The 54,359-nt window shown below is 29.3% G+C and carries 86 protein-coding genes and 1 pseudogene (2 of these 87 running past the window's edge); 40 read left to right on the plus strand and 47 right to left on the minus strand.

The genetic code is table 11. The annotated features are described in order from the left end of the window. The 13 genes from ABNX05_RS11150 to ABNX05_RS11210 form a co-directional block, all read right to left on the minus strand. A protein-coding gene (locus ABNX05_RS11150) for a GNAT family N-acetyltransferase (protein WP_349659805.1) crosses the window boundary here: on the minus strand, nt 1–99 show its start. The gene continues 408 nt to the left of window position 1, outside the view; only the first 99 of its 507 coding nucleotides appear in the window; its start codon is at nt 97–99; its stop codon lies beyond the left edge, outside the window. Between the two features lie 14 nt (nt 100–113). Continuing rightward, nucleotides 114–269, minus strand: coding sequence for a hypothetical protein (locus ABNX05_RS11155; protein ID WP_349659806.1), 156 nt, complete (start codon nt 267–269; stop codon nt 114–116). Between the two features lie 80 nt (nt 270–349). Next, a complete protein-coding gene (locus ABNX05_RS11160) occupies nt 350–733 on the minus strand; it encodes a hypothetical protein (protein ID WP_349659807.1) in 384 nt (127 codons plus the stop codon). 21 nt (nt 734–754) lie between these two features. Beyond that, nucleotides 755–2,806, minus strand: a complete 2,052-nt coding sequence (locus tag ABNX05_RS11165; protein WP_349659808.1) for a hypothetical protein — start codon at nt 2,804–2,806, stop codon at nt 755–757. A 146-nt stretch (nt 2,807–2,952) separates the two neighbouring features. Further along, complete coding sequence (locus ABNX05_RS11170; protein ID WP_349659809.1) at nt 2,953–3,690, minus strand: MBL fold metallo-hydrolase; 738 nt, start codon at nt 3,688–3,690, stop codon at nt 2,953–2,955. A 19-nt stretch (nt 3,691–3,709) separates the two neighbouring features. After that, nucleotides 3,710–3,955, minus strand: a complete 246-nt coding sequence (locus ABNX05_RS11175) for a hypothetical protein (protein ID WP_349659810.1) — start codon at nt 3,953–3,955, stop codon at nt 3,710–3,712. Nucleotides 3,956–4,006: 51 nt separating this feature from the next. Further along, a complete protein-coding gene (locus ABNX05_RS11180; RefSeq protein WP_349659811.1) occupies nt 4,007–4,519 on the minus strand; it encodes a hypothetical protein in 513 nt (170 codons plus the stop codon). A gap of 65 nt (nt 4,520–4,584) precedes the next feature. Then, a complete protein-coding gene (locus ABNX05_RS11185; protein WP_349659812.1) occupies nt 4,585–5,073 on the minus strand; it encodes a hypothetical protein in 489 nt (162 codons plus the stop codon). Between the two features lie 146 nt (nt 5,074–5,219). Continuing rightward, a complete protein-coding gene (locus ABNX05_RS11190; RefSeq protein WP_349659813.1) occupies nt 5,220–5,414 on the minus strand; it encodes a hypothetical protein in 195 nt (64 codons plus the stop codon). A 5-nt stretch (nt 5,415–5,419) separates the two neighbouring features. Further along, entirely contained in the window at nt 5,420–5,617 is a 198-nt protein-coding gene (locus tag ABNX05_RS11195) for a hypothetical protein (protein WP_349659814.1), read from the minus strand. A 43-nt stretch (nt 5,618–5,660) separates the two neighbouring features. Further along, complete coding sequence (locus tag ABNX05_RS11200; RefSeq protein WP_349659815.1) at nt 5,661–6,083, minus strand: hypothetical protein; 423 nt, start codon at nt 6,081–6,083, stop codon at nt 5,661–5,663. Between the two features lie 31 nt (nt 6,084–6,114). Beyond that, complete coding sequence (locus ABNX05_RS11205) at nt 6,115–6,309, minus strand: hypothetical protein (protein WP_349659816.1); 195 nt, start codon at nt 6,307–6,309, stop codon at nt 6,115–6,117. Nucleotides 6,310–6,326: 17 nt separating this feature from the next. After that, entirely contained in the window at nt 6,327–6,512 is a 186-nt protein-coding gene (locus ABNX05_RS11210; protein WP_349659817.1) for a hypothetical protein, read from the minus strand. 47 nt (nt 6,513–6,559) lie between these two features. Here ABNX05_RS11210 and ABNX05_RS11215 point away from each other — a divergent pair, with 47 nt between their 5' ends. Further along, nucleotides 6,560–6,889 carry a helix-turn-helix domain-containing protein gene (locus tag ABNX05_RS11215; RefSeq protein WP_349659818.1) on the plus strand — a complete coding sequence of 110 codons (330 nt, stop codon included), beginning with the start codon at nt 6,560–6,562 and terminating at the stop codon, nt 6,887–6,889. A gap of 21 nt (nt 6,890–6,910) precedes the next feature. Here the strand turns inward: ABNX05_RS11215 and ABNX05_RS11220 are convergent, their stop codons facing one another. From ABNX05_RS11220 to ABNX05_RS11375, 32 genes are all read right to left on the minus strand, one after another. After that, a complete protein-coding gene (locus ABNX05_RS11220; RefSeq protein ID WP_349659819.1) occupies nt 6,911–7,339 on the minus strand; it encodes a hypothetical protein in 429 nt (142 codons plus the stop codon). Between the two features lie 13 nt (nt 7,340–7,352). Beyond that, nucleotides 7,353–7,568: a hypothetical protein gene (locus ABNX05_RS11225; RefSeq protein WP_349659820.1), complete on the minus strand. Its 216-nt coding sequence runs from the start codon at nt 7,566–7,568 to the stop codon at nt 7,353–7,355. A gap of 39 nt (nt 7,569–7,607) precedes the next feature. Further along, nucleotides 7,608–8,042 carry a hypothetical protein gene (locus ABNX05_RS11230; RefSeq protein ID WP_349659821.1) on the minus strand — a complete coding sequence of 145 codons (435 nt, stop codon included), beginning with the start codon at nt 8,040–8,042 and terminating at the stop codon, nt 7,608–7,610. Between the two features lie 74 nt (nt 8,043–8,116). Continuing rightward, entirely contained in the window at nt 8,117–8,482 is a 366-nt protein-coding gene (locus ABNX05_RS11235; protein WP_349659822.1) for a hypothetical protein, read from the minus strand. Between the two features lie 13 nt (nt 8,483–8,495). Further along, nucleotides 8,496–8,828 (minus strand): hypothetical protein, encoded by a 333-nt coding sequence (locus ABNX05_RS11240; RefSeq protein WP_349659823.1) that lies wholly within the window; start codon nt 8,826–8,828, stop codon nt 8,496–8,498. Further along, the gene (locus ABNX05_RS11245; protein WP_349659824.1) at nt 8,809–9,141 is read right to left on the minus strand and encodes a hypothetical protein; all 333 of its coding nucleotides are present in this window, start codon (nt 9,139–9,141) and stop codon (nt 8,809–8,811) included. The genes ABNX05_RS11240 and ABNX05_RS11245 overlap by 20 nt, the downstream gene beginning before the upstream one ends. A gap of 36 nt (nt 9,142–9,177) precedes the next feature. Next, nucleotides 9,178–9,402 carry a ClpX C4-type zinc finger protein gene (locus tag ABNX05_RS11250; RefSeq protein ID WP_432760139.1) on the minus strand — a complete coding sequence of 75 codons (225 nt, stop codon included), beginning with the start codon at nt 9,400–9,402 and terminating at the stop codon, nt 9,178–9,180. A gap of 1 nt (nt 9,403) precedes the next feature. Then, nucleotides 9,404–9,613 (minus strand): hypothetical protein, encoded by a 210-nt coding sequence (locus ABNX05_RS11255; protein WP_349659825.1) that lies wholly within the window; start codon nt 9,611–9,613, stop codon nt 9,404–9,406. A 146-nt stretch (nt 9,614–9,759) separates the two neighbouring features. Then, entirely contained in the window at nt 9,760–9,897 is a 138-nt protein-coding gene (locus tag ABNX05_RS11260; protein WP_349659826.1) for a zinc finger domain-containing protein, read from the minus strand. A 44-nt stretch (nt 9,898–9,941) separates the two neighbouring features. After that, nucleotides 9,942–10,445, minus strand: coding sequence for a hypothetical protein (locus ABNX05_RS11265; RefSeq protein ID WP_349659827.1), 504 nt, complete (start codon nt 10,443–10,445; stop codon nt 9,942–9,944). A 41-nt stretch (nt 10,446–10,486) separates the two neighbouring features. Then, a complete protein-coding gene (locus ABNX05_RS11270) occupies nt 10,487–10,675 on the minus strand; it encodes a hypothetical protein (protein ID WP_349659828.1) in 189 nt (62 codons plus the stop codon). A gap of 176 nt (nt 10,676–10,851) precedes the next feature. Then, complete coding sequence (locus ABNX05_RS11275) at nt 10,852–12,087, minus strand: Rossmann-fold NAD(P)-binding domain-containing protein (protein WP_349659829.1); 1,236 nt, start codon at nt 12,085–12,087, stop codon at nt 10,852–10,854. Between the two features lie 109 nt (nt 12,088–12,196). Further along, nucleotides 12,197–12,427 (minus strand): hypothetical protein, encoded by a 231-nt coding sequence (locus tag ABNX05_RS11280; protein WP_349659830.1) that lies wholly within the window; start codon nt 12,425–12,427, stop codon nt 12,197–12,199. 55 nt (nt 12,428–12,482) lie between these two features. After that, nucleotides 12,483–12,779: a hypothetical protein gene (locus ABNX05_RS11285; RefSeq protein ID WP_349659831.1), complete on the minus strand. Its 297-nt coding sequence runs from the start codon at nt 12,777–12,779 to the stop codon at nt 12,483–12,485. Nucleotides 12,780–12,866: 87 nt separating this feature from the next. Continuing rightward, nucleotides 12,867–13,079: a hypothetical protein gene (locus ABNX05_RS11290; protein ID WP_349659832.1), complete on the minus strand. Its 213-nt coding sequence runs from the start codon at nt 13,077–13,079 to the stop codon at nt 12,867–12,869. Between the two features lie 14 nt (nt 13,080–13,093). Next, nucleotides 13,094–13,633 (minus strand): hypothetical protein, encoded by a 540-nt coding sequence (locus tag ABNX05_RS11295; protein ID WP_349659833.1) that lies wholly within the window; start codon nt 13,631–13,633, stop codon nt 13,094–13,096. Between the two features lie 48 nt (nt 13,634–13,681). Next, on the minus strand, nt 13,682–13,936 hold the full coding sequence (locus tag ABNX05_RS11300; protein ID WP_349659834.1) for a hypothetical protein: 255 nt from the start codon (nt 13,934–13,936) through the stop codon (nt 13,682–13,684). A gap of 368 nt (nt 13,937–14,304) precedes the next feature. Further along, the gene (locus ABNX05_RS11305) at nt 14,305–14,925 is read right to left on the minus strand and encodes a hypothetical protein (RefSeq protein ID WP_349659835.1); all 621 of its coding nucleotides are present in this window, start codon (nt 14,923–14,925) and stop codon (nt 14,305–14,307) included. Between the two features lie 276 nt (nt 14,926–15,201). Continuing rightward, nucleotides 15,202–15,417, minus strand: coding sequence for a hypothetical protein (locus ABNX05_RS11310; protein ID WP_349659836.1), 216 nt, complete (start codon nt 15,415–15,417; stop codon nt 15,202–15,204). 36 nt (nt 15,418–15,453) lie between these two features. Then, nucleotides 15,454–15,741: a hypothetical protein gene (locus tag ABNX05_RS11315; RefSeq protein WP_349659837.1), complete on the minus strand. Its 288-nt coding sequence runs from the start codon at nt 15,739–15,741 to the stop codon at nt 15,454–15,456. Nucleotides 15,742–15,846: 105 nt separating this feature from the next. Continuing rightward, nucleotides 15,847–16,038: a hypothetical protein gene (locus ABNX05_RS11320; RefSeq protein ID WP_349659838.1), complete on the minus strand. Its 192-nt coding sequence runs from the start codon at nt 16,036–16,038 to the stop codon at nt 15,847–15,849. A 17-nt stretch (nt 16,039–16,055) separates the two neighbouring features. Continuing rightward, nucleotides 16,056–16,376 (minus strand): helix-turn-helix domain-containing protein, encoded by a 321-nt coding sequence (locus ABNX05_RS11325; protein WP_349659839.1) that lies wholly within the window; start codon nt 16,374–16,376, stop codon nt 16,056–16,058. A gap of 79 nt (nt 16,377–16,455) precedes the next feature. Continuing rightward, complete coding sequence (locus ABNX05_RS11330) at nt 16,456–16,839, minus strand: hypothetical protein (protein ID WP_349659840.1); 384 nt, start codon at nt 16,837–16,839, stop codon at nt 16,456–16,458. Nucleotides 16,840–16,875: 36 nt separating this feature from the next. Beyond that, nucleotides 16,876–17,061, minus strand: a complete 186-nt coding sequence (locus tag ABNX05_RS11335) for a hypothetical protein (RefSeq protein ID WP_349659841.1) — start codon at nt 17,059–17,061, stop codon at nt 16,876–16,878. 73 nt (nt 17,062–17,134) lie between these two features. Next, on the minus strand, nt 17,135–17,401 hold the full coding sequence (locus ABNX05_RS11340) for a hypothetical protein (protein WP_349659842.1): 267 nt from the start codon (nt 17,399–17,401) through the stop codon (nt 17,135–17,137). Between the two features lie 16 nt (nt 17,402–17,417). After that, nucleotides 17,418–17,630, minus strand: coding sequence for a hypothetical protein (locus ABNX05_RS11345; RefSeq protein ID WP_349659843.1), 213 nt, complete (start codon nt 17,628–17,630; stop codon nt 17,418–17,420). 31 nt (nt 17,631–17,661) lie between these two features. Beyond that, a complete protein-coding gene (locus ABNX05_RS11350; RefSeq protein WP_349659844.1) occupies nt 17,662–17,874 on the minus strand; it encodes a hypothetical protein in 213 nt (70 codons plus the stop codon). A 37-nt stretch (nt 17,875–17,911) separates the two neighbouring features. After that, nucleotides 17,912–18,226, minus strand: a complete 315-nt coding sequence (locus ABNX05_RS11355; RefSeq protein ID WP_349659845.1) for a hypothetical protein — start codon at nt 18,224–18,226, stop codon at nt 17,912–17,914. Between the two features lie 53 nt (nt 18,227–18,279). Further along, nucleotides 18,280–18,831, minus strand: a complete 552-nt coding sequence (locus tag ABNX05_RS11360) for a hypothetical protein (RefSeq protein ID WP_349659846.1) — start codon at nt 18,829–18,831, stop codon at nt 18,280–18,282. A 22-nt stretch (nt 18,832–18,853) separates the two neighbouring features. After that, nucleotides 18,854–19,150, minus strand: a complete 297-nt coding sequence (locus ABNX05_RS11365) for a hypothetical protein (protein WP_349659847.1) — start codon at nt 19,148–19,150, stop codon at nt 18,854–18,856. Nucleotides 19,151–19,331: 181 nt separating this feature from the next. Beyond that, entirely contained in the window at nt 19,332–20,381 is a 1,050-nt protein-coding gene (locus ABNX05_RS11370; protein ID WP_349659848.1) for a GmrSD restriction endonuclease domain-containing protein, read from the minus strand. Nucleotides 20,382–20,905: 524 nt separating this feature from the next. Continuing rightward, nucleotides 20,906–21,235 carry a hypothetical protein gene (locus ABNX05_RS11375; protein WP_349659849.1) on the minus strand — a complete coding sequence of 110 codons (330 nt, stop codon included), beginning with the start codon at nt 21,233–21,235 and terminating at the stop codon, nt 20,906–20,908. A 936-nt stretch (nt 21,236–22,171) separates the two neighbouring features. Here ABNX05_RS11375 and ABNX05_RS11380 point away from each other — a divergent pair. The 13 genes from ABNX05_RS11380 to ABNX05_RS11440 all read left to right on the plus strand — a co-directional run bounded on the left by ABNX05_RS11380 (nt 22,172) and on the right by ABNX05_RS11440 (nt 29,326). Then, a complete protein-coding gene (locus ABNX05_RS11380; protein WP_349659850.1) occupies nt 22,172–22,609 on the plus strand; it encodes a hypothetical protein in 438 nt (145 codons plus the stop codon). A 78-nt stretch (nt 22,610–22,687) separates the two neighbouring features. Further along, nucleotides 22,688–23,056 (plus strand): hypothetical protein, encoded by a 369-nt coding sequence (locus ABNX05_RS11385; RefSeq protein ID WP_349659851.1) that lies wholly within the window; start codon nt 22,688–22,690, stop codon nt 23,054–23,056. Continuing rightward, nucleotides 23,053–23,226 (plus strand): hypothetical protein, encoded by a 174-nt coding sequence (locus tag ABNX05_RS11390; RefSeq protein ID WP_349659852.1) that lies wholly within the window; start codon nt 23,053–23,055, stop codon nt 23,224–23,226. Before ABNX05_RS11385 ends, ABNX05_RS11390 begins: the two co-directional genes overlap by 4 nt. An 87-nt stretch (nt 23,227–23,313) precedes the next feature. Then, nucleotides 23,314–23,529, plus strand: a complete 216-nt coding sequence (locus ABNX05_RS11395; RefSeq protein ID WP_349659853.1) for a hypothetical protein — start codon at nt 23,314–23,316, stop codon at nt 23,527–23,529. 40 nt (nt 23,530–23,569) lie between these two features. Then, complete coding sequence (locus ABNX05_RS11400; RefSeq protein ID WP_349659854.1) at nt 23,570–23,713, plus strand: hypothetical protein; 144 nt, start codon at nt 23,570–23,572, stop codon at nt 23,711–23,713. A gap of 85 nt (nt 23,714–23,798) precedes the next feature. After that, nucleotides 23,799–24,200 carry a molecular chaperone DnaJ gene (locus ABNX05_RS11405; RefSeq protein ID WP_349659855.1) on the plus strand — a complete coding sequence of 134 codons (402 nt, stop codon included), beginning with the start codon at nt 23,799–23,801 and terminating at the stop codon, nt 24,198–24,200. 226 nt (nt 24,201–24,426) lie between these two features. Then, nucleotides 24,427–25,908, plus strand: a complete 1,482-nt coding sequence (locus ABNX05_RS11410; protein ID WP_349659856.1) for a hypothetical protein — start codon at nt 24,427–24,429, stop codon at nt 25,906–25,908. Between the two features lie 41 nt (nt 25,909–25,949). Next, on the plus strand, nt 25,950–26,324 hold the full coding sequence (locus ABNX05_RS11415) for a hypothetical protein (RefSeq protein ID WP_349659857.1): 375 nt from the start codon (nt 25,950–25,952) through the stop codon (nt 26,322–26,324). Between the two features lie 6 nt (nt 26,325–26,330). Continuing rightward, nucleotides 26,331–26,654: a hypothetical protein gene (locus tag ABNX05_RS11420; protein ID WP_349659858.1), complete on the plus strand. Its 324-nt coding sequence runs from the start codon at nt 26,331–26,333 to the stop codon at nt 26,652–26,654. 92 nt (nt 26,655–26,746) lie between these two features. Further along, nucleotides 26,747–26,902 carry a hypothetical protein gene (locus tag ABNX05_RS11425; protein ID WP_349659859.1) on the plus strand — a complete coding sequence of 52 codons (156 nt, stop codon included), beginning with the start codon at nt 26,747–26,749 and terminating at the stop codon, nt 26,900–26,902. A gap of 442 nt (nt 26,903–27,344) precedes the next feature. Next, nucleotides 27,345–27,614, plus strand: coding sequence for a hypothetical protein (locus tag ABNX05_RS11430; RefSeq protein WP_349659860.1), 270 nt, complete (start codon nt 27,345–27,347; stop codon nt 27,612–27,614). Between the two features lie 185 nt (nt 27,615–27,799). Next, nucleotides 27,800–28,201, plus strand: a complete 402-nt coding sequence (locus ABNX05_RS11435; RefSeq protein ID WP_349659861.1) for a hypothetical protein — start codon at nt 27,800–27,802, stop codon at nt 28,199–28,201. Between the two features lie 180 nt (nt 28,202–28,381). Continuing rightward, complete coding sequence (locus ABNX05_RS11440) at nt 28,382–29,326, plus strand: hypothetical protein (protein ID WP_349659862.1); 945 nt, start codon at nt 28,382–28,384, stop codon at nt 29,324–29,326. A 1,300-nt stretch (nt 29,327–30,626) separates the two neighbouring features. Here the strand turns inward: ABNX05_RS11440 and ABNX05_RS11445 are convergent. Continuing rightward, on the minus strand, nt 30,627–30,827 hold the full coding sequence (locus ABNX05_RS11445; protein WP_349659863.1) for a hypothetical protein: 201 nt from the start codon (nt 30,825–30,827) through the stop codon (nt 30,627–30,629). A 396-nt stretch (nt 30,828–31,223) separates the two neighbouring features. Between ABNX05_RS11445 and ABNX05_RS11450 the strand changes: the two genes are divergently transcribed. The 26 genes and pseudogenes from ABNX05_RS11450 (at nt 31,224) to ABNX05_RS11575 (ending at nt 54,254) form a co-directional block, all read left to right on the plus strand. Then, the gene (locus tag ABNX05_RS11450) at nt 31,224–31,457 is read left to right on the plus strand and encodes a hypothetical protein (RefSeq protein WP_349659864.1); all 234 of its coding nucleotides are present in this window, start codon (nt 31,224–31,226) and stop codon (nt 31,455–31,457) included. 202 nt (nt 31,458–31,659) lie between these two features. Continuing rightward, nucleotides 31,660–32,922: a competence protein CoiA family protein gene (locus ABNX05_RS11455; RefSeq protein ID WP_349659865.1), complete on the plus strand. Its 1,263-nt coding sequence runs from the start codon at nt 31,660–31,662 to the stop codon at nt 32,920–32,922. 17 nt (nt 32,923–32,939) lie between these two features. Then, nucleotides 32,940–35,723, plus strand: coding sequence for an RNA dependent RNA polymerase (locus ABNX05_RS11460; protein WP_349659866.1), 2,784 nt, complete (start codon nt 32,940–32,942; stop codon nt 35,721–35,723). Next, a complete protein-coding gene (locus ABNX05_RS11465) occupies nt 35,723–36,544 on the plus strand; it encodes a hypothetical protein (RefSeq protein ID WP_349659867.1) in 822 nt (273 codons plus the stop codon). Before ABNX05_RS11460 ends, ABNX05_RS11465 begins: the two co-directional genes overlap by 1 nt. A gap of 133 nt (nt 36,545–36,677) precedes the next feature. Continuing rightward, on the plus strand, nt 36,678–36,977 hold the full coding sequence (locus tag ABNX05_RS11470) for an HU family DNA-binding protein (RefSeq protein ID WP_349659868.1): 300 nt from the start codon (nt 36,678–36,680) through the stop codon (nt 36,975–36,977). A 199-nt stretch (nt 36,978–37,176) separates the two neighbouring features. Continuing rightward, entirely contained in the window at nt 37,177–37,368 is a 192-nt protein-coding gene (locus ABNX05_RS11475) for a YonK family protein (RefSeq protein WP_349659869.1), read from the plus strand. An 11-nt stretch (nt 37,369–37,379) separates the two neighbouring features. Next, nucleotides 37,380–38,597 (plus strand): hypothetical protein, encoded by a 1,218-nt coding sequence (locus ABNX05_RS11480; protein ID WP_349659870.1) that lies wholly within the window; start codon nt 37,380–37,382, stop codon nt 38,595–38,597. 342 nt (nt 38,598–38,939) lie between these two features. After that, a complete protein-coding gene (locus tag ABNX05_RS11485; protein ID WP_349659871.1) occupies nt 38,940–39,926 on the plus strand; it encodes a hypothetical protein in 987 nt (328 codons plus the stop codon). Between the two features lie 49 nt (nt 39,927–39,975). Then, nucleotides 39,976–40,866 carry a hypothetical protein gene (locus ABNX05_RS11490; protein ID WP_349659872.1) on the plus strand — a complete coding sequence of 297 codons (891 nt, stop codon included), beginning with the start codon at nt 39,976–39,978 and terminating at the stop codon, nt 40,864–40,866. A gap of 2 nt (nt 40,867–40,868) precedes the next feature. Next, nucleotides 40,869–42,698, plus strand: coding sequence for a terminase large subunit domain-containing protein (locus tag ABNX05_RS11495; RefSeq protein WP_349659873.1), 1,830 nt, complete (start codon nt 40,869–40,871; stop codon nt 42,696–42,698). Nucleotides 42,699–42,730: 32 nt separating this feature from the next. Then, the gene (locus ABNX05_RS11500) at nt 42,731–44,239 is read left to right on the plus strand and encodes a hypothetical protein (protein ID WP_349659874.1); all 1,509 of its coding nucleotides are present in this window, start codon (nt 42,731–42,733) and stop codon (nt 44,237–44,239) included. Between the two features lie 190 nt (nt 44,240–44,429). Then, nucleotides 44,430–45,878, plus strand: coding sequence for a DUF8531 domain-containing protein (locus tag ABNX05_RS11505; RefSeq protein WP_349659875.1), 1,449 nt, complete (start codon nt 44,430–44,432; stop codon nt 45,876–45,878). Between the two features lie 53 nt (nt 45,879–45,931). Next, a complete protein-coding gene (locus ABNX05_RS11510) occupies nt 45,932–46,366 on the plus strand; it encodes a hypothetical protein (RefSeq protein WP_349659876.1) in 435 nt (144 codons plus the stop codon). A 39-nt stretch (nt 46,367–46,405) separates the two neighbouring features. Further along, entirely contained in the window at nt 46,406–47,386 is a 981-nt protein-coding gene (locus ABNX05_RS11515) for a hypothetical protein (RefSeq protein WP_349659877.1), read from the plus strand. A gap of 83 nt (nt 47,387–47,469) precedes the next feature. After that, nucleotides 47,470–47,901 (plus strand): hypothetical protein, encoded by a 432-nt coding sequence (locus tag ABNX05_RS11520; RefSeq protein ID WP_349659878.1) that lies wholly within the window; start codon nt 47,470–47,472, stop codon nt 47,899–47,901. Nucleotides 47,902–47,916: 15 nt separating this feature from the next. Further along, entirely contained in the window at nt 47,917–48,342 is a 426-nt protein-coding gene (locus ABNX05_RS11525) for a hypothetical protein (RefSeq protein WP_349659879.1), read from the plus strand. A gap of 1 nt (nt 48,343) precedes the next feature. Next, the gene (locus ABNX05_RS11530) at nt 48,344–48,640 is read left to right on the plus strand and encodes a hypothetical protein (RefSeq protein WP_349659880.1); all 297 of its coding nucleotides are present in this window, start codon (nt 48,344–48,346) and stop codon (nt 48,638–48,640) included. Between the two features lie 26 nt (nt 48,641–48,666). Continuing rightward, nucleotides 48,667–49,329 carry a hypothetical protein gene (locus ABNX05_RS11535; RefSeq protein ID WP_349659881.1) on the plus strand — a complete coding sequence of 221 codons (663 nt, stop codon included), beginning with the start codon at nt 48,667–48,669 and terminating at the stop codon, nt 49,327–49,329. After that, on the plus strand, nt 49,326–49,871 hold the full coding sequence (locus tag ABNX05_RS11540) for a hypothetical protein (protein WP_349659882.1): 546 nt from the start codon (nt 49,326–49,328) through the stop codon (nt 49,869–49,871). Before ABNX05_RS11535 ends, ABNX05_RS11540 begins: the two co-directional genes overlap by 4 nt. Then, nucleotides 49,868–50,626, plus strand: coding sequence for a hypothetical protein (locus ABNX05_RS11545; RefSeq protein ID WP_349659883.1), 759 nt, complete (start codon nt 49,868–49,870; stop codon nt 50,624–50,626). The genes ABNX05_RS11540 and ABNX05_RS11545 overlap by 4 nt, the downstream gene beginning before the upstream one ends. A 36-nt stretch (nt 50,627–50,662) precedes the next feature. Further along, the gene (locus ABNX05_RS11550) at nt 50,663–51,634 is read left to right on the plus strand and encodes a YomU family phage tail tube protein (RefSeq protein WP_349659884.1); all 972 of its coding nucleotides are present in this window, start codon (nt 50,663–50,665) and stop codon (nt 51,632–51,634) included. 80 nt (nt 51,635–51,714) lie between these two features. Next, entirely contained in the window at nt 51,715–51,879 is a 165-nt protein-coding gene (locus ABNX05_RS11555; RefSeq protein WP_349659885.1) for a hypothetical protein, read from the plus strand. A 44-nt stretch (nt 51,880–51,923) separates the two neighbouring features. Continuing rightward, nucleotides 51,924–52,181, plus strand: a pseudogene (locus tag ABNX05_RS26550) (hypothetical protein); the annotation flags it as partial. Nucleotides 52,182–52,183: 2 nt separating this feature from the next. Beyond that, nucleotides 52,184–52,690 carry a hypothetical protein gene (locus tag ABNX05_RS11565; protein ID WP_349659887.1) on the plus strand — a complete coding sequence of 169 codons (507 nt, stop codon included), beginning with the start codon at nt 52,184–52,186 and terminating at the stop codon, nt 52,688–52,690. A 46-nt stretch (nt 52,691–52,736) separates the two neighbouring features. After that, a complete protein-coding gene (locus tag ABNX05_RS11570; RefSeq protein ID WP_349659888.1) occupies nt 52,737–53,765 on the plus strand; it encodes a tyrosine-type recombinase/integrase in 1,029 nt (342 codons plus the stop codon). Nucleotides 53,766–53,954: 189 nt separating this feature from the next. Then, nucleotides 53,955–54,254: a Rha family transcriptional regulator gene (locus tag ABNX05_RS11575; protein ID WP_349659889.1), complete on the plus strand. Its 300-nt coding sequence runs from the start codon at nt 53,955–53,957 to the stop codon at nt 54,252–54,254. A 98-nt stretch (nt 54,255–54,352) separates the two neighbouring features. Here the strand turns inward: ABNX05_RS11575 and ABNX05_RS11580 are convergent, their stop codons facing one another. After that, nucleotides 54,353–54,359, minus strand: the final stretch of a protein-coding gene (locus tag ABNX05_RS11580) for a hypothetical protein (RefSeq protein ID WP_349659890.1). 434 nt of this gene lie beyond the right edge of the window; the window shows 7 of its 441 coding nt (coding positions 435–441); its start codon lies off the right edge, out of view — the gene reads right to left on this strand; the stop codon is at nt 54,353–54,355.

Raw genomic sequence — 54,359 nt, forward strand, 5'->3', positions numbered from 1 at the left:
CGATGAAAAGAAGTAGTATTTATACTTGTCATCCATCATTGCTTTTCTCATCAATACTGATAATTTATGTTCATATACCACTGCAAATTCTAGTGACATGTATTCACCTCCCTTTACTCCTTTTCACAAACTATATCTTCATATGCTTCTGGATTTGTCACTATTGAATATCCTGTAAAGAACACTCCACCTATAAATGATAAAATTGAGACTAACATAAACATACTCATTAACCCTATTCCAATCCATATCTTCATCGATTTACTCATTATGTATTTTCATCCTTTTATTGTTTTTATGAATAAGACTTACTACAACTTAGTGATGCAGTAAGCCTTTAGTTTTTACACTATTGATTATCTAACATTGCTTGCAACTCTTCGATAGTTTTGTCTTGTAAATCTTGATTTTGTTTTGCTTCAATGATTTCAAGTATTTTTTCACGTTGTTCTCGTTGAGCTTTTTCTTGTGTTTTTTTGTTTGCCTCTCGAACTTTTACTTCTACAATATATTTGATAATAGCAATCTTATTTTCTAGTTCTTCATCAGCAGATGATTTTGTTTGTAATAAACTTTCCTCCGATACTTGTTTTAATTCTGTATTTAATGATTTAAAAATCGAGTCTAAGTTTTGTACAGATAAATCCCAAAGGTCTTCTACTGTAATAATTCCTTTAAATTGGAATCGGTATTTTCCTTTTACTGCTTTCTCGAATAAGTTTACGTTTGTCATAAATAATTTCCCCTTTTCTAATTAGAATTTAATTTTTAATACTCGTTCAGTTTGTCCTGTTACTTTTACTAATACTTCATTTCGTTTAGTTGAAGAGAATCCTAAACCTGATAACTGATCTTCTACTTCTTTAACTGCTAACTTACTGCCTAATGCTTCAAATACACGTTTATGCTTCATTAAATCCTCTTGTAAGAATTCATTATAGAAACCGTTCGGTAATTCTGGGTTAACACAATCCTTTAACATGAAGAAGTAATGTTTGTGACCAATCCCTTCTTGGTCATCCCAGTAGTTAGGTGAATACATTGAAACCGCAACAGGTATAAATTGATTTGTTTGAACTCCCCATACTTCTTTGGATGAAACATTTGAAGGTAACTTCTCAACAATTGTAAATCCATTTTTACTATCATATTTGACTTCTGCAACTGTAACTTCTTCTCCTTCTCGTAGTTCTTTTGGGTAATCAAATGAGAATATTTGCCCATCGTACTCAATTTCTGCTCTAAATCCACTTCGTCCTCCATTATGAGAAAAGTTATGAACGTAGAATTTATAAACCCCTTCCTCCATTCGGTTAATATCTGACCAAGTAATATTTTCAACCGCATCTTGATTTTCTTTAGGGAATCGAATATCTACATCCAATGCCCCTGTTGTTGAATAATTATTAGAGTTACCGTAATAAATGTGACTTCCTCGTGGTTCGATACAGTGAGCATCCAAATCATTCTTATCTTTTTCTACATCATTCCATTGAATTGAAAATCGTAGTACACCATCAACTTTACCACCTGCTGATTTAACATTTTCTTTCATTGTACTATCTGTAATGTTTCCTGTATAAGCCCATCCAAATGGATTATTCCACTTAAACATCGTTTCAGCATTTTTATTTTCAGGAGCAATTAATGATACAAAATTTTTCGAATGTTTATTCTCTACAAATGCCTCTAACGAAGTGGTTGTTGGTAATACATTCTTCACAAAATCCTCAATAGAGATTTCTTCTACTTTAGAGAACTTTTTAGGATTCTCTGGAATTGATGCTGATAATTGAGCAAATACATCATTAGCATCAACAATTCGATTTGCTGCGTCTTTATTTGAGAACAGAATATTATTCACTGTAATATCATCTAGTGTTGCAAATCTACGTTGTAATGAATTTTGATAACCAAGATCACTAACAGTCTTTTGAGCTTCTTCTAACATCTTCTTAGTGAAAATTGCTTTTGGACGTTTGTAATTTGATGGAGCAACAATCTTCTCATATTTAGTAACTGCTGAATCTAAGTCTTCGTTGTTTGAAATATCAACTAGCAATGTACCGATTGAGTGATTTCGAATTCTAGTTAAAGCTCCACCATTCTTAACTGATTCTTCCCATGTATACAAATCTTTTTCTTGCTCAGTAGATAACTTCATGTATGCTTTCTTATGATTTAAGAAACTGTTCAATACACTTTCCCACTCTTCACCTTTATAAAGTGACTTCTGTCGAATCAATTCGAGCACAGTTAACAAACTTTCTTCTGTGATTTCATCTAAAGATCGTTTAAATACATCTTTCGATGATTTGTAATCACCACGAATTTCTGCATCTGAACTACTTGTTGTATTGATAAACTTTTTAGGGAGTTCTAAATATAAATGCTCCCATGTAATTATTGTTCCATCCTCTTCTTGCGCTCGATTCTTATCTAATCCCATGTGTTTTTCTTTAGTTGAAAATACTCCAGATATTGCTTTTTCTTTTACAAAACTACTTAGAGTATTGACTACTTGTTGAAACTTGTCATCCCCTGTTGTTACATCCCAAATTGTTTGAACCTCACCATTTTTGATTGAAACTACGTTACCGATACGTTTAATAAATTGACGACAAGCATTGCAGTCATATTCTCTACGCTCTTTGTAGAATTCATTTGTTCCTACTGGAAAACTATCTAAGTAAAGCTCCCAAAGTTCGTCTTTATTCAAATTAACCTCAAATAAATGATCCACACCACTTACCATACTTTTGAATTTTTCATTTAATAACGCCTTTAGTTGTTTCACTTCCATCATTCATTCTCCTCTGTTTTATGTATTTTATTAACTTACAAGTTAATCATAAACCATATTATTCTAAATTTCAATACTTATTTTATGTATTTTGTTATTTTATTTTTATGTCCACAAACACCTTTAGATAATATTCTCATTTTATACAACTACAACTCATTAGATACCACATTGAAACCTAACGCTTCAGCTTCTTCACGAATAAAACCTTCATCTAAATGCATACACCAAACTTTATGACGATACTCAGGTTTAATTAATTCACTTAATTTACGTAAGGATAGATGCACATTACCTTTATAATCAGCTATACAAGTATCAATATATGCTATATCTGTACTAATGTAGCTACTACTTTCAATATAGGTAATTACGTCTTCTTTTAACTCACTAATGTCTCCTGAGTAGAATACTGATGTTTTATTATTAAAAACTAAGTCAATGGAATAAGATATTAATTCTTTGACATGGTTGCTTTTATTAAAAGTAACATCGACAGACATAGATTCAATTTCAGTATAATTATTCTTTAAATCATGAGCTGTAAAATGAAACCCTTCAACACATCCATTATGTTTCAATATTTTACAAACTTTAGTGTCTTTAGGTGAATAAACTGTTATCTTATTTTTAGCAAAATCTCCATGAGAGTAATATGTATATAGAATTAAATCAGCAAGACTTCCTACATGGTCTGCATGAGTATGAGTTATTAAAACATGAATATGTTCAATATCTTGTAACAGGTTATTTTCTTTAATTCGTTGAAAAATATTACTGCCACAATCAATAAGCAGCATTTGATTACCTTCTTTGTAGTATGCTGAATTGTTGCCTAATTTTGTATTAAACGCACTTCCTGAACCGATAAATTTTAACATCATCATCTCTCCATTTCATAAAATTTTATAGTATCTGATGCAACAGTTTAAACTCATTAATAGAAAAGTTAATTCCTGTTCTAATATATTTAAATCTGACTCCTTCCAAATGAATATTGCATGGTTTTTCAATTACGCCATAAAATATTTTATCTTCCCATTCCAATAACATTCCATTAAAACTAATGATCATACCATTTACTAATTCTACCGCACGATGTTCTTTTGTTTCATTCTTAAACTCGTAAGTTGAATTATGTAGTATTTCCATGATTATCGCACTCCTTAAATTTCATAATAGGCTCGTTTTATACAATGTATATTATCCGAAAAGCTTATCCCACAGTGTTCTTTTCTCTTCTTTAATTTCATCCTTCTTGCTATTCAGTTCGATGTCTGTAACTATGACTTTGGAATTTTCATTATATTTAATCTCGCACAGTGCATATAGATCATCATAATTTTCACACTTAATATATTTATTTTCAATTTTATATGTAATTTTTCCATTAACATTTTTATTTACATTTAATACTTGAAATGATTCGTTATTGATTGTTATATTTTCCCCAATTTTTAATTCATTTAAGAATAATTTTCCTTCCCAATGAATTATTTTATCGGTGTTTTTAGAGTTATGAGTAATACAATTTACGAAATACCATTCACGTACACCACTGTATCTGTCAGTTTCAATCATATCCTCATACTTACTCTCGACCCCAAAATCATTACTGTAAAGCTCTAATGCTTGTGGGAATTTAGCGCTAACCATCTCTTCGTATTTTGGACACACTTCATAAATTTCTCTTTCAAAAATCGCATAATGCGTCAATCCAATACCTCCTTCATTTTATAATACTTTGTTTTTATTTAATTTACTAATTAGGAGAGATGGTATTACCTCTCCTTTTTATAACCTTCTATAAATCTTTCGACTTCTTTATCTACCTTCATACCCATATCTATTAGTTTATTAACTCTATCAAGAGTTGTAGCTTGTTTTGTTATCTCATGTGATAAATTCAAGTAGAAGCCTTGTAATCTACCTAAGAACTCTATCTCTTTAATCATTTCAATAACGTCACTGTGTTTATCCCACTTATCTTTTTTTAATATATTTGTAAAATTATTAGCTTTAAAGTCTATATACTCAACTTCGGTTGCTTTCATTAGTTTTTCAATGTTAAATAATTCAACTAAGTTAAATGTAATCTCCTTCTCAACTGAATTTAAAGCAATTAACTCACTTTTTCTTTCTTGCAAAATCACTCTATTTCGTTCTTCTTTAAATTGTCTATTTAACGTATATCTTGTTGTTAACCATGTTATAAACCCACCAATAAGTGTACCTACTAAACCTGTTAATAATGATAAATAATCATCCATAATATTACCTCCAATGTGTTATCTTATCATTATAAGGTAGTTAGATTAAAATAGAAACTGTATACAAAATAACTATTAATTTCTATTTAATTTATCACTACTTGCAGTAGTAGCATCAGTTGATCGCCTTTAATAAAATGACTGTATTAATCAAATTTTAAATTATGTAGTTTATGTAAATCTTCATTCTCACCAATCTCTTTACATTCAATAAAGTCGGATGGTGTTAAATCTTCAATGTTACCAGTTTCTAAAACATGTATTTTCCCATTGATAATTTCACTTTTTACATATACAGATTTATCATTCCCTGACCCAAAGTCAACTCCTATTACTTTCATTAATATTAACCTCTTTCTAAAAGCATTCTTAGCCCTTTTTCTTCATTTTCTATAAATTCTAAGGCATATTGAATATTTCTTTTCAATACATCTAACTCATCAAGACGCTTTTCGACCTGTACAGTTGAAACAAAATCATCAGTATTTGCACCCATCGTACCAACTTTAATTTCTACAACAGCTTTTGAATAGAAATTACTCATCGTTTACAATCCTGTCTAATTTTAATAAAAATCCAATATTTTTTTAATTTACCGTCTTATCAAATTCGATATATTCTACTTTAGTTTCTAATATCAGACGTTCTTCTTGTTTCCATACATCCCAATCTAAGTCTGAGGTAATGTAAGTATAATTTAATTTCAACTTACTAAGTAAATCAAAATACTTGTTCATGTCGTATACACTACTATCTTGCTTAATACCGTTAAAATAAACAGTGTCAGTCAAGTTGTCATCCTCATCTAATTCCACAGATGAATGAATAATAATTTCTTTATCATTTTTATTTAATTCATTAATTAGAAAGTCAAATGATTCTTCTTCATTGAAAAATGAAAATGTGCCAATTTCAATATCGTTTACAGTAATAGTTGTTAACTGATCAGAGCAACACTTATCACCACATTCCCACCATCTTGTATCATAACTTATTTTATATTTATCCATTTAATTCTCCTTTTTTTATAAAAAGTCTCTTTTATAAAACACTAACAATCTCTTTATTAATTGGTAACAACATACCTTCCATGTCTAATGGTTGAGTCACTATCCAACATGGAGCATCATACCTATTTTTCCCTTCTTTCACATTGAATGTGATACCTTTATGGTGAATAATTGATCCGTTAAAACCTTTTAAATCTTGTAATAGAACTGCTTTAAATTCACACATTATTGCTCTCCTTTCATTTAAAATGGATTGAAATTTCCCATCTTAGCGATTTCTTTATATTCGTCTTCAGATACATCTTTTACTGTGTATCCATCTTCTACGAATCGTTGAATCATCTTGCTTTCATTGTCTGCAACATTATTATTAATTGTAACTACTGCTTTACCTTTTGAATTAAAAATAATTGTATATGGTTTATTCATCACCAATTCTCCTTTAAATGATATAATTTGCTTTGAGGTGAACTAAAATGTCTTTTCATTCAAGATTAAAAAAGTGTAGGGAATCACAAGGATTTTCCCAAATAGAATTTGCACAAAAATTAGATGTATCTAATACTGTTTTGTCTAGATATGAATCTGGTGACAGAGAACCGAATATCGACATGTTAATTAGAATTTCAGATTCTTTAAATGTAAGTGTTGACTACCTTCTTTTCGGAAATGCAAACAAAAATAACTCTTTATTTCAAAGTGAATCATTTGAAGTTAAATTAAAGAATTTTCAAAAGGAATTGATCCATTCTGACGAAGAGTCTCTAGATAAAATCATTACTATTTGGAATGTTATTAAAAAGTAACATTCCTTTTATGTATGTAGTTCATATTCCTAAGTTATACTCATCTACTCTGAAGATTTTGTTCATTAGAGTTCTTGAGTGCTGCATAATTAACATTTTCTTCGTGTCCATTAATAAATCATTCATCTTATTAAATTCAGATTCATCAATTTTTCTTATTATGTAATAATCGTAACTCTCATAATCAAATCCAAGTGTATTATCTATAAATTTATTATCATTGGATAAATTTATAAAATGTACTATTGGATAATCTTCATCATTTGTACAAATACATAGATAAACACTCTTCATCAAACCTTCTTTAACCATTTGAACGGTATTTAACTGACATCTATGATTAAATAAGCCATTGCCCATTCTCATTTTTGACTTGGATACTTTATCATAATTAACTTGGCAGTAGGTTTTTATCTTTTTTGCAACCTTACTCTTATATTTCTTTCTCATTTATATTCTCCTTCTATAGTTTTACTTTGAAATACCTCACCATTTCTCCCTTGTTAATTGTAATTTTGTCATTATCTAATGGAAATGTATTTGTAACAAAAACAAATAGCTCTGTTTCTAGTTCTGTATAATGTTTGATATTTCTAATCATGTTGTCATCTTTAATGCAGATTGAATTGTTTCTTAAGTTCTCTGCTGCAATGCAATTTGCTTGAAAATTCATATCCATTATTCATCATCCTTTCATAAAAGTTTAGTATTATTCAATTTACTTTAATCTAGAGTATGAGTTTATTATCTTCTTTTTATCTTCATACATGCCCAATAGTTTAGACATTATTTTCAATACATGAGCGTTTGGTACATACTTTCCACTCAATATATCATTCTCTAACTCTAAATCATTACTGTACCATGCATAAGATAATGCAATAGCTGGACTCCTACTTATACCTGCGTGACAATGTATTACTAATTCATCAGAATCTTGTATCGATTCAAACACATTCAGTATCGTTAATCCATCAGACTTAGTAAAATAATTCCAGTTAGAAGGTAATCCTACCCTTGGTTCAATATCGTAGAATGATATCGTTAGCACATTTTTATACGGATATTTAAGATCATCTAATTTATATCCACCATCTACAATGCGAATTATACTTGCAATACCTTTCGGAATGTAATTAGCTGCCTCAGACATACTTAGTACTGTAACTTTCATTAAATACCACCTCTTTGTTTTATGTATTTAGTTTCATAAAAGCATGATATTACTTAAATATTTAATCTTTCTCTCAATTCTTTAATTTTATCACTCATTTCAAATTCGCTAATTACTCCTTTTATATGTGCATTTATTAGTGAATCTAGCTCAGTTTTATATTCTTGAAATTTAGGATCATCCGCATCACGTTCTGTTAATTTGATTGAGTTGAAGTCTGGGAGTGTGTATCCTAAAATTTCTTCTTTTTCTGTGTCAAATAATTGATATTCATCATATTTAATAATATATTCTCCCTCCCTATTTAATTTTATAAAATGATCATCAGCTTCTTCTTTACTGTCAAAAGTACCTATTAAATCATTCATCCCTCCACGTGGATAGTAGTGATCAAATCCAAATAACATATATTTTTTCATATTACATTCCCTCCTAAATTTGAAACTCATCAGATTCATAAAGATTCATCATGTTATGTCCATATCTTAAAATACGCTTTGTTGTATCTTGTAGGAGTTTAAACTTACCATCGCTATAAATATACGTGTCTTCAATCTTGAAGTAACTATTTTCTCTTACATATCTCATGAATCTACTGTCAGCAGTAACAATAATCACATCATTTTCTTCATCGTTAAGTGCATCTACAATTTCCTTTGTTGCTAAACCATCGTATTCAAATGCAGCAAGAACTCCATTTAATTGTTTTGCAATTTCCAATTTGTTTCTTGTGTTACACCAGTGATCAGTCATAACTAACTTCATTAATATCACTCCTCATTTTCTTAACTAATGAATTAATTTCACAAGATAACATGTTTAACGATTTTAACAATTCAATGTGAATAAATGAGTCCTTTTCCACATGCGCACTAATTAATAAATATTTTAATTTATCCTCTACTTCCACTAAACCATCAATATCTTTTCTTGTACAATAGAATGTATTATCTACTTTTTGAATATCTATATTTAACGATGATAAAGAAATAAAATCTTTGCCTTTGTTTGCTTCTCTTTTCTCTTTAGTATTTTCTCTAAGTTCATTATGTCTTTCTAATGAAGTCCTGCTGCTCAATTTCTTCCCCTCCTTTATTTAAATAATATATTGGTTTTATTTATCTTTCTCATTAAGTTCTTCTTCAAGTATTTCATTACATAAACCAACACATTCATCACAAATAAGTGCTTTTGGACTTGCTATCAGCTTCATTACATCCTCTTGTCGCTTGCCACAAAACGAACAATGTAATATTTTATCTTTATTAATAAAAGATAATTCATCATACTTCTTAGCCTTTTCGAAAATTTCCATAAGATCATTATTGTATTTCTCCAAGTTAGTTCACTCCATTCGTAACTACTTTATAAGCTTCAGCGTAAGCACTCATTTGACCTTCTGTAAGTACTGGATCAAATTCAGTTGCAAATTGCTGCAAGCGACTAGCGATATCGATCAAAAAGTTTATATCTTGATAATTAATTTCATGCATTAACCCATTCTCTGATAATTCTTTTATGTATTGAATTCTTTCTTGTTCGTTCATCATTTCAATCACTCCTTTTATTGTTTAACTAAATATTACCACATAACCCTACCTAATACAACACATTTTATGTATTTTATTATATAAAAAAAGACGTAAGAAATTTTACTCCTACGTCTAATTAAAGTACATACTTTATAAATCAAATTTTAGTTAGAAATAACATAACCTTTACCTTTACATTTATCACATGTTTTATTCATAGGGATACTTAGAACAACGAACATCTGCAAATCAGAAACTTTACCTTTACCATTACATTTATTACAAGTAACTTTTTTATCCATAAACTAAATTCTCCTTGTATTATGTATTATATAAAACAAATATTTTAATTAATATCCATTTCTTTGATAAGTTTAAATAGCTGTTCTTTTGGCATTACTTTTAAGATACCCTTAACTTTTTCCAACTCTATATTCGTTTTATCTTTTTGAGCTGCATACCATTGTCCGACCGTATTACCAATTTCTTGAGTGAGTTTAATTGTAATATCCTCTTCATAGCCTTCTTTTTCTAATTCTAACCATTTGAATGGTACAATGAATTCAGACCTATCTGTATCATACATACTGTAAGTGACTCCACTTACTTTTACTCCCTCTTCTTCTAGTACATATTCATCATCTTCAAACATTACAGGTACAATCTCTTCTTCAAATGGATCTTTACCAAAGTTTTTCACATGTAAATGACTATATAGTGCTTTATTTTCATCTTCATAACATTTAATCTGATTCTTGTATTCGGCAGTATAAAACTTAATAATTTCCTCACACTTATTTTTAAGTTTGTTCATTGAGTTTTTTAAAATGATAATTTCTTCCTTGTTCATAATAACTCCCTCCTTCTTTTAGTTTTCATAAAACGTGACTTTTAACTAACTTTGATTACTTCTTGATTTTCTACAGCATATCTATTTCCACGATCTTTTAACTGCCCTATTATAATGTCTTTACCTTTAAACATTTTCTTTCCCTCCACTATAGCGTCTATTTTGCTATAAAACGGTTCATGTACCCATTCAATATCGTCTGCTTCTGTGAAAGTCCATTGATTATGCACTTTTAAAACCTCCTAAATTTTAGTATTGCTTTCTTCTTAAATCCATATTAACATCACCGTTTATTTAATTCAACACTTATTTTGTGTATTTTATCAAATAAAAAGAGTAGAATTTAATCTACTCCATAATACTATCCTATTATTTAAGCGAGTAACCACTTGAGCTACTCAACTGTTTAACTTGGTATATGATATAACATTATTGCAACTTTAATTTCTTTATTCTTATCTCCGTTTAAGTGGAAAATGTAATTAAACCAACTTTCATCTTTTTGATCAACAAATTTAATAAAGTTGTCATGAGTCTGAATTGACTCTTTAGCTGTTTCGATAACATTTGTGAAATCCTTATTCCTAACAAACATTATTACAGAAGTTTTAGAGTCTCTCCAAGTCAGGTAGCCTAGTAATTGGTCAATAGTTCCTAAAAATCCTTTTGCACCAGTCCAGAACTTACACTCGCCAACAAACACATTACCACCGTCATGTCTAAGTAAAATGTCTGTTTTACCACTTTTATTGAATGTTTCTCCAGTAGCACTTCCATCAAAATGAGGCTCTAATAGCATTAAGAAATGGTCACGCAAGTCTTCTTCGCCTTTATCACTATATACTGATGGGATTCTTTCGAATTGTTTCCCCATATCATTAATCATGGTTAGTATGTCACTGTAAGTTTCATCGTCTAATTTTGGATCAGGTACAAAGCTCCCTGTTTTTAGTGTAGGTTGGACTGTAATCTTCTTTTTAACTTTGATACTAGGTATCGTGAATGTTTGTGGTACATTTTCTTTTTTTCGTATTGGCACAGTTAGACCTGCTAATGATTGTTTTCTTTTTAATAATTCTTCTTTTCTTTTAATAAATAGATATTCTACAGAAGATCTTATAGAACTGTTGTGTGAGTTTATTTCATTGTTAACATTTTCAATATTTCTAATTAAATCAGATTTAAATCTATCAAATTCAATTTGTGCATTTTGATAATCGTCATCAAAAATGACAAATCTTTTTATGATTTCATTGTTTGTTATTTTGCCTCTTGGTGGGTTCAATGAATATGATGAAGGTGTTAATGAGAACAATTCTTTATCACCTGTATAAGGTATATGAAAATATAATACTGGTTTTAAATAACTCTTTCCTTCATATGCGCTATAACTTAAAGGGAATTCTTTTGAAGGTATTTGTTCTTCTTTAGGATCTGCAAAAATATCATCTTCAAATATCGTTATTCCATCAACAGATAAGCTATCTACTAGATGATCTATGTATTGCTCTTGACCAACATTCAGTATATAGTTTTCATCTTGCGATTCGATTATTTGTTTAATGTTCTTGATTTTTGATTTCAAATAATCAAAAAGTGTATCTCTACTCTTATAAAAAAGTAACTCTTCGCTATAATACAATATTACCAACTCCTATCTATAATTACAGTCAATTATACCAATTTAATATATTTTTTACCATAAATCGTACATAGCTTATTCGCTTCTATTTATTAATAATACGAATCTATTATTTAACATTAAAATATTTACTCATATCATCCTTATATCCATTAAAGTATTTATTTGGTAAGTACTGAATTGAATCTTTTTTACATTTAGGACAAAGTGTCTTTTCCTTAGTGTTAAAACCACCATCAATCAATAACTTTCTATCAGCTTCCTGTTCTGTTGGTGATGTCAAATTAGTAGTATACCCACAATCTTTACTATTACATACATTATTTCCATATAGACTCACCGTTTCACTACTCCTTACTTCCATCCCATTCAAATCCCTTCATAAAATAAGCATTTTAATCAATACTTCCCCACTTAATTATTATTTCAATACTATCTTTATAATAACTAAACGAAACATTTCTTCCAAAAGCAGGTTCTTCAATTTTAACTACGGTGTACCCTAATGATTCTAATTGAAATTTTATATGTTGATAGTCCTCATATGATAAATCTTCATGGAACTTAAAATTACAGTAATAATCACCTAACATACAAGCTCCAGTAATTCTATTCAATACGTTTTGCAATGTCTTGTTTCTTGTATTTTTAAAATTCTCGTCAGTTAATAATTTCGCTTCAATTGCATCCAATATATTTTCCCCTTCCACAAAATGAACATATTAAATTAACCTTTATCATAAGTATAATAATTTTATAATTATAGTTTTATGTATTATTTAAATTAATTTATGTAATGACTCTTTATATCTCCATTGATATCCACCTGCACTACGCAACTTTCCTCTACATGCAAGAGAAATATTTGTTGTACTAACTCCAACTCCCTTACTTGCTGAAGATATAGAATCCCAAGTTTTTATTACTCGATTATTGTAATATGAAATCTGCACTACTTGTTTTGCATTTTTGCTCAATAATTTTTCCTCCATATAATAAATCACTTTTATTTAATGTTTTTGTACAGTATCTCCAATGTTTTAAAGTCTCTTTCATCCAATGCCTTATCAATCAGAGTTTGAATATCAGAAATATTATTCTCATTATATTGCTCAACCATTAAATTATTTTTAATTAAGTTCACATAAGGTAATTCGCTACCTCTAACCCATAATTCTGATTTACCATTAGTAATAACAATACCGTTATCTTCTATTATTTTTGTAACCTTATATCTTTCGGAACAGTTGAAACCATTTTTTTCTGCATTACTTATTCTACTAACATCCATTATGGTAACGTAATTATTAACTTTATAATCGTATCTTTTTGTAACCTTCACATGATCAAGGTGCTCCATATCTGTATCAAATAGAATAATATCTTTCCCATACACTCGTATATAAAAAGTCCCTTTGCTTAATCCTAAATCCGTTACGAAATACGGTATTCCATTTTCTAAAACTGATCTATTATCAGATGCTGAAATATTATCTTTATTATTAATAATTACAATATCACCTTTATAAACTATCTCGTTAGTCATTAAGTTTCTTTCCTCCTCATAATAATATTCAGTTTTTATTTAGCAGTTTCAAAGATTTATTTCTCTGATTTCAAATTCTTTATCTACGATATCTAAAAATCTTTTGTACGCTTCTGTTTCATAATTATCTACTTGAGGTTTAATGTCCATGTTATGATACATCTTACTTACAATTTTACTCACATCCCTCTTAACAACGCCCTCTGCAATCCCTTTACTTGTAAAAGCCTTTACTGATTTAGGTTTACTTTTAATACCGTGATACAACTCTCCATTCCTTAAAATAATATAGATATTCGTCATATATTAACACCTCTTTCTAGTCTTATGTATTTGTTTCGATAATATCTATCTTTTATTTAACTTTTAATATTATTTCCAATTGATTTTAGACGTCTTAATGTGTTTCAGCACACTTTGTATGACAATTTAACTTAAGCTCTCTATGAATTAATATCAACTTAATTCATTAGTAAAGAAATATGCAACTATTGGTTAGTTCAATTACCAGTATTGCTAAAGCTAATTACCATTAAAGGTTGCATAAATCTTTGTATATAAAGAATAAGATATTAAGATACATAATATACAGTATTTACGATTAATAATTTCACCTTTTTAGGTAAAATTCTAATCGTAAAATTTTTCTTCTTTTATCTTTTATTTATTATTCATAGCTTATGTAAATTTACACTATAATGATTATTAAACTTCTCTAATCCACTATCACCAAATGGATCATATTCTGCTTTGTGTTTAGTAATAGTAAGCAGTTTTTCTTTTGCTAATAATTTATTGTACTTTGTTACAGAAAAATTACTTATACCTAAGTCAACTTGAATAGTCTCATAACTTGGGAAACAAAACTGCTTTGATATATTACTTCTGTTAATATAAGACTCGTAGTAATACAATAATCTAAATCCAATTAAACCTATGCTGTTCAATGATTTTAATAGTTCTAAAGGTAATTGTGTAAAGTAATCGCTTTTATAAGGTTCTAACATTGTAATTTGCAATGACTTATTGATAGGTAATTTATCAATTTCATCCTTAATTAAACCTTGATTATGTAAATTTAAAAAACACTTTTTTATTGTTCTATTATCTGTAATTTCAGTTACAGCTTTTATATCTCTAATTAAAACATCTATTTGGTTATTATTGAACGCCTTAAATTTCTTATAAAGTAAAAAAGCATACACAGCAAAAGACTTCTCATCTATAATAAATCCAATGTTTCTGACTATCTCGGTTGGCACTTGAAGCCACATTCTATTCTTCTGAACCATATAATTAATTCCTTTATGTATTTTCTTCTTTAAAGTTACATAACACGCAATCTGACACCTCTTTATTTTTCAGAGCATTTACCATACTATGGTGAAATCCTGATTCTTCTGCACACCTCCAACAAACACTATTCATTCCTTCTTTTAATTTACCTTGCAGTTGATTAGACTTTTCTTTACACGAAAGCACTACATCTCACCTCTCTTTTTAATAGATGTGTTTTATATTAATTACATTCCTACAATTTTCAATCGGTCTTCATCAAAATTGAATAGTTAAACTTTACGATCGACTTCAATCACCATATTGCCTCTAGACTTCATATACTCGTAATCTTCATTAGTTAATTTAGATTCATTTTCGTGCTTCATCGCTAATTTATATTCCATTGACTCATGATTATCATTATACCATCTCCACTTGATTAGTACTCCATCTTGAACATATGAGTCTGCTTGTTCTAAAAGCTTCTTATTTTGTACTGTTTTCATAATAAATTCCTCCAATTGTTTAATAATAGTTCTATTTTAACTAAAAATTTCTACCATCCACTCTAAATCTTCTTTCGCTAAATTAATCTCATTCACCTTATTCGGAAAACTTTCATCACATCGTAAAACAACAATATGTTCTCCACATTTTAAATATGCGCTTGAATACCATTCCCCAAATGGAGCGTCTACCTTAATTAATTTCATACCAGATTGCAATTTCTCAATTAATTTCATTTTGATACTTACTACTCGTAACTTTTCGATTTCATCTTTACTATTTCTAACGTTAAGATTGTACTTATAGCAATCAATTTCGCTCATATTAAGACTCCTTTTATTATTTAAATTTCACTTGTTATCTGACTGTCTGATACAGTCCATCTATTTCAATAATAACTTCATTTTATTCATTTCCTTGCTACCAAATTAATGTTTTACTCTTTTATTCTTTACTCCAACTCTTACCATCCAAAATCCTACCAAATAACAGAATACAAAATATAATATAAAATTAGATAATCTAAATGGCTCAAAAGCTACATTTTGTAAAAAATAAAATCCACCTAAAATAGAAACAACAATAGTTCCGCCAATAAAGTCAACTAAGAATTCTTTCATATTCTCATCCTTTTGTTTTATTTCAACAGCCTTTCAATCTTTAAAAGTATTGAATCGATTTCATTTTTCCTATTATTTAAGCTATCTTTAATGATTTCTAGTTCATTTTTAGTGAAATTAGAATCGATTAGATCAAACTCTCTTTCTTCGTTACCCAGTAAATAATCTACACTCACATCAAGCTTTGCTGATAAAAGTAATAGCATCTCAATTGAAGGGGAACTGTATCCATTCTCATAATTACTAATGGTTGCTTTAGTTGTCACAACCAGTTCTGCTAACTCTTCTTGAGTATACTTTTTATTTTTACGAGCAATCTTTAGTCTTTGTTGGAACATAATTCACCTCTCTCTATGCACTATAGTTTATCGTCTGTTATATAAAAAAGGAACGTTTACGGTTGCCTTTTGATAAAGCTTACTTAAAATGCTTTGCAAATTGACTCAATGGAGTACCTTTCGTATAAAAATCATCTAAAGCATCGTAAGCTAAGTCAACTACAGTCATTATGTCATTTCCATAGTTTGAGAAAATATAAATGAAAGTTTCATTATCGTCTAGATAATCCTCATTGTTTAACGGGTCTTGAAAATACATAACCTGATATGAAATATCTATTCCTCCATCAAAACCCTCTACTCCATACCCAATTACATCGAAAATTATATTAATAACACCTATTACTTCTTCCTCATCAAAAAAGTCTATCTCTAAAGTATACGAAGTAACATACCCTTCTGTTGAGTGCTTTTGAAACTGACTTAGATAATCATCACTAACTCCAAATCCGATATTTGTCATAAAATATCTCCCTATAATCTTGATAAAAGACTTCTATTAGTTAGATTTTTTCTGCAATTCTTCATATTCCGTTATCTCGTAATCTTCTTTAGGTAAATTCAAACTTGCGTAATGTTCAGCGGATTCCTTTGTTTCAAATAAAGTAGGTTTTCTACTATCATTTATTGATGAACCTGTTGTTAATTTAGTTACCCACTGATTTCCTATTTTAATGATATACATATAAATCACCCATTCTCTTAATTTTTTTTAAATAGACATATTAATTACATTGTATTTTCATAAAATGCTGATATTACAAAATCTCATTCTCTTCTTTTATGAATGCCTGATACTCTATAAAATTTTCTAAATCGAAATCAAAGGCATCTAAATCAACATATTGTCTTTTTATTTCTAATATTTCCATCCACACCAATGCTGCAAGCTTAGATATTGCTAAGTGTTTAAACTTGATATTAAATATTTCTTTTACTCTATTCAAGGAATCACTGTTCTTACTTAAGTGGTATTCAACTTCTCTAAGAACAGTGTCCCTACCAGTATTGATTCTAATTTTCATTTCAAATACCCACTAGTTAATCTCTTATTAATTCTAACTCTTCTAAGTGTTCAATATCCTTTAACAGCTCTTCTGATACCTCATATATTTCTTTGGAAACATGTTTGATATTTTCTAAGTCATTTTCGGATATCACTTCTGTCATTTCAACTTTTAACAATTCTAATTTCAAATTTAATTCACTGATACTCTCTTTTACTAAGATTATCGTTTCTTCAATTGATCTCATTTTATTCCTCCTAATTTTTTAATAATAATATCTAAATTTCATTATCAGAAACATCAATATAAATTCGCAGCACGTCCGTTCCATTTACTACAGTCATACTTTGAACTTCAGTATCAACAATTTTATCTTTCTTACTGAGCCATTCATCTACAGTTCCACTCCAATGTACTGTTTCATAAATTACATCTTCAATACTGATTTTGGTATTACCGCCTATCATTGAAATAAATTTTGTAATATCCATCTATAAACTCTCCATTCTAAATTTTATTTCTGAGTCTCTATCGTAATTCAATTTGATTAGGTAGCTTCTCCAACAATTCTTTAAACTCATCAAGGTCTTCAAATAGATGATGCTCTTCAATTCCATTTAAGAAAACATATTGAGCACTCTCAAAATTACTCATAATTTCAATTGTTATCGAAACGTTAGTCAAATCGTAGTCATGTAAATTACAGTTTTCTTCAGCAAACCATTTAACTAATACAGGCTCGGTAATCTCTTTTGTATAGAAATGTAATTTTTGACTTTCATAAAATCTAAAATTAAATCCTTTTTGTAATAGCAAGTGTAAGATTTGTTCTTTTATCTCCATTCTCAGTCCTCCTATTTTTAGATAAAATTATACTTTTACAAAATCATATAAATTTATTCCTCAAAATTATCCCAGTAAACACCATTAATATAAGTTCCCACGTTATAACCTAAATATTCTTCCGCAGTTCTTCCAAAAGAAAGATTAACATTGAATAAGTCCATAATTGCTTTTTGTTTCTCATTCAATTTAAGATTTATTGACATAGTAACACCTAATTCTCCTATCGTTGCATCTTCTTCTTTCATTTCTGCTAACACTTCTTCCTCACTTTTAAAATCATCAATGATATAGTAAATATCTATACTGTCAATTTTTAAGAAAGAGTTTTCAACTTCATTTCCGATTGTATCACCTACAATTTGTTCCAATAAATCGTATTGTTTTGTATTCTTTATTTGTACTTGTAAATGAGTTAATAAATATTTTAAAACGTAATTCATGATCGAATTGAAATCTTTTCCTACATGTCCTTCTTCTATCATAAACACGATTTCTTGCGTTAAATCACTGTGGAATTCGTTTAGTATGTATTTGTGCATTGGATGTGTAATACCTTCTAATACATTTTCCCAAATAACCATGTTTTCTTCATAAGTTTTCATTATATATTCCTTCTTTCTTTTTTTATATTCCATAATCTCCAGAATCTATTAGAGTTTGTTCACGTTGCCATTCTTTTAAAAATTCTTGATAATCTATAAAGTCTTTGATATCAAACTCAAAGTTTTCGATATCTGGATACAACTTTCGAATTTCTATTATTTCATTCCAAATTAAATCTGTTAATTTAGATACTATTCTATGCTTAATCTTAATAGCAAATATATCTTTTAATAATTTCAAGGATATCCTATCTAGATAAAGAAAAAAATCTAGTGATCGTTCGATATAATACTTGTTAGTTGAAGCTGTTACATCCATCTTAATCACCTTTTATCTATTATTTTAATCTTACTTTATGCTAAAATGGTATACAACTTCCAACTACAAATTTGAATTAGTATTTATAGTTAGTTGAAGACACCATTTTTCTTAACATAAGATTACCACAATTTAGTGATATTAGTCAATTAAGTTTGTGTATTTTATTATTTAATTTTCTTTAGACTTCTACTTTCACCTTTTGACTATAGAATTCATCTAAGTGTTTTGTGATTGACTCTAAACGTCCTTCCACATTTACCTTCTTAATTCCCCATGAACCTGCAAACTCTTTATAATTAGTTGGAATTTCATTTGATTCCCCCTGTACAGTTGCAGAAAACAAGATTAACCAGTCAATAAGATATTGCTTGTCATAAGCTTTATCTTCGAAATACTTCATTGTATATATCAATGTTGGTAAATTGATTTTTCTTAGTAAAAACTTATCTGTACTGTCTCCATAAACATCGTTTAAAAGTGACATTGCTTTTTCTACAGCTTTAAAAATCCCTTCATTCATTTCTTCACGCAGTTTCCCTGCATACTTCGAAAGTTCATCACTTGCAAATGACTTCAGTTCATATTCCTCATCAAATAACATTATAGTTTGAAGCAATACAGCTTGATCTTCCCCTTTTCGCTTTTGCGTAGGAGTAAAATATGCATTCTTAACCATGAATGGATGTTCAGATAATTTGTTTAATTCAATAGATGCGTTCACACCCATAACAGCTTTATTCTTTTGATGAACACTTAAGTAAACCCCGTTATTTAATCGATAGTATAATTCCACTTTCTCTTCTTCTGTAATGTCACTTAGATAATACATATTTAAAGTTTTAGTTTGAAACTCTATTCTCACTGGTTCTGGTAAGTCTTCGTATTTCATTTTACCAATGCTAAAATAAGTATTTTCTATATTCACAGGAGGTGTATCTGGATGTAAAGCATACTCTCCTTTAAAGTAAGACACTAAGTTTGTTATACGTTGTTTACCATCAAGAACACAATAAGTATTAGCAGTTTTATTATCTTTAGTTTCCACTTCAGAAGCAGTAACAACTGGAGGAATAAAATAATCAACTATTAATGATTGTACTAGTAATGATTTTTGCTTTAGATTCCATTGTTCATCTGCTCTTTGAATTGGAAAGTCAAAGTTCAATCTTTCATCCTTAATAAGTTTTTCAAATTTACTAACTGACATAGGCATACTTGCTTTTATCATTTTCTCCACTCCTTAAATTCTGTTGGATTTAATTTTTAAACCACACAATTAATAAATCAAGATTATATCTATCTCTATTTTCGTATTAAAAAATTCTACAGATTTCAATTTTTGAAATGTAAAATTCTACGATTTTGATTTTTTAATTCTATAGTTTTGAGTTTTCAGTTTATAAAATTCTGCACATTTCATTTTTTGTTTTCAAGAATTCTAAAGGTTTCAATTTTCACATTTATAAATTCTATATTTTCTGTTTATTAATCATAAATTACTTACTTCTTCATATTTTATATGTCAAAAGAATAATCGTTATTACCCTCTATAAGCACTCTGAATTAAATAAAATTGAGATATTACTTAAACACATACAGTAAATTATCTTTTGGCATAGCTAGCGTAATCGTAAAGCGATGTTTCTGTTATTTACGACACCAAATATCATTCATTACAAAACGTTATGTATATATTTATTTAAATCTTAAAAAATAAGCCTGTAAATGCGTCATATACTGAGCACCTTCTTATCATTGACTAGCAAGTAACTTCATGTATCCCTTTTGCAGCTCTTTCATTTGATCTTTGTAGTGATCGGTTTCATCTTTAGTAAAGCTTGGTGTAAATAAGTTAGGTATCTCTAGCTCTACATCAGAATTGTATACTGAAATTTCATAACGAGCCAAGTCGTATTTATCAACTAATTCAAAACCATATTCTTCATTAATATTGTTAATACACTCTTCTCTTACTTCTTCATTCATATGTAATAAAGTATTATATACCTCGTATTTATCGTAGTTTATTTCTGAATTGTACCCCACTGAATTGTTAACAACTAACTTTAATTGATTTATCATTTTCATTCTCCTTTTTATTTATTTTATAATTTTATTTTCCCTCTTCAGTATATCACATCAACTTAACTTGTATAACTGTAAAATTGGATTATTTTTCATATTCAGATTAAACAAATAACTAATTAATAGTTAATATGTAATTTTTAGTTATTTTATTCATTTAATCAGCAATTTCTCCATCAATACTCCAAATTAACTTCATCCAACGCTTATGTATCAATACTTTCTAGTTCTTTAGGAATTTATCTTATAAGTAAGCTATAAGTAAATTATATATATCTTACTTGTAAGATACAAGTGTTTTTTTAAAATAATCTGCAAAATTTTAACTTGTTAGTTATTATTATGTATTTATTAATATGAAACTACATTTTGCCTTAATTGTTTTAACGTTGAAGATCAATATCTATTGGCTTCTATGACCACTACTCTTACAAGTCCTCATGGACTAAAGTTATTGGAAAAGTTCTCATACACAAATTTTATCTGGATCACTTTTTGTGTTCTATTCATTTAATAGGAAGAAACTCAAAATAATTTATGCTGTACACTCAATAAACCCAGTAGTATCAACGTTTCAAATGAATAACGAAAAATTAATTAATAAAATACATAAAATGAGTTGACGTACATAAACTATGGATGGTAATATAAGGACAGTTAATAAATGAGTTCTAAAGGAGTGCATAACATGACAGTTGAAGAAAAGAAATGTTTACTCAGATCACTAATACATGAGTTATGCGAACTGATGATACTTAAAAGTAAATCGTTAACTTTCCCAACTACTTATTGTGAAAACTTAATTTCGAAAGTTGAAAATTTAAGACTTGAAATTCTATTAGATCAGTAGTACAATTTAATTAATAAAATACATAAAATTCAAAGGAGAGTATAAAAATGAAATTACAAAACAAAATCAGCGCACTATCTGCTATGACAGCTAAGGAGTTACAAGGAGAGGTAAATAAAGAAGGTCTAACGTGGTATAACCGTGAAGAAAAGCGTAAGATGCGTAAAGGTGAAATCGTTACAATGTTAATAACTCATTATACTGAATTAGATAAGTTAGATGTAAATGAAGAAAATACACAAAGTAATGAATTAGAAATAGAAACTTCTACTACAGTACAACTTGTTACATACTTCAAAGAACTTGCTTCTAGTGCTGTATCAACTGCGAAAGAAGATTATAAACAAGCTACACAACAATTAATTAGTGTTAAAGAGTTGTTATCAGATGCAATGGTAAAACTCCAGGACAAGCTTACTGACAAGAAAAACAAACTACTAGCTCGTAACTGGAACCTTACGATTAACAATATCAAATGTATCGTATCAACTGCAGAAAGAAAGATTAGTACTATAGCATAAATAAAAGTAAATATTATCAAAACTATTCCACTACCCCGTTTAATTAAATAATAAAATAAAAAAGGATGGTAATTAATAATGAGAAACAAAAACATTTTACTTTCAATTACTGCAGCTTTTACAATTTTCACTGGAGCAACTACAAATACAGACGCATTCGCTAAAGAAATAATTAACACTTCAAATAAATATACTGCAGTACAAACAAATGAATTAAAAGACAATCAAACTGAATTATTTTACATGTACAGTAATGATAAAGGACATTACTTCCTTGATCCAAAATCTGAATTTGAGAATGTAATTTATGTTGGTTTGAATGATTATTTGATTGATAGTAATTTTACAATCGACACTACTTCCCTTCATCATGGTAAAAAGTTTATTGGTACATTTGCAGATGATTCATTATGGGAATTAACGGGATTGGAGGCTGTAGATAAATGAAAACTTTTGAATATGTCGTTACAAATGAAATGCTTGGTGATATGGAAGGTCATATAAACGCTGCGTCATTAGAAAACGCTATTGATGAATTGAAGGATTATTATGCTCATAAATTAGGCGTCGATTATGATTCAGTAAATATTCAATCAATAGAAGAAATAAATGATTAAATTTAAATGATATAACCATTTTAAATAAAGTTGAATAACCCCCTACTCTCCTTGAATTAGAACCGTACATAAAAGGAGGTAGAACAATTGAAAGTATATGCAGATTTAAGACACATTATAGATGATTTACAAGCAAGTAAGAATTCTAATGAGCTGTACAGCAAGATCCAAAAGTATAAAGAAAACATAAATAGTATCGCAAAGGAAAATGAAACAAGTATCATTGTTGAAGTTATTCAGAATGAATTAATTGTTGTTGCTGATAATGTTGATAAACACATTAAATTAAAATTTGATGATTGAGAGTACTCCCCTACTCTCTAATTACATAGGAGGAATCATAATGATTAGTAAAATTAAGTCTGTATTAGATGATTTTTTATGGATGGATGATGACTCGCAAGAAGATAAAAATTCATTTTATAAGTTTGGAGTTACTGTAAATGCGATATCAGTTACTTTATTCTTAACGATAATTTTTATTTAATAAAATACATAAAATTAGTTGTGTTTTATAATAAGTGGTGTATAATAAGTATTAATAAAACATTTACTTATTGGAGGTTTTACCCATGACAAATAAAATCAAAGTTATCGAAATCAAAAGAGAATTCTTAAACGGCAATAAGACAGTGGTAATTGAAGAAACTTGCGCTAGATGTAGTGGTAACGGAAATTTTGCACACATGAAACACGTTGACAATGGCATCTGTTATAAGTGTGAAGGAACTGGAGTAACACCTAAGACAATTAAAGTTAGTAGCAATGAAGAAATAGAATTAGTAAACGAAACTGTTAAAATTAAGCCATTAGTAACAAAAAAAGTTAACGATGATGAAGCTATGAGAAATGCGATGATTAGAATTAATGAAGAAAAGAAAGCCAAGCGTCTTGAGTGGGAAAGAATTAGAGAAGAAGATGAAAGATTGCAACGTGAAATTGAAGAAAATTTTGAACCCTTTACATGGGATTGATAGCTAGTACCGAGTCATTTAGTTGACTGCTTGAAGGTTAATCTAAGTAAGTAAATTAGAAACAATTATTTATTTAGATTAGCTTTCAAGTCTGAAAAGGTTTTATAATATATGCTTTTTATCTAAAAATTAAATAACAAAATACACAAATTTACTTGTAAAATCCATTCAAATTGTATATAATTTTATTTAAGAAAATACATAATATTAAAAGGTGGTAATTCAAATGAAACTAGATCACAAACAATCAGCTTTAAACTTTATGAAAGTAATTAATTCTAATGTTGAATATGCAATCAAGGCGACTGAAAATAGTTACCATAGTAAGTTTTTCATTGTTGTTAATGGTGATCGTATTGAAAACTTCAGCAAAACAAAACGTGGAGCAGAAGGATATATTAAAAAGTATTCATTTAGTTACTATGATGAATATTTCCAAGAAATGCGTGAAGCAGGAGCAAATCTTGAAATTGTTGAATTATCATCTTTTGATATTATCGACTATTACAATAACGCAATCATTTGGTTTGATACAATGATAACTAGATGGAGAATTAGACAAGGTAATATCTACATGCTTACACTAGCTAAAAATTTGGAATGTAGCGATAACGTAATTAAGGTTATTGAATCTATTTTAGAAAATTCAGATGGGAACTCCTTCCCTTCCCTATCAATGGTTGGATTAGAGGAAATTGAAGAAAATGAAGTAGTTGAAACTGATACTCCAGAAGCTTCTACTGAAACAATTGAAGAGACAAACAATTCTATAACAATGAAGCTGAATGATGAGAAAAACGGAGTTGAGTTATACTTTACTGATAAACCTAGTGAAGAAATTCGTACTCAATTAAAATCAAGTAGCTTCAGATGGTCTCGCTTTAACAAATGTTGGTTTGCTAAACAAAATGGAGATACTTTAGCTTTAGCCGAACTATTATCAAGTGGAAATATTGAAGTTACAGAAGTTAGTGAACCTTTTGAAATTGAACCAGTGGAGTTTGTTGATATTACACAATTTAAAATAAATGAAGAAACAGAAAAACGATTAATTGACAATTCATTATTCAATAATGGAAAAGAAGTTGGTAGAGAAACAAAACAACTACAACTAACACTAACTAATTTGTTAGAGAATACAAAAGAAGTTATCGAACTAGCTGATAATATTTATAGTAAGAATACACTTATTAATGGTTTCAATGCCTTTTGTGAACGTTACACAAGAGAATTAAACAGTTATCTATATCAAAGGTCTGTAAATCCAGGATGGGCTGTAACTGGTCGTGGTGGGCTTAATATCAATAGATATAACAAGAAACAAGATCAATTGCATAATAAAATGGGTAAAGTTGTAGAAATGTTAGAAAAGCAAAAATCAATACTTGAAAAGTATGAAAGTCGAATAATACGCAACAATGCCAATAAAGAAAAACAAGACATTGACAATGCTATTGCAAACATTGATGAATGTACTATAGTCTTTACAACGAAAAAACGTGCAGTATCATTAAGAAGTGGCTTTACTAATGATGTAAGATGTTATATAAGTGCAAATTATTATATTGCAAAAATCGGTGGATGTTATCGAGTATTTGACAATGTGACTAATAAAGAGATTTGCGATTTTAAGACTACTGATAAATTAGACTATGTTAAGAAATATGTAATGTATTTAGAAAGTCAACGTGTAAAGCAAGCTATATAATATTAAGTAATAAAATACAAAATGGTAAGGAGTTATTTTAAATGAAAATTAAAATAGTAAAAGAAACAGGTTGCTTTATGTACCTTGATGAAAATAACAATATGACAGATTATTTCTTTCTTAATATGTACCGCTTCGACCAATTACCAAACGAACTATTAGAAGCACTTAAAACACGCCTAGAGATGGAAAAAGTAATTCCTTTAGGAATATACAATAATCTTTTCGACAACAGTCTATATTTAGTGTGTAAAAATAAGAAGTTTGTCAATGATGATTATGCATTTACATTTAAGTATTCACCAGAAGGAATTGAAAAGGCTTTAGGACATGACTTTTATAATGGAAACATTAATAATACTAATAAAGGTTTCATCCCTTTACATGACTTTAGAGAGCTTAAAACTACGGTGTAAAAGCCTATGATTACACGTAAAGAGCTTCATAATCACATTGGGTTCAAAGAGCGTGTACGTGGCTTTATAAGTGTAGTTATTAATAAATTAAATCTTAATCCAACTACCCCACTACCTACAACAAAATTAAAATTTGAAAAGTGGAAATGTGAACCGCTTCACAATGGTATATCACATTTTATAACGGTATGTAATGATGATATAGAGGAAAGTTTACGTGGTATAGAAATGTTAAATGGAAAAGTAATTGAAATGGTTAAAAAGTCAGAAGATGAATATAGAATTGAATTTAAAAACAATAGAGTCTACAAATTGAGTAGATATATTTAGCGTAGATTTATTTAATAAAATACATAAACACTATTGTGTTTTATGTATATAATGGTATAATAGAATTATATTAAAAGAAAGGAGTTGAAAAAGTGGATATCGAGCATATTATCATGCTTGTAGGTTCTGTAGTCGCAATCTTTAAAGGAATTACTTCTTCCTTAAAAGACATACACGACATAAGGACAAGCAAAAAACGACCTTCTTCTAAGCCTCAGCAAAAGTCAAAGAAGAAAAGTCGTAAGTAACCGAAGGGGGATTTATTCCCCTTCCCTATTGATAATATATTAACATATCCGCTTAAAATATGCTAAAGAAAATCGGTTATCTAAATTTATTTTTCATTGTGTTCTTACCGCTTTTGATGTATCAATGGATTGATTTTGGAAACTTAAATGTATTTGATTGGGTAGTTATTGTAACTTATGGAATATTTGTGATTGTATTTATAATTAGAACTGTGATTGCTGTGATTAAATCAAAGGAAACTTAACAATGAAAGTTATAATTTTAGAGTAGCCAATTTATATTTTTGGTTGCTCTAATTTAATTTTAATTAACAAGATACATAAAAAAAGGGTTTATATGTACAGAAACACATGGTATACTATATTTAAGTTAAATGTTTACATAGTTCATTCAAAAGGTTGTAGATGCAATAAGGCATCAAACCAAAAGGAGTTCAACACAATGACGGAATCAAGAATTATTTCAACTAACCGTTATGAAGGTAAACGTACTGCTATCATCAGAAACGGCATGGAAAGCTTTGAGGTTATAATTGATAAAGTGACTGGTATTACTGAAGTATGGAAAGCACAATTCAAAAAATTAGAACGTGGATATGAAGAGGAAGTATTTCCAAAGTTAATCTTTAAGGGTAATACGAAGTCTGTTAAGTCTAAATATAAAAGTCCAAAAGAAATGATAAACAATTACATGATGAATGGATTGATTTAAAACCACTGGTTAGGTGGTTTCTTTTTGCGTTACTTATGGTTATGAATTAGTTGTAGTAAAATTAATATACAAAATACATAACAAAAGATTTATCATAATTTTAATATGATTAGAGCAGACACATTATAGAGCTACACCGCTTCCCTACTTCACTTGTAAATTAAAATTGAAAAGGAATTGATTAGATGAAATTAAAAGATATAGATTGCGAATTGTTGTCAGAGAAAGAAAAGGAAATAATTAATTTTGTAAGTAAACATAAATACAACAAATTAATTTATACTGAAGAGTTATTAAATTTAATTCATGTCAAATATGAAATTAAAGAGAAGTTGAATGGAATATCAAGCAATAAGTATCATGGATATATTTGTGTATACAATGATGATACAATAATAGCAATATTAGAGTTTGACAACCTAACAATTGATGAAGACGCTAAAAAGTATAATTATAAAAACATTCCAAGAATAATGTTAACTCATCATTGGAAAACAGAAGTTCACTATGCATTATACGAATGCTTATTAAAGTTTCTTCCTGATAATATTAGACTGAAAAACTTAATACGTATTTTTAATAAATAAACTTATCATAAATAAAAGTCTTGTCCCTATTCGTATAAAAAATAGATATTTCATGTCCCAACTCGTATATGCTAAAACAGGTGTAATACCCAATGTTCATAAGGATATTGTAGCACTTTTTACAATTTAAGTTCTATTATATTAAATACATAATTTAAATAAGTTAGGAGTATATAATTAATGAAGAACATTAACAATTTAACAAGAAAAGAAAGAGAAGAAGTAATTAGATTAAGTATGAATCATTCAATTGTAAATGGTAAAGCTTATGATAATGAAACAGGAGAATACATTGGAGATAGGTTTCAGCATGAATGGTTAACTCCTATTAAGAAGACAATTAAGAATATCAATCCACTCTATACAAAAGAAAATAAGAACGCTATAGAGATACACTGTGAAGGTAATGGAGGTTTTGTCTTTGCATTGTTTAAAAGTAATTCAAGTATATTGGACAGACTTCCACTACTTTCAAAGCAAGATATTGCAAGATTGATGTACATTGCAACCTTTACCCACTATTATACTGGACGCTTACAAAAAGGTGATGGAACTGTAATAACTACAGACACCTTCCCTGCCTTAGTAAGATTAACAAAGCAACGTGCAGTCGAATACTTAAACAGATTGATAGAATCAAATGTAATTACAGTAAGTCAATACAATGAATTGATAATGAGTAAAGAATACTTCCTTAGAGGAACAACAAAGGATATAGAAAGTAATAACATAAACTACACAAGGTTATTTAAGAAGACAGTTAGAGACTTATTTCAAAAGGCTAGCAGTCGTGAGATCACTCACCTTTCAACTATCTATATGACATTACCATACATTAATTTATATCATAATATAATCAGTTATAATCCACATGAGAAAGATGTTGACATGGTAAGAGCAATGGATACTAGAGTGTTATCAAGTGAGTTAGGTTATAGTAGCTATAACAAGTTAACTGCAATGCTTAATAAGCTTACAATAGACAATCAGTCAGTCTTTACATACTACATAGATGTTAATGATAGAAGAAAAAGAAACGTTGTAGTTAATCCTAGAGTAGTTTATGCAGGTAATAACGCCAATCAATTAGAAAGTGTCAAAGGAATGTTTAATAAATCTACATAATCAATTTTATATATTTCATTTATTCTAATTAATAAAAGATACAGAGATACTGTTCACGATTATTACATAATCATTCACAGGCAACGCTAAATAAATTTAGCTTATGCATTATATTATTTACATAACAGTTTAATATTTAAATTAGTAGTGAGTTGAAATATACTTGCTACTTTTTATTTTGGATAGAGTTTTGATTATTTAATTTTGCTGATTAGATACTGTTATTTATAGTTTTATATAGAATACTGACAGATACAGAAAGGAATGTGAGGAATATTAATTGTATAGATTAGTGAATTGATAGTGTAGCGAGTAGGATTGATTAGTTAGATAGGATTAATAAGGTAAAGTGACATACGAGATATAGATATACTACTATTTATTGAAAAAGAATACCTCGACTCAGCGCTGACTGTTATACTACGAATATAACAGCACGACACGTATTCATCCCACTTAAAAAAGCAAAGAATTAATTTTATATAATATAGTTATACTTTTATGGCGATAGGAATATATGTTCGTATTTTATAGTGAGTTATGAGGGTGTTTTAGCTGTGTGAGTGACAGTTTTATATACCATTTATTGTCAGTTATAGGTAAAATAATATACATTATATCCTTTAAACACTGGATATGGGGGGGTATGTTTACATCTTGAGGTCATAAGCGTGTTCAAATATCAGGGCTACCACATCTATTCCCACACCATGATATTTTTTAGATTTCTACTTTTTATAATTTCTACTCTTCTTCCTCTCACTTTCTAATTCCATAATACTAATTACCTAAAATTAGTGCTACATACCTATTTTATAATTTCTCTGTTACTCGTAATCGTAATCGTAAATTTCATCAAATATCCTTATCATTATTGAATATTAACGTATAGTAAATTAGTCTCAATTACTAGTTTCTAATCGATTTCCACCCTATTTTCACCTCAAATATCCGCATAAACATTGCATATTTACGACTAAACATAGACGACTATTCCCCGCCTATACAACATAGAACATTCAATTACCGCATAAACATTGCATATGTAACTGATTTATCTCTTTTTCTTAAATATAAAAATGACTCGAAAATAAACGACTATACAGCACAATTACTCTTATAAAACCTACATTTCTTCTATTGAAATTAGATCCATTCACGAGTAATGACGTTAGCATAGCAAATCGTCTTTTCGAGTCATTTTATATAGTTATTTTCCAAACCTAAGTATCCTGACTAACTAACTTATAATATTAATTTATCATTCATAATAAAATATTGATATGTATTTTAATTCAATCTAACTTAGATAATTTCTCCTCTCAACAATATCTAGAGCATAATTTAAAACACTCCTTTTAGGTAAATCATCATTTGCACACATTGCCATTAATTTTAAAGCTTCATCTGGTTGTGTAATAGATAGCTTACTTATAACCAAAAGTAATGCAGACTCAACAGACTCATCTTTCTTTATATGGACTCTCTTCATATTATTCATCTTAATAACTCATTCCCCTTTCTTATTATATACTAATAATTATTGGAAACTTTTCTATAAATTACAAGTAAAAAGCTAGCACTTGTAATATTTTAGGGTCTGAAGTTTCATTCACTATAGACAATAATACAACAATTCAAATATGAATGAAATGGAATTCTTTATATTTCAACATACTTCGACAAAACTTCTTACCATTTAATAGAAAATTATTAATGACCATCATTTTGTATTTTAATATTTAAATTTATTTTGTAACTTCACTAGCTGATTGACTAGTTTCATATTATTACATAAACGGAATAAAAAATTAAATAACAAAATACATAAAACAGTTGACTTAAAGTTTATTGGTGATATAATTTAATTAAATACATAAAAAGGAGATTGGTATTATTGAAAAACTATGAAACAATTAACGAAGAGGTATTTGAAATGAACATGACTAGAGAGGATAACTTCGGCAGTAGTGAAATCATGTATTACTTAGAAGAAATGATCAGTATGGATATGGGAAAGGACTATGAATTAGAAGCCTATCAGGATATTAAGTGGTATGGGAAAGTTAAGAAAAGCACTTTGAAGAAGATTAAGCGCAACATGTATAAGTTATATAATGAAAAGTTTTAAGAAGAATACATATGAAATAAAATTGCTGTAAATTAATACAGTGATTTTGAAGTAGATGTGACACTTTCTATTAGTAGATAATAAACTCTTGTTAAATCGATTGGAATTAATTAAAAAAGCATACATATGTGGTGAGAAATCAAGTTTTAAAATTAATATATTAAATACATAAAATTATAATTAAATAAGGAGAAGCTACATAATGAACGTAAATTTATGGTTTGCAAGAGACAATCATGGTGAGATTACAACTATTTTAAATTCAAATATTGCAATTACATATACCTGCCCTATTTGTAATAGTGAAGTAATTCCAAAAGCATTAGAATCAAAACAAGTTACGCCACACTTTGCGCATATTGATAGAAATACATGTACAGGCGAATCCTTTATTCACTTCTGGATGAAGCATGTATTTATTGAACGTGGAGATACATTTACGATTATTACAGATGAAAAACACACTTTTACATGTAAGGATTTTAAAACTGAAGTAACTTTTAATTTAGAATCTGGAATATACCGTCCTGATATAGTAATTGAAACTGAATGTGGTAATGAAATTGTATTTGAAATGGCTCATAAAAATAAGAAGAAAGTACAAGATTACATTGATCGTTGGATTGAGCTAGATAAGATTGTGGTTGAAGTGGATACCCCTACTTTAACTGGACAAAATGAAGTGAAGGAGTTTAAAGCTCTTTATTATAAAGGGAAATGCTTTAACTTTAATAAGCGTGATGGTGGTTATTATAATACTGTCGGTAAGTTGAAAGAAGAAATGAAGCAGAGTGGTAAATATGATATTGAGTTAATTAAGAAGTTAGATTGGTTTTGGATGGATATAGATAAATTTAACAATGGTAAATTAGACATTGAATACATGAGTGCGGCAATAGATGAAATTAAGAATACTTCATATAATTTCAAATCAGTAGTTTTAAGGATATTAAAAACTAGTAGATGCACTTTGCTATATGCAGATTATAAAGAGTACCTAAAATTAGACGATTACGTTAAATTTGATTTTAAAATGATGAGTAACGATTTAGAACAGCATGTATCAGGAATAAATTTATTACTTAGTAATCTAGATAGTAGATTAGAAATTAAGGACATGTATAGTAGACAAATAATAATGCGAAGTTATTACAATGGTAGTAGGAAATATCCTTACAAGTATAGAGAAGTTGATCATTATTACCATATTGAATTGAATTTTAGATTTAATAAAAGAAGTATAAAAAAGATTAAAGTTACCAATAGATTCATGAATGTTACTGATAAATACAGATATATTTTAAATGAATGCATTGAATCTATACCAAATAACAGGAAGTGCTCAGAATGCAACTCTAAATTTGAATTAAGTACTCAAGAAATTAAATTCTTTTTAAACAAGAAATTATCTCTACCCAAACGGTGCAAAGACTGTAGAAAGAAACGTAAAATTATAAATAACTAATAATGGAGGTCGATTAGTTGCGTAAACAAAAGCAGTATTTAACACTGAAATTTAATTCAGACAGACTGAAAAAGTTTAAGTATGATATTCAAGTTTCACTTGATGAAGCTATTGATAACAAGGAACTAATAGCTGTATTTGAAAATCAATTGATCGACTGTATTTTAGACATTAAGGATGCTCATGTGGAACAAAAAGAAGTGGATAAAATTAAATCTGAAATTTCTAAGTTAAATAAAATGGATAGTTCCGGAGCGAACGGAGCTAAAATCAAACAGTTGCACGAAAAATTAAATACTATGATTTATGTTCCAGAATACATAACTATAGAAATGTCTAATAAAGGTCAGTATAAACATCTTTATAAGAAAGGAGTTAAGATTAACGGAATAAAATATAAACGATTTAATTCAAGCGCATCTCAAGCAAGAGTTAATACGGTATTGTTCATAGCTGAAACTGTGTTTGAGGAATTAAGAAACCGTACAGATAATGGTAGAAATCAAAATGTCACCATCGCTCCTGCTAAATTAAACGCTTATAGAGGATTATATGGAAGTTCTAGATTTAGAGTTTCAACTCCTAACTTTTGCGTAGTAAAGGATTATGAAAGTCCAACATCATTTAAAGTTAACTTTGTAACTGAAACAGATTATAGTGAAGATGATGTAATTGAGCAAAATAAAGAAATAACAAAAATGTTTAATCGTTTTGATGGTCAAGGACTAATATCTCCTAGTCAAGCAAGGAAGTGGGCTAATGAGTTAAAACTTGATTATTTACCTTCCCAATTCTGCATTAGAGGTAGTTTTCTCAAAGGTATGCTCACCGTTATGGACATTCATAAATGGATTGAAAAGTTTAACAATGGTGATTATATTATTGAAACTATATATAAAGATGATGAAAATAAACCAATTTTAGTTGATTTAAGAGATATCGATGTAATAATTACTGAATCTCAATTAAAGCTTTGGGATAGTTGGTCTTCTGTTGAATATTATAGAAAATGTTGTGAAGAGAACAACCTTTCTTGGGGAGTAAGTATATATGCACCCAAGTATGACAAGACTTTCTTCTATCAAAATTATCAATTCCTACAAACTTTGAATTTAGATGATAATGATGTTGTCAATATTACTGATAAGTTTGTGAAATGGATTAAAGGAGTGACATCTGAAAACGTATATTATACAATGCTGTTTCTTGTAGGAATGAATACTGATGAAAATAAGTTTATACAGTTTTTAAATAGTAAAAGCGCAAGTTGGATCAAAGCGTTGATTATTGAACCTGAGTTAATAAAAGACAAATACATAAGAAATAAAATATATAACATGCTCAGAAAGAAAATTCAAAATGCCTCTCTAGGGCAAATTATTGTTGACGGTAATTTTCAAGTAATTGTATCAGATCCTTTTGCTATGATGGAGGCTGTGTGCGGTAAAGAGGTTAAAGGATTACTTTCAGAAGGTGAACACTATAGTAATTATTGGAATGAACGAAATATTAATGAAGTTGTAGCTAGTCGTAGCCCCCTCACCTATCGTAGTGAGCACGTATTACTAAACTTGATTAAGAATGAGGATACTGAAGAGTGGTATAAGTATTGTTATAGCGGGATCATTTTAAATGCTCATGGAAATGAGACGGATAGATTCGCAGGTAGTGACTTTGATTATGATATCATTGCTACTACATGTGATAAGTCAGTAATCAAAGGAGTTTATCGAAATGAGCTACCTGTTGTTTATGAAGCTCCTAAACCATCTAAAATAATCCCTACTGAAGATGATTTATATAATGCTGATACTTTTAGCTTTAACAGTATTATCGGTGGACTAACTAATAAATCTACAACTGGATATGCGTTATTAGCTGCTTTACCTCCTGAATCAGAAGAATATAAAATAACACTTAATCGAATCAAGACAATCACCAAAGCTCAATCGGCACAAATTGATAAAACTAAAATAGGACAAGAAGTTAAGGGTATTGTACCAAAATGGGTAAGTTATCAACCTATTCCAAAGGACAAAGAAGAAACAGATAAAGAAAAATATGTACGTGAATTAAATAATAGGATTTTACTTGATAAGCATCCATATTTCTTTATGCATCTATATAACAATACAAGAAAGAAATATAAAGATCATGTAAAAAAATATGAGATATTAGCTATGCAACGTTTAGGAATTACTTTACCTGAATTAAAAAGCATAAAACGTTTAAATGATGAACAATTAGCTTTCATGGATGAGTATCATCGTAAATCCCCTGTTATCGAGTCTGATTGCGTAATGAATAAAATATGTAAACGTATTGAGTCTGTAGAGTTTGATATTAAGAAGTTGTTGAAAGTTAACGAGGAGTTAACTGTGCATGAATCATTTATCAATAAAGATATCGAGTTCAACCAAGATACATATAAAAAAGTCAAAAAGACATATTCAAAATTCAATTCTATGATTAGAAATGAAATGAATAATTCTCAGGATAATAATAGGACTACTTATGATGATAGTATTGCTCAAGATATTAACATCATTAGAAAGCAATTAAAAGTAAAGTTACATGAGGTATGTAGTAACAATACAGAATTGATGAATTATGTTGTACATATGTTTTATGTTGACAATAAAAACTCTAACAAAGATGTGATGTGGTCACTGTTTGGTGATGAAATTGTTGAAAAGTTAATGTCTGAAAGAGAATATATATACGTTCCTATTCAGGATGATAAAGGAGAGATTGAATACTTGAATAAAAAATACACTGTAGAAAAGGTGGAATTACTTTAATGGTTATGAATAAATATTATAAAGAAAAAGAATATATAGAAGGATTATTAAAAAAGACTAAGCTAGATACTGGTATTAGAAGCGATTTAAAGGTTTTAGCAAAGTATTATAAGTATGTAGGTCAAAATAAAGAAGATATCGAAAAGTCGCTGTATGAATTCTGTGAAAAAAAATGTAAGGGTTGGTTTAATAAAGTAAGGCATTATAAAATGATTGATAATGCAGTCAATTACTCTTTAAAGGAAGACAGTAAATTAATTCAAATTGAATCTATTCCTATTACTAAGTATGAAATGAATTTTATTGAATCATTAGAGTATGACGAATTAGATAAGAAGATCATCTTTTCTTTACTGGTAATTAATAAATTAAATAATGAAAGATTAAAACTAAGAGGTGTTAATACTAAAAATAATTACTTTGGTGGATCAGGAGAATACAGTTACAAATCATTAATGGATACATTGAATGAAAAATTAACTCGTACATATCGTGAAAAAGGAATACATAAAACAATTAAACAATTTAATGACGATGAAATAACTCGCACTACTAATCGATTATCTTTAGAATTGCTATTTTTAAATCAAATCGAAGAAGATGACAAGCTAGCAATAGAAGTAAATGACTTCGACAATATTGGGTTAGCTTATGAATTCTATTATGAAAGTAAGAAAGTAAAGACCTGTATTAAGTGCAAGAGGTTAATCAGAGTGACTAATGGTAACAAAAAATATTGCAATAAATGTAAATCTGAAATTTTAAAAATACAAAACAGAATTGCTGATAAAAAGTACAAATCTAAAATGCGAGAAAGCTGACTGTACCTTATATCCCTACTCTCCCAACGCTTTAAAGAGTCGATGACAAATCGTATATATGATAGAGAATGAATCTGTCAAATTAATAAAATACATAAAATAAAATCAATTGGATAAAAGGAGAAGCTAAAATATGACAAAGGTAAACGTAACAGAATTAGGAAAATTAACAAAAGATGCATTAGAGGCGAAAGGTATCAAATTAGATTCAAAAGAATCAAAGGACACAGTAGAAACTGTATTTGAAGTTATTCGTGAACGACTACTTGCAGGAGATAATATTGACATCTTTGGATTTGGTAAGTTAGAAAATAAAACTCGTGCGGCTCGTAAAGGTCGTAACCCACAAACTGGATTAGAGATGGATATTGCAGAAAAACGAGCGATTGGTTTCAAACCTCTTGGTGAATTAAAGAAACGACTTAACCCTTAATTTTTAATACATAGCGAATTAATACAGACGTTTTAAATACAAAATTGAGTTAGTGGTAGGGTTCTCCCCTACTCTTCTCTATTAATTAAATTTTAATTAAATAATCCTATCTGTAAAATCCGAACAGTTTGTTCATTAGAATTTTGCAGATAGGATTATTTTTGTACTTTTGAATTTACGGAGTAAAGGATGATAAATTATGGCGAAAGAAAATAAAGGCTTTGGATTTAATGGTGAATTAAAGTTTGAAGATGGTAAGTATTACATCATTGAAACAGTTAAAGGTGTAGAAAGTACTTATGACTTGTCTGCAAAGCTAGATGAATTTTTAAATAATCACGTTTCTGTAACTGCTAAATTGGAAACTTCTATTGAAGCGATTGAAGATTAAGGAGTGGTCAAATGACATCTTATGATTTAAAACGTAAAAATATCGAAACACTTGATGATTATCATATTCGTTTGTTTGAAGACATTCCCATTCATGAATTAGACTCCGATGAATTAGCTGAAATACTCAATAATGAATATGGTGTAAACTATTCAGAGTCTAAATGGCGCAAAGATTACGCTCAATATGTGAAATGGAAGCCGTATATCATTTCTAAATATGCTGAAGGTGATGAGTTAGATAAATTAACAATCAAGAAATTAGAGATACAAAAAGAGCGTAACAAACTATCTTCCGAAAAGAATGAGTTAAATAAATGGATTCGTGAACAAGCACGTACTGAAAATGTCTATGAGAAGATTGAACAAGCTATTACCAACCTATCTCCTATTCAAGTGCCAAAATGTGAGATTAAAGAAAATAATAATAAACGTACAGCGATAATTGATATTGCTGATTCACATTTTGGTAGCGAAGGTAAAATTTTAGGATTTAACGATGAAGTGTTAGCTGAATACAATGTAGAAATTTTCAAACGTAGAATGTGGGAGTTGCTTGAACATACAATTTCTATTATTGAGAAAGAGAAGCTTACTCATGTTACAGTATTAAACTTATCTGATTCGATTGACGGACTACTACATATGAATCAATTACAATTCCAACAATTAGGCGTAGCTGATCAAGTAATGCAGTTTGCTGAATTTACGAGTGAATGGTTAAATGCTCTATCTGAATATGTAACAATTGATTATCGTTCAGTATTAGGAAATCATAGTGAGAATCGTTATTTAAATAGTTCTCGTGGTGAATTTGCTCAAGAAAATATGGAGCGTTTAATTGTATGGTATTTGAAAACTCGATTATGTGAAAACAAACGTATTCAAGTGTATGATGCAAAATCAATTATTTATTTCGATGTGTTAGGTACTAAAATTTTAGCTACTCATGGACAAGACGAGAAAAATCTAGAGTCATCAATTAAAGACTATATGATGATCTACAATATTAATGTACATTTATTTAAAACTGGACACCTACACCATTTGAATAACAAAGTAATTGGAATGAATGGACTACAGAATATCGAACATATGCAATCTCCTTCTATGTGCGGAATTAATGAATATAGCTTAAAGCTTAAAAAGACCGCTAATGCAGGTTCATTAATTACAATATTTGAACAAGGTTACGGTAAACTTTGTACATACGATATTCGTTTGAAATAGGTGATACATATGAAAAGTCTAGTTTTTGAAGTTAGATTTGTAGCTTTTATATACATACAGGAATTAAAAATTTTATTAAAACGGTTATTTAAAATAATACATAATTACACTTAAAATAATTTTATTGGTTATTCATAGAAATCTCTCCTTTTAGCACATCTATTTAGGTTACTACCATTTCCTTTATAGGTGTGTAATAAAGCAGAGATGCTTATTAAGTAGGAGTATTAGGAAGTCATGAGCCTGATATGAGTGTACATATTCCTTGCACTCCCCTACTTTTATTATTTTTTAGGAATGAAGATACATAAAGGAATGATGTATATGTTAATAAACGATTTTGTGGAAGTAGTACTAAATAGCTCAAACATCCCCTATTACGAGGATTTAGGCTATGAAATACCTAGATGGAGAAGAAGCACAAAAAGAAGTAAAACAGACTTAACTGTACGTAAAGGTACTAAAATTATTGTAGATATTAAACATATACCTAAGGGATCGCATATAAAAGTAGATGTACAATGCGATTACTGTGGAGAAATATTACATAAACCTTATTATAAATACATATCTCAAAATGAGAATAGTACAATTAAAAAAGATTCTTGTAACTCATGTAAAGGAAAAAAGACAAGTGAGTATATGAAATTAGTTCATGGAGTTAATCATAATTCACAACTATGCAGTTTTAGAGAAAGTGTTTCTGATAAAAATAGAACAGACTCTTCTGAAGTTTTATCATCATTTAATAAATTGAATTATACTATGTTAAGTGAATATGTACGCTATGCTGAACCAATAGAATTTATTTGTAATAAACATGAATGTCTTGGAATACAGATCACTTCTTATAATATAGTTAAGAATTTCCAAAGTGGATGTAAGGCTTGTCGCTATGAAAAGATAAGTGGAGAAAATTATTATAATTGGCAAGGCGGAGTAACTAATATCTATAATTACCTTAGAGGTAAATTAGGTAAATGGAGAAAAGATAGTTTAGATAACACAAATTATAGATGTCTCCTTACTAATTCAGAAGAAAATTTAGTAGTTCACCATCCTTATAATTTTCATAATATTGTACATGAAGCATTGAATTGTTTGAATCTTAAAGTCCATGAAAACTTAGATGATTATAGTGATGACGACTTATCAAAATTAACTAGTACTTGTTTAGAACTACATAATAAATATGGTTTAGGGTTAGTTATTTGTAAAAGCTTGCATAATAAATTTCATGCAATATACGGCAATAAGAATAATACATATGATCAATTTAAAGAATTTAAGAACAACTACATAAATGGCGAATTTAGAGAGGTCGTGTAAACGGTGTCTCTTTTTTATTTTGCAGAAAGGGTGTTTACGTTTGGATAAAATGAGATGTAATTGCTGTGGTAAAGATAAAAGGTTAGCAGATTATTATGCATCAACCTCTCATTTTAATAAGCATACAGGAAAATCCAATATATGCAAGCAATGCATTTGGGATTACGTAGAACCAGACAATGATTCATATTCGATGGTTAAAGTTAAAGATGTACTACGAGTCATGGATAAACCGTTTTTATTTGATTTATGGGAATCTTCTATTGTTGAAGCAACGAATAGTAAACAAGCGTCTTCTTACTTTAGAACATATATGAAAAATGTAGCTCTACCAAACTATACCTCATTTACATGGGCAGACAGTATTCACGAGTTAGAGAATAAAGAACATGCTGAAAGATATTATGACATACTAGATGATTTTGAAGTAACTACAGATATTACTGATTTTTGGGGTACTGGTTTTGAAGAAGATGAGTATCGCTTCCTAGAAAACGATAAGAAGAAATTAGAGGCAAGCTTTGAGTGTCCTGATTACGGTATGGAAATGATTATGAAAGATATTTCTTTTATTAACTTAGAAATTAACCAATTAAGACAGGACAAAAAAGGTAATAACCAGAAAACAATAACAAACCTTATCGAAACTAGAAGTAAATTAATGAATGACGCTAATATGAAACCTATTCAATCTACTGGAGCAGAATCAAATGATCAAGTCACTTTCGGAACACTAATTAGAAAATGGGAAAATGAAAGACCAGTACCTAAACCTCTAGATGATGAAATGAAAGAGTATATTGATACATATATGATTGGGCACTTAGCTAAAATGCAAGGATTGAATAACGAAGCTACTAAAAAATACGATGAAGCTTTATCTGAATACACCGTTAAGTTTGAAGATATCAACAAAGATGAAGAATATATGGATGATTAATTATGACATCACATAAGAACTTTCAAGTAAAACGAAACAAGCAAACAAAAGCTGTTGGTGTCTTCGATAAAAAAAGAAGTTTCAATAAAAGTAATGATAATTTAACTAAATCCGAAAAGTTAATGGAAGGTGTAGCTGCGTGGGCATCTTTTTATAATTCTCGCCCAGATATTTTTGCTGAAGAGTATTTAGGAATTTCATTGAAACCATTTCAAAAGATATTAATATATTGCATGATGTACTATAACTACACTGCTTTTTATGCTAGTCGTGGATTAGGTAAAACATGGCTCACTGCAATATTTTGTGTAATTATTTGTATTCTGAAGCCTGGTACTAAAATTGTAATTGCGGCAGGTCAAAAAGGTCAAGCAATGAAGATTGTTACTGAAAAAATACCAGAACTAATTAACCAATCTAAAACAGGAATGCTAAAACGTGAAATAAAAGGTTCAATTAGGACATCCATGAATACCGATGATCCTAACGTAGAATTTATGAACGGATCTTGGATTAAAGTAGTTGCTGCGACAGACAGTGCTAGATCTGCTCGTGCAAATTTATTAATTCTAGATGAGTTTCGTATGATTAAGCCTGAAATTTATAAAAACGTATTAAGACGATTCTTAGCTTCTTCTAGACAACCTGCATATTTAGAAAAACAAGAATACAAGAATAAACAGGAGTTTTTAGAGCGAAATAAAGAGATATTTTTGACATCGGCATTCTATAAATTCAATTGGTCATATGAAAGATTTAAAGTTTTTGTGAAATCAATGATCAATGGTAAGAAGTACTTTGTGTGCGGATTCCCCTATCAAATTGCAATCAAAGAGAATTTAACTAACAAGGAACAGTTAATGGATGAGTTAGCCGAAGATGACATAGATGAAGTCGGTTGGACAATGGAAATGGACACACTATTCTTTGGTGAGAGTGAAAAAGCTTACTTTAAAACTGAAGAAATCCAAAATATTAAAACAGCTCTCTTCCCTATTTACAAAAAAGAGCATGTTGAAATTATCCAAAACAAAAAATTTACCACTAATAAAAAATCTGAAAATGAAATTAGAATTTTAAGTTGTGATATCGCATTATTGGGCGGAGATGTGAATGACTCATCTGTATTCACATTAATTTCTGCTAAGAAGAGTAAGAATGGAACTAAGTATAAACGTAGTGTTTTAAATATCGAGTCATATCAAGGTATGCATCCAGAAACACAAGCATTAAAAATAAGACGATTATTTGATGATTTTGATTGCGATTATATAGTATTAGATAGACAAGGTAATGGTATGAGTGTGTATTCATATTTATGTCGCAAACTCTATGATACTGAAAGAAAAATAGAGTACGGAGCTTCTTATTCAATGAATGAGAAATCAGACCCTAAATTAGCACTATATCATACAGAAGATGAATACGATGAAAAAGTTTACACTGTTTCAGCAACGGAGGAATGGAACAGCGAAATAGCATTAGATTTGAAAGATAAGATTATAAATAGAAGAATAGAATTCTTACTATCAAAAAACGATGTTCGTGAACATTTTAATGATGAAGTATGGTTCAACAAACTAAGTCCAGAAGATCAAGCTGATTTAATGTTACCTTATATGCAAACTCAATTATTAGAATCTGAAATGGTATTACTCGAAAGAATTCCACATGACAAATTCGTCAAATTAAAAGAGCAAAACGGTAAGCGCAAGGATAGATATACAAGTTTAGCGTATGGTAATTATTTTATTACTTTGAAAGAAAGAGAGCTAGTTAATCATGACTCTTCTATTGATGACTACCTTTACTTTATGCAATCAGGTTTTTAATTTATTAAATACATAAAGAAAGGAGAAATAAGGTGTCAGAAGAAAATTTTCAGGATTTTAATGAATGGATTGAGGTTGCAGGTTTAACTGATTTTATAACTCAATATGGATCAGGTAGTTCTTTACGTGATATAGCACTGACAGATCTATATAAATACTTACAGAACCCATATTCAAATATTAAAGATATTCAAAAAGCATCTAAATATCTAACAAATAAACATGGAATAATCAAAGAAGTATTACGCTCTCTAAAGTCCCTCCCCTCACTCGACTACATTATTTCGTGGTCAACAGTAGATGATGAAAAAAAGCTTAAAAATTACGAGAGAAAAGTAAATGACTTTCTCAAAGAAATCGATATAAAAACATTCATAAGAGATGGTCTTTTTGAGGTTGGGGAAATGGGTACGATTGTTACCTGTTTAAGAAATAAAAGATACATTCAATTTTTAGATTTAGATGATTTAAGAATTAATAAACAAAGAAATGGACGTTGGGTAGTTGAGTATGACTTAAATTCTATAAAGCAGCACAAAACTGTAAATGACAAGTTAGCTGTTATTGAGTCGTTACCAGATGAATTAACATTGGCAAAATACAACCTTTTTATTAATAAAGGTGAAGATTACAGATACATAGAATTAAAAGACGCTGACGTTATTAACATTGATGGTAATAGAAATATGCCATATGGATTACCATTAACCATTGGTGCATGGTCATCTATTTTACAAAAGGAAATCATCGATAGAGTTGAACGTTCTGTAGCAGATCGATTATTAAAAACAATTGTTATCTTATCAGCAGGGCATTTAGATAAAGAAGGAACAAAACCTGTTCCCAAAGAAGTAATTACAGCTTATTTTAATGAGGTAAGTAAATTATTTAATAAAAAGAATGGTATGAGTTTCAATACAGGGAAAGAAAGTTCTGGAACTGGTACAATTGCCCTTCCACACTTCTTTAAACTAGATACTTTAGAGGTTAACACTGAATTATTCAAAAAAGAACTGTATGACAAAATTGAAAAAGATATTTATTCAAACTTAGGCATAAGCCCTGCCGTTCTTTGGGGTGGCGGAGGAAATAACTTCAGTTCTGCACAATTAAATAGTCAGAAGTTTTTTAGATATATATTCACTTTATTGGAAAAGTTTGAAGTATTAATTAACAGATATTTAAAACAGATATTACCTAAATCAGTTTCTTGCGAATTCGTCTTCGCCAAATCAACAATGCTAGATAAAGATAAATATGTCGATAAATACAAAGACTTATATATGCAAACTGGAATTTCTAAGTTCTGGATTGAGTCGCTTACTGGTCTTCCATATGAAAATGTTATCGGACAAGCAGAATATGAACGCAAAGTATTGAAAACAGAAAGCATCATCTACCCTGCCTCTAATGCTTATACTCAAAGTGGAAACAATGATAATAAAGGTGGCGCACCTACAGTAGATGAACCTACAAACGAAAATACAATAAAAAGCAAATCAAACGGTAGCAACAATAATCCAAAGCCATCTACAAGTTAAATGAGGTGAACTATATGAAAGGCTACTCTCCTACTTTTAGAGTTAACTCTAAAACAGAAATTGCTTCTAAATTACAATCTGTAGTTTTAGAGTTGGGAGTTAGAAATGTCAAACATAAAGAAAACTGTAAATGTGAAGAATGTAATAACAAAAATACATAATGCTAATTTATACCGTTAAAGGAGGTGAAATGTTGAAAGAAATTTTAAGTATAAAACCAATTTCGCTTGAACTAAATGAATCAAATGATATTTATATGCTTTTAAACATTGGTATTTTATCAAATGTTGCTAACTATAATGATGCACAATTTACTGATGAGTTTATTGAATATATTGTTTCCAATAAAGTTACATATATAGGTCTACCTTTACAAGTTAATAAGGAAAAGTTAGAAAATGCTGAGTATGACAATTTAACTCATGAATTAGTAAATGGTAAGTTGATGACAGACTCTATCGGATCATTTGTTGATTTCTGGACTGAAACTATTGATGATGCAACAGTATTAATGGGCAGCGTTAAGATTTGGAAGAGATATCCGAATACTTGCAGTGCAATTCTTGAATTATATGAGAATGGAGATCTAGAGTCATCTTGTGAAGTGATGATAAAGGAATACAAAGAAATTACTGAGGATGGCATTCGTATTATTGACCATGCAGATGGAAGCAATGCCTTTATAGGTTCTGCTATTGTTTCTAACCCTGCTGAATCTAGAGCAAAAGCCACACTATTAGTTGCAGAAGCATATGAAAAAGATTTGAGTATTGAAAATGAAGAAAAAGGAGATGTCACTGTGGCAGAAAAAGAGGTATTTAACAAAGGTCATAAAATTCAGTATAAAGGAAAATTTGAAACTGCTTCACTTAAATATAGTGAAATTTCAAATCAAATTTATAATAAACTAAATCCAATTAACGCTAAAACAAATGGTCGTCAATATAACTATTATATTCATACAATTTTCAATGACCATGTTATTGTTGAAGATTGGGATGATTACGAAGTGTTATTCAAAATTCCTTATTCAATTGAAAACGATGAGGTAATTATTTCTCCATCAGATCAATGGGAACAAGGAAAACTAGGCTTTATTCCTGATAACACTGTAGAATTAACAAATCTTTTGTCTGAAAAAGAAAAAGAATTAAGCGATGTTCAAGATGAGTTAACTCAGGTTAAGGAAGAGTTAGCATCATTACAAAATGATGAAACTAAAGAGGCATCTGATTTTAAAGATAAAATCAAAGAACTTAACGATACTATTGTAACTCAAGCAGGAACTGAATCTGAATTAAGAAATGAAATTGCTGAACTTAAGTCTACTGTTGAAGAACTAGTTCAGTATAAAGAAAAAGTTGAAATAGCTGAAAAGGAAACTGAGATTACAGAATTAAGTAATAAGTATTCTAAATTACTTTCGGAAGAAACTTTCAAATCAGACGATGTTCAAAATGCTATTCAAGAATTAAATTCAGAGAAACTAAATGAAATTGTCGTAAATGAAGTAACTAAACAAAAAAATGAAGTCGAAGTTGCATCTAAACAAAATGACGACGTTATTGTAGTTGCAAGTAAACAAGATGATTTAATCGTAAAAGATAAACGTGAGTTCTGGGCTTCCCCTCGCTCATAAATATTTTTAAAATATTAATACATAAAAACTAATTTAAATGGAGGAATTACATAATGGCAGGTTTTGTAGCTTTAGGAAATGATTTATATATTGGTACTTACAAAAGTGCAGTTAAAAACGGAGTAGAGAATGGTCAATGGGTAGTCTTAGATCACAAGGTAAAAACAGGTACATTAGCAGACGCTACTACAGGCGATAAAGAGGTTTATTTTGTTGTTAATGAAGTTGACACAGTTGATGAGCAATCTATCGACACTGTTGATTACAAAGTTAAAGAAGGTGAATACCTTCGCCTAAAGAAACCTCAAGTAGGTGAAATTCTTGTAGCAACTAAATTTAACGGTACTTTAGCTGAAGGTGACGAAGTTGCGGTAGGTGCAGGTGGTAATGTAGAAGCTATCGGTTCTCGTACTCCTATTACTAAATTAGTAGTAAAAGAGAAAACAAATGAGTATGGCGAAGAAACACTTCGCTTATTAGTACTTTAATATTAAATAATACATAAATAATCGGAGGAATAAATAATTATGACTATTAGCAAAGATTCTCGTATTGTAGAGGTATTTTCAAAAGATTTATTAAAAGCACAAGTTGAGGTAAAAGAATTAAAGAATGCGAATGAATACATCAAAGAACTAGCTTCAAATCCTAGTCCAGATAATCGTTATGAAATTGCACAAATCATGTCTTATGTGATTGATGAAGGTTTACGTCAACGTTTAAACTATTTTGAAGCATTGGCAGATGTTAAAAATACAGGACTTGGAGAAAAAGCACAATTTAAAGTTAATGTAAATGGACTTAAAGCAATGTTCCAAGCTAAATCAGCATCTACTGAACGCTCTAAAGTTTCAAGCAAATTCGTATCTCTTGATACTGAAGAAGTTTCTGTGCGCCCAGTTGTCAATTTCTATGATTTAGCTACTGGTAAAGTAGATTTAATCAAAATTGCTGAACAAGCAGTAATTGAAATGGAAATGGCTATTGTAAAACGTATCCAAGATTCGATTTATGCTGCATTTTCAGCAATGACAACACCTAACTATGCTCCTGGTTCTGGTATTGTTAAAGGTACATTTGACCCTATCTTACATGCGATGAATCGTGTTGGAGGTTCTGCTTCTATTGTAGGTGACGTCGAAGCATTAAGTAAATTCACTGCAATTGCAGGTTTCAACAGTAACGTTCCTGATGCTTTAGCGGTAGAACATAACCAAAATGGTATGATTGGTTCTTATTTAGGCGGTAAACTAATGAAGTTAAATAACCCATTTGTTCCAAATTCTTTAACAGAAACAGAATTACGTAAAGATTTAATTTATGTAATTCCTTCTGGAGATGCTTCATTACGCCCAGTTAAGGTTCATTTCGAAGGTGGAGTTCAAACTACGGATGCACCTGTAAATATCAACTCTAAAGAGGTAGAATTCCGTTTCGATCAATATGTCGGTGTAGGTGCTGTTGGGGTTCGTAAGTTACTTGGAGTATATGAAGATACAACGCTATAAAATTATATAGTACATAACTGAGAGGAATTTATTTTCCTCTCTTCTTTTATTTTTCGTAAGATTTACAAGGAGGATATATTTTAATGGCTAAATATAAAGTTTTAAACGATAACCCTTTCAATGTAGGTATTCGCTTTGAAAATGAAGCAAATAGAGAAATCACTATTAGAGGTAAATCTTTTGTTTTAATGGAAGAAGATGATATTCTCTATACTGATTCAGTGAGTAAATTATTCCGCAATGGAGTAATTACAGTAGATGATAATGAATTAATGATCAAGATGGGATACATGGAAAAAAGTTCTAATGCTATTTCAGATGATGAGATTGAAGCATTATTTAAGGGTACACCAAAGAAGATCAAAGAGGAACTAGAAAAAATCGATGCTAAACATGCAATTGAAAAAATTGTAAGCTATGCAAAAACATCTGATTTACCTCAGTCTAAATTAAAAGTAGTAAAAGAAGTATTTAATGTTGAAATTTTCGAAGAGCTTGATCAAGAAATTGTTTAAAGTAGGTGCTTCCTAATGACATCTACATCTTATTCGGAAATTTTTGGTTCATTCTTGGATAAAATAAATGACTATTTCATAAAAAATCAATTAGAAATAAATCCAGTTTTTGCAGATGAAATACTGTCAGGTTATTTGAGATCTGCTATTCCTAAGTTCACTTATTGTACTAAAAATCTATCTAAAAGAGATGAAGTTTTATCTCAATTCAATATTTGTTTGTCTGATATGGAAAAAGAAATATTGGCAACTCTAATGATTGCCGAACACCTTTCTCCGAAAATTAATAGTGAAGACTACGTGTATAATAAAATCGGTTCAAAAGATTATAACCTACACTCACCTCCCAATCAACTTAAACAATTGAGAGAATTACGTAAAGATGTAAAAGATGAAGCTAACTTATTAATGATTGAATATTATTATAGGCAAGGTGTTTAGTATGAACATATCAGTTGAATATATTAAATATCTAAGAGATAGATTCTATGAAACGCTTTGTTTATTTGAAGAGAAAAATGAAGGACTTTCTCGTTATATTGAATCATTTAGTTATGAATTATATGGGTTGCAGTATTTAGTGGAAGATTCTAAAACCATCATTACTCTTCTAAGTATTCTAGAACATTTTTACGATGACAGCTTTTCTCCAGAACCAGACATAAAAATAATTAGAGGAGAAGTTTTTCGTTGTATTAGTTTAATAAATAAGATGTTTAAAGTTGGTGATAGTACTTGAATTACAGAGCTAAGTATATACAACGATTGAATATTGATGGAGATAATTCAAGAGATGCTTATCACAATAAATCTAAAATTATTGCTAAACAGCAAATATTAAACTCCCCTAATAGATATGACGTTTATTTAAATCTTGATAAGTCTGTAACTCATTATTGCATCACTAAAGATAAAGATACATATAAAAAACGTAAATTTATTTTCATACCTGATACAAAAGTAGATATGGGACATTATGCTACTCAAGGAGAACTTACTTATTTACTGACTGGTAAAGATACAAATGAAATAACTCCTCAATTTTTAGGCGAACTTTGTAGTGCTGAATTTCCAGTAAAATATGCAGATGAACAAAAGTTTCTAGGTTATGACAAGCTTGACAGACCTATTTATAAGACTATACCAGGAGAAGTAACAAGATTACCATGTGTCCCAAAAATGAATGATGCTTCTACGGCAATCGCAGACGTAAATGAACCAGTCAATCTATTAGCTAATCAGGTGATGGTTGTTATCCCCTATACCGAAGCGCCTTCTATTGGATTAAACGAACAATTTGATTTATACAATGAAACATACCGCATTATTAGAATTGATGAATCTAGTTCAATAAATAAAATTGGTGTTTTAAGAATTACTGGCGAACGTGAAGGAAGAAAGAATTCTAGTGAGGAGGTCTATGAATGAAGCTAAAAGAATCGTTAGAGAAATTATTTATTGATTTATCAAAGGATGAAGAATTACTTAGACTACTTCATTATGTTCCAAAAGATGCATTAGATGACCCATTAGATAAATCAAAAACTGATATCACTAGTTTAAAAGATAAACATAAAATTATTTCTAAAGTATTAATGCCATCAGATAAAACATACGATTTAGTTTTAGATTCCAAAATGTCTCGAATTTGCTTTTATACAGGTTCTCGTAAACCTCAAACAGGTTACAATAATGCTACAAGAAGATTGCAGGATAATCCATATGCGTCTGACCAAATATACAACTTCGATGTATATGTACATGTAGATATTGATATAGTTGATTTTCGGATGACTTGGATTTGTGACAGGTTAGATGAACTACTGCTTCTCAACTCTATTACAGACGTTGGCGATTTTATTTTAGCATTTAGCTCCCCTATCAATAATACACCTAAAGGCTTCATAGGATATAAACTTGCTTATACTACTACTTCACTTCAAGAATCATCTAAGAGAGTACAAAAATGAAAATAGATTTAGATAATGTATGGGGAAATCCTAAATATCACCGCAATATTCCAGTATACCCTGTTCAAATGGAGAATATCGAACAATTATATGATGCGGTACAATGTCTATTACTTCCTAAGAATACAATTCAAGAGCCAACGATTATTAAGATGTCTTATTTAGCTTTCTTATTTTTCGTTAGTTCAGATGAGAGCAATAGACACTTCTTCGATAAGTTAATAACTCTTATAAAAATAATTAGTAGAAGCGAAAATATCAGATTTGATGTTGATGACAAAAATAAGTATTCGATTGTAATTGATGATGAAATTGTAATTAGAGAAAGAGACTTCGAGAAAATTAAGGCGATTATTGGTGAACAGAATTTAATTGATGTTTCTGATGAAAGCTTAGGTACAGATTTTGATAAAGCTAAAAGTGAAGCTAGAGCTTTTATGAATAAAAAAAATAAGAAGATGGCTGATTTGGAGCAACAAATAATTGCTTATAAATGTGTTTCAAAGTCTTCTTATGATGATATTAAGAAAATGACAATTTACCAATTTAGAAAAGAATTAGAACGATACGATTTAATTAAATCTGCTGATATTCTTCAAAATGCTCAATATTCAGGAATGGTTTCATTTAAAGAAGGTACAGTAATACCACATTGGTTAGACCAGATTGAAACTAAGAATCCAGATGATGATTTAGTACTGTCTAAAGAGCAACTTGACCAGATTTCTTCAAAAAATGGTTTAGTAAGTATTTAAATAACAATATACATAAAAGAAAGAAGGAATTTTATAATGACAGAAAAACTATTTGCTTTATCAGTAGCAGATGCATTATTAATTGATCCACAATCAGATGCATTAGTGGTGAAAGGTACAGCACTATTAAGCTCAACAATGGAACAAACAATGCAAGAACAAGAAGTATTTGCAGGTCGTGGATCGCAATTACAATTCACTTATAACTACCAAAAAGTATTATCATTCCAAATTGAGGCTGCTGACTTCTCACCTACATATTTAGCTTTACAAACTGGTTCAAAAATTAAACATGAGATGTCGAAATATTACACTGAAGAAACAGTTACTTTCGATGCTTCTGGTAAAGGTACGCTATCTGATAAACCAATTGGTGGAGTATACGTAGAGATGGCTTCTAATCATAATACAATTACTGCTACTGATTCTGTAATCAATGTGCCTTCTTTAGCAAATAAAACAGCAAAGGTAGTATATCAATACAATGTATTAGTTGATAAATTAACTATTCCTGCCAATTCATTCCCAAAAGCATACAAACTAGTACTTACTTCTGATATCTTCAGTGCTGATGGTGACAAAGTATTTGAGCAACAAATTATTGCTCCTCGATACAAATTAGATGGTGCTTTGTCAATGAACTTAACTCATGATGGAGTTTCTCAATTTACTTTAAACGGAAAAACTTTAGCTGATGACGATAACAACTATGCTTATATTACGTGGAAACCAGTTGGTAACACAAAAGTAGCAATTTCAATGTTGGCAGCTAATATTGGCGAAACTACTCTTGCTGTAGGAGAAACTGAAACTGTTACTGTTTACGGCATCCGAGGCGGAGAATATAGCAATATTGTAATGGATAATTCTACACTTACATTCACAACAGATGATGAAGCTGTAGCTACATTTGTTAACGGAGTTATTACAGCTAAGGCAGTTGGAGAAACAAACGTTAAAGTTTCAGATGGAACTAATAAAGATACAATTGAAGTTGTAGTAGCATAATTAAATAAATACATATTAATGAGTAGGGTTAATTCCCCTACTCTCTTTTTATTATTTGAGGAGAAAAGGAGAATTTAAATATGGGTCAATTAAAAATAGCAGAAGTTAAAAAGCGAATCAAGGAATTACATAAGAAACAAAAATTTTATCTAGATAAAGAAAATGATGAATTTATTTACTATTATCCAAAGTTCTCTGAGAAGAATTATTTATTACAATTACATATTGCCAAGAAAACAAATTAGATAAATTAAAAGATGATGACCATGTTTTATAATACTTACAATTCCTTATCATCAAACATTTTACTTCTTTAAAGGAAGAGTTAGATAGTAAGCCTTTTGATACTCATTTTGAAGCAAAAGAATCGTTAGAAGAAACTGGACTATATCGTATTTTCTTAGACCATATGTTTGATCCTGCTGAAGTACACGATGTACTCGATAGATTTAACGATATTATTAAACTAGGTACAAATATTGTAAGTGAATTAGAAAAAGAATCTAAAGATACCGATTTGAAAGTTTTAAATACGTTAGGAAAATAATTATGGCGAAAGTACAAGTTAAAGATTTAAATCAGTTGAAACGCTATTTGGAACGTGGAGACATAATCAATACTGTATTCAAAGATAAAGGTATTGAAAGCGTTCTAGCTAAAGAAATGTCTAAAGCTGTACAAGATGTAGTTTATCGTCGATATATACCAGTTGAATATTTACGTAGAGGAAATGATGGCGGTTTATCTGACGTTCGTAATATGAAGATTACTAAGGTTGAAGTTGATGGTGGTAAAGTTAGAGTTCTATTTGAAAACTTGACTTTAGGACAAGGACACTTCTCCCCTATTTATGAACATGATTATGATTCATTAAGAGGTCAGTTTATCACAGATACCATTGAGGATGGTATAGATGAAAATTGGTATCGTTCAGGTAAGTGGAGTGAGGCTAGACCTTTTGTACAAACTACAATTGAGCGCATTCAAGCTAATCCTCTACCACTTATCAATGCAATAAAAAGTGCATACAAAAAACTTGGATTTGAAGTTAGATAAACTTTAAGTCTTTTTTTATTTCATTCTTATGAAAGGAGAATGACGGATGAGTAAAATTACAAAAGTTAGGTATTTCACTAAAGACAAGTTAAAGAAAGTGAATCCTGATAATTTTAAGTTGTATGAAAAATATTTAAAGAGTAATATTCAGAAAAACAGAGATGTTAAGGATACAACATATAAGGTTTATCAAAACTATTTCAATCAGTTCTTAGTTTACCTTATGGAAGAGTGTGACAATATTAATTTGTATGACAATGATTTCTTAGATGATGCAGTAGATATTATGGAAGGATTCATTAGCTTCTGTCAAGAAACTCTAGGTAACAATAAAAAAGTAATTAATACTAAATTAAGTGTTATTTCTAGCTTTTACAATTGGTCTGAAAAAAGACAATTCATTGATAAACACCCATTCGCAAATAAATTGGAACGAATGAAAGGTGCTAATGAAGAAAGTATCATCACGTCTCACTATCTTACTCAAGATGAAATTGACATGATATCTAAGGGTTTATTAGAAGATAAAAAATACGATATCCAAGATAGATTGATTTGGAACATTATGATTCAGTCATGTAACCGTGTTGGAGCTATTTCGAAGTTAACTTTATCAGCTCTGGATTTAGAAGGTATGTTATTTGAGGATATTCGTGAAAAACGTGGTTACAAAGTTGAAGTAATATTTGAAGAAGATACTAAGCAACTAATTGAAGAATGGCTAGAGATGCGAAAAGAAATGGATAACTCTGAAGTTGATGCGTTATTCATTACTAAGTTTAATGGTGAATATAGACAAATGGTAAAAGAAACAATCCAATGGAGAATTAAACGCTTTGGTGAAATCATCGGAATAGACGATTTCCGATCACATAGCATTCGTAAAACTGCATTAAATCAAATTTATGAAACCACTGGAGACTTAGCATTAGCAGCCGAAATGGGAAATCACAAATCAGTAGAAACTACTCGTCAATCATACATTAAACCTGCATCTAAAGCTGATGTTCGAAAAAAGATCGCAAAATTGAAAGAAGAAAAAGCTAAAAAGAAATTAGATGAAACTAATACATAAATGATTGAACTACTCCCCTACTGTTATTAGGGGGTTACTTGAGTTATTTAGATAATATCAGAATTTTATTTAATAAAATACATAAAATATCTTGTATTAACTTTACTCTCCTGTTAATATTGAGTTGTAGATAAGAATTTTACATTCCATCTACTGATTAATAAAATACATAATTAAAGGAGAGATTCAATGGTAAAAGAATTAAAAGTGATGAATCATGAAGGACAGTTAGTAACAGATAGTCGAGATGTAGCTGAAATGATTGGTAAGCAACATTGGGAAATTTTAAGAATGCTAGATGGCACTAAAGATGGTAAAACTAAAGGTTTTGCTCAGGTTCTTACTGACAACAATTTTGTGGTGAGTGATTTCTTTATTACACACACCTATACGGATAGCACTGGACGAGCATTACCATGCTACCTTATAACTAAAAAAGGCTGCAATATGGTAGCTAATAAAATGACTGGATATTCTTCCAATGATTGAACAAGACGAACAAAAAGAAATAGCATAATACTTACACATAATTAATAAAACAAAATACATAACAAAAGGTGAGAAAACCACTCTCACCTTCCATATTATTAATAA

The sequence above is a fragment of the Lysinibacillus zambalensis genome, from assembly GCF_040183165.1.
In the GTDB taxonomy this organism is placed as follows: domain Bacteria; phylum Bacillota; class Bacilli; order Bacillales_A; family Planococcaceae; genus Lysinibacillus; species Lysinibacillus zambalensis.

Excerpts from the sequence above, each read along its gene's own strand:
- ABNX05_RS11155 (WP_349659806.1), bottom strand. The coding sequence starts at position 269 with ATGAGTAAATCGATGAAGATATGGATTGGAATAGGGTTAATGAGTATG.
- ABNX05_RS11160 (WP_349659807.1), bottom strand. The coding sequence starts at position 733 with ATGACAAACGTAAACTTATTCGAGAAAGCAGTAAAAGGAAAATACCGA.
- ABNX05_RS11165 (WP_349659808.1), bottom strand. The coding sequence starts at position 2,806 with ATGATGGAAGTGAAACAACTAAAGGCGTTATTAAATGAAAAATTCAAA.
- ABNX05_RS11170 (WP_349659809.1), bottom strand. The coding sequence starts at position 3,690 with ATGATGATGTTAAAATTTATCGGTTCAGGAAGTGCGTTTAATACAAAA.
- ABNX05_RS11175 (WP_349659810.1), bottom strand. The coding sequence starts at position 3,955 with ATGGAAATACTACATAATTCAACTTACGAGTTTAAGAATGAAACAAAA.
- ABNX05_RS11185 (WP_349659812.1), bottom strand. The coding sequence starts at position 5,073 with ATGGATGATTATTTATCATTATTAACAGGTTTAGTAGGTACACTTATT.
- ABNX05_RS11190 (WP_349659813.1), bottom strand. The coding sequence starts at position 5,414 with ATGAAAGTAATAGGAGTTGACTTTGGGTCAGGGAATGATAAATCTGTA.
- ABNX05_RS11195 (WP_349659814.1), bottom strand. The coding sequence starts at position 5,617 with ATGAGTAATTTCTATTCAAAAGCTGTTGTAGAAATTAAAGTTGGTACG.
- ABNX05_RS11200 (WP_349659815.1), bottom strand. The coding sequence starts at position 6,083 with ATGGATAAATATAAAATAAGTTATGATACAAGATGGTGGGAATGTGGT.
- ABNX05_RS11205 (WP_349659816.1), bottom strand. The coding sequence starts at position 6,309 with ATGTGTGAATTTAAAGCAGTTCTATTACAAGATTTAAAAGGTTTTAAC.
- ABNX05_RS11210 (WP_349659817.1), bottom strand. The coding sequence starts at position 6,512 with ATGAATAAACCATATACAATTATTTTTAATTCAAAAGGTAAAGCAGTA.
- ABNX05_RS11215 (WP_349659818.1), top strand. The coding sequence starts at position 6,560 with ATGTCTTTTCATTCAAGATTAAAAAAGTGTAGGGAATCACAAGGATTT.
- ABNX05_RS11220 (WP_349659819.1), bottom strand. The coding sequence starts at position 7,339 with ATGAGAAAGAAATATAAGAGTAAGGTTGCAAAAAAGATAAAAACCTAC.
- ABNX05_RS11225 (WP_349659820.1), bottom strand. The coding sequence starts at position 7,568 with ATGGATATGAATTTTCAAGCAAATTGCATTGCAGCAGAGAACTTAAGA.
- ABNX05_RS11230 (WP_349659821.1), bottom strand. The coding sequence starts at position 8,042 with ATGTCTGAGGCAGCTAATTACATTCCGAAAGGTATTGCAAGTATAATT.
- ABNX05_RS11235 (WP_349659822.1), bottom strand. The coding sequence starts at position 8,482 with ATGAAAAAATATATGTTATTTGGATTTGATCACTACTATCCACGTGGA.
- ABNX05_RS11240 (WP_349659823.1), bottom strand. The coding sequence starts at position 8,828 with ATGAAGTTAGTTATGACTGATCACTGGTGTAACACAAGAAACAAATTG.
- ABNX05_RS11255 (WP_349659825.1), bottom strand. The coding sequence starts at position 9,613 with ATGATGAACGAACAAGAAAGAATTCAATACATAAAAGAATTATCAGAG.
- ABNX05_RS11260 (WP_349659826.1), bottom strand. The coding sequence starts at position 9,897 with ATGGATAAAAAAGTTACTTGTAATAAATGTAATGGTAAAGGTAAAGTT.
- ABNX05_RS11265 (WP_349659827.1), bottom strand. The coding sequence starts at position 10,445 with ATGAACAAGGAAGAAATTATCATTTTAAAAAACTCAATGAACAAACTT.
- ABNX05_RS11290 (WP_349659832.1), bottom strand. The coding sequence starts at position 13,079 with ATGGAGGAAAAATTATTGAGCAAAAATGCAAAACAAGTAGTGCAGATT.
- ABNX05_RS11295 (WP_349659833.1), bottom strand. The coding sequence starts at position 13,633 with ATGACTAACGAGATAGTTTATAAAGGTGATATTGTAATTATTAATAAT.
- ABNX05_RS11300 (WP_349659834.1), bottom strand. The coding sequence starts at position 13,936 with ATGACGAATATCTATATTATTTTAAGGAATGGAGAGTTGTATCACGGT.
- ABNX05_RS11305 (WP_349659835.1), bottom strand. The coding sequence starts at position 14,925 with ATGGTTCAGAAGAATAGAATGTGGCTTCAAGTGCCAACCGAGATAGTC.
- ABNX05_RS11310 (WP_349659836.1), bottom strand. The coding sequence starts at position 15,417 with ATGAAAACAGTACAAAATAAGAAGCTTTTAGAACAAGCAGACTCATAT.
- ABNX05_RS11315 (WP_349659837.1), bottom strand. The coding sequence starts at position 15,741 with ATGAGCGAAATTGATTGCTATAAGTACAATCTTAACGTTAGAAATAGT.
- ABNX05_RS11320 (WP_349659838.1), bottom strand. The coding sequence starts at position 16,038 with ATGAAAGAATTCTTAGTTGACTTTATTGGCGGAACTATTGTTGTTTCT.
- ABNX05_RS11325 (WP_349659839.1), bottom strand. The coding sequence starts at position 16,376 with ATGTTCCAACAAAGACTAAAGATTGCTCGTAAAAATAAAAAGTATACT.
- ABNX05_RS11330 (WP_349659840.1), bottom strand. The coding sequence starts at position 16,839 with ATGACAAATATCGGATTTGGAGTTAGTGATGATTATCTAAGTCAGTTT.
- ABNX05_RS11335 (WP_349659841.1), bottom strand. The coding sequence starts at position 17,061 with ATGTATATCATTAAAATAGGAAATCAGTGGGTAACTAAATTAACAACA.
- ABNX05_RS11340 (WP_349659842.1), bottom strand. The coding sequence starts at position 17,401 with ATGAAAATTAGAATCAATACTGGTAGGGACACTGTTCTTAGAGAAGTT.
- ABNX05_RS11345 (WP_349659843.1), bottom strand. The coding sequence starts at position 17,630 with ATGAGATCAATTGAAGAAACGATAATCTTAGTAAAAGAGAGTATCAGT.
- ABNX05_RS11350 (WP_349659844.1), bottom strand. The coding sequence starts at position 17,874 with ATGGATATTACAAAATTTATTTCAATGATAGGCGGTAATACCAAAATC.
- ABNX05_RS11355 (WP_349659845.1), bottom strand. The coding sequence starts at position 18,226 with ATGGAGATAAAAGAACAAATCTTACACTTGCTATTACAAAAAGGATTT.
- ABNX05_RS11360 (WP_349659846.1), bottom strand. The coding sequence starts at position 18,831 with ATGAAAACTTATGAAGAAAACATGGTTATTTGGGAAAATGTATTAGAA.
- ABNX05_RS11365 (WP_349659847.1), bottom strand. The coding sequence starts at position 19,150 with ATGGATGTAACAGCTTCAACTAACAAGTATTATATCGAACGATCACTA.
- ABNX05_RS11370 (WP_349659848.1), bottom strand. The coding sequence starts at position 20,381 with ATGATAAAAGCAAGTATGCCTATGTCAGTTAGTAAATTTGAAAAACTT.
- ABNX05_RS11375 (WP_349659849.1), bottom strand. The coding sequence starts at position 21,235 with ATGATAAATCAATTAAAGTTAGTTGTTAACAATTCAGTGGGGTACAAT.
- ABNX05_RS11380 (WP_349659850.1), top strand. The coding sequence starts at position 22,172 with ATGACAGCTAAGGAGTTACAAGGAGAGGTAAATAAAGAAGGTCTAACG.
- ABNX05_RS11385 (WP_349659851.1), top strand. The coding sequence starts at position 22,688 with ATGAGAAACAAAAACATTTTACTTTCAATTACTGCAGCTTTTACAATT.
- ABNX05_RS11390 (WP_349659852.1), top strand. The coding sequence starts at position 23,053 with ATGAAAACTTTTGAATATGTCGTTACAAATGAAATGCTTGGTGATATG.
- ABNX05_RS11400 (WP_349659854.1), top strand. The coding sequence starts at position 23,570 with ATGATTAGTAAAATTAAGTCTGTATTAGATGATTTTTTATGGATGGAT.
- ABNX05_RS11405 (WP_349659855.1), top strand. The coding sequence starts at position 23,799 with ATGACAAATAAAATCAAAGTTATCGAAATCAAAAGAGAATTCTTAAAC.
- ABNX05_RS11410 (WP_349659856.1), top strand. The coding sequence starts at position 24,427 with ATGAAACTAGATCACAAACAATCAGCTTTAAACTTTATGAAAGTAATT.
- ABNX05_RS11415 (WP_349659857.1), top strand. The coding sequence starts at position 25,950 with ATGAAAATTAAAATAGTAAAAGAAACAGGTTGCTTTATGTACCTTGAT.
- ABNX05_RS11420 (WP_349659858.1), top strand. The coding sequence starts at position 26,331 with ATGATTACACGTAAAGAGCTTCATAATCACATTGGGTTCAAAGAGCGT.
- ABNX05_RS11430 (WP_349659860.1), top strand. The coding sequence starts at position 27,345 with ATGACGGAATCAAGAATTATTTCAACTAACCGTTATGAAGGTAAACGT.
- ABNX05_RS11435 (WP_349659861.1), top strand. The coding sequence starts at position 27,800 with ATGAAATTAAAAGATATAGATTGCGAATTGTTGTCAGAGAAAGAAAAG.
- ABNX05_RS11440 (WP_349659862.1), top strand. The coding sequence starts at position 28,382 with ATGAAGAACATTAACAATTTAACAAGAAAAGAAAGAGAAGAAGTAATT.
- ABNX05_RS11445 (WP_349659863.1), bottom strand. The coding sequence starts at position 30,827 with ATGAATAATATGAAGAGAGTCCATATAAAGAAAGATGAGTCTGTTGAG.
- ABNX05_RS11455 (WP_349659865.1), top strand. The coding sequence starts at position 31,660 with ATGAACGTAAATTTATGGTTTGCAAGAGACAATCATGGTGAGATTACA.
- ABNX05_RS11465 (WP_349659867.1), top strand. The coding sequence starts at position 35,723 with ATGGTTATGAATAAATATTATAAAGAAAAAGAATATATAGAAGGATTA.
- ABNX05_RS11470 (WP_349659868.1), top strand. The coding sequence starts at position 36,678 with ATGACAAAGGTAAACGTAACAGAATTAGGAAAATTAACAAAAGATGCA.
- ABNX05_RS11475 (WP_349659869.1), top strand. The coding sequence starts at position 37,177 with ATGGCGAAAGAAAATAAAGGCTTTGGATTTAATGGTGAATTAAAGTTT.
- ABNX05_RS11480 (WP_349659870.1), top strand. The coding sequence starts at position 37,380 with ATGACATCTTATGATTTAAAACGTAAAAATATCGAAACACTTGATGAT.
- ABNX05_RS11490 (WP_349659872.1), top strand. The coding sequence starts at position 39,976 with ATGAGATGTAATTGCTGTGGTAAAGATAAAAGGTTAGCAGATTATTAT.
- ABNX05_RS11495 (WP_349659873.1), top strand. The coding sequence starts at position 40,869 with ATGACATCACATAAGAACTTTCAAGTAAAACGAAACAAGCAAACAAAA.
- ABNX05_RS11505 (WP_349659875.1), top strand. The coding sequence starts at position 44,430 with ATGTTGAAAGAAATTTTAAGTATAAAACCAATTTCGCTTGAACTAAAT.
- ABNX05_RS11510 (WP_349659876.1), top strand. The coding sequence starts at position 45,932 with ATGGCAGGTTTTGTAGCTTTAGGAAATGATTTATATATTGGTACTTAC.
- ABNX05_RS11515 (WP_349659877.1), top strand. The coding sequence starts at position 46,406 with ATGACTATTAGCAAAGATTCTCGTATTGTAGAGGTATTTTCAAAAGAT.
- ABNX05_RS11520 (WP_349659878.1), top strand. The coding sequence starts at position 47,470 with ATGGCTAAATATAAAGTTTTAAACGATAACCCTTTCAATGTAGGTATT.
- ABNX05_RS11525 (WP_349659879.1), top strand. The coding sequence starts at position 47,917 with ATGACATCTACATCTTATTCGGAAATTTTTGGTTCATTCTTGGATAAA.
- ABNX05_RS11530 (WP_349659880.1), top strand. The coding sequence starts at position 48,344 with ATGAACATATCAGTTGAATATATTAAATATCTAAGAGATAGATTCTAT.
- ABNX05_RS11540 (WP_349659882.1), top strand. The coding sequence starts at position 49,326 with ATGAAGCTAAAAGAATCGTTAGAGAAATTATTTATTGATTTATCAAAG.
- ABNX05_RS11545 (WP_349659883.1), top strand. The coding sequence starts at position 49,868 with ATGAAAATAGATTTAGATAATGTATGGGGAAATCCTAAATATCACCGC.
- ABNX05_RS11550 (WP_349659884.1), top strand. The coding sequence starts at position 50,663 with ATGACAGAAAAACTATTTGCTTTATCAGTAGCAGATGCATTATTAATT.
- ABNX05_RS11555 (WP_349659885.1), top strand. The coding sequence starts at position 51,715 with ATGGGTCAATTAAAAATAGCAGAAGTTAAAAAGCGAATCAAGGAATTA.
- ABNX05_RS11565 (WP_349659887.1), top strand. The coding sequence starts at position 52,184 with ATGGCGAAAGTACAAGTTAAAGATTTAAATCAGTTGAAACGCTATTTG.
- ABNX05_RS11570 (WP_349659888.1), top strand. The coding sequence starts at position 52,737 with ATGAGTAAAATTACAAAAGTTAGGTATTTCACTAAAGACAAGTTAAAG.
- ABNX05_RS11575 (WP_349659889.1), top strand. The coding sequence starts at position 53,955 with ATGGTAAAAGAATTAAAAGTGATGAATCATGAAGGACAGTTAGTAACA.